Raw genomic sequence first — 55,737 nt, 5'->3', positions numbered from 1 at the left:
CACGCACTCCGTGGGCAACCCGCTCGCGAACCCGGCGGTCAACCCGGCGGCGCCCGGCGGCCATGTCTCCGGCGACACCCTGACCAGCGGCATCCCGGTCGTCCCCCCGGACCACCGCGGCTCGTCCTTCCCGCCCGGGCCCGGCGGCCCCACCCTCACCCCGCCCCCGGGGCCGGGGGCCGACGAGGCCGAGCCGCCGGACGCGCCGCGCCGCACCGCCCCGGCCGCGGCGCCCGCCAAGAAGAAGGGCCGCTCCAAGGTGGCGCTGCTCGGCGGTGGGCTCGTCGCGCTGGTCGGCATCGCGTACGGCGCCGGCCTCGTCCTGAACCACTCCGAGGTCCCCAAGGGCACCACCGTCCTCGGTGTCGACATCGGCGGCGGCACCAAGGAGGCGGCCGTCTCCAAGCTCGACCAGACGCTCGGCAAGCGCGCCAACCAGCCGCTGCGGCTCACGGTCGACGGCAAGCAGGAGCAGCTGAAGCCCGAGATCGCGGGGCTCTCGCTGGACAGCCAGGCCACCGTGCGGGCCGCCGCGGGCAGCGACTACAACCCGGTGTCCGTCATCGGCTCGCTGTTCGGCGGCAAGCGGGTCGCCCAGCCGGTGATCCCGGTCGACGAGGAGAAGCTCGGGGTGGCGCTGACCGACCTGGCGGGCGCCTCGGGCTCGGCGACCGAGGGCACGATCAAGTTCGTGCCGGGCAAGGCGGTGGCCGTGCCGGGCAAGGCGGGCAAGTCGCTCGACGTGAACCGCTCGATGATCGCGGTGAAGGACGCCTACCGGACGCTGGTGGAGACCGGCAAGGCGGACGCCGTGGCGCTGCCGGTGGCGGTTCGTCAGCCCACCATCAGCGAGGCCGAGATCGACCGGGCGATGAACGACTTCGCCAAGCCCGCGATGTCCGCGAACGTCACGATCAAGGCGGGCGGCAAGCCGATCGCCTTCGGCCCCCTGAAGTCGCTGCCCAAGATCCTCTCGATGAAGGCGGCCGACGGGAAGCTGGTCGAGGTCTACGACAAGAAGGCGATCACCGAGCTGATCGGCAACACCTTCAAGGGCGTGATGATCACCAAGGGCGGCGAGAAGCACGAGGTGTCGGCCGACGACGTCGCCGTCGCCATGCAGACCGCCCTGCGGGCCAAGGGCGCCCAGCGCACCGTCACGATCGAGCTGAACCAGGGCTGAACCCGGAGGTGAACCCGGGCCGCCGAACAGGGCTGATCCGGCCGGCCCGGGCCCTCGCCGCCCCCGCGTCCCCGTGACGCGGGGGCGGTGTCATGCCCCGCCCATGACATCCGTCATGTCGCAGTCACGACGGCTGCCACTGCCGGGCGAGGGGCGCCACGGGCGAGTCTTGACCCATGACGCAGACAGCCCCTCCCGCCGAACGGACCGCACCGTCCGTGGTGAGCTTCGAGAACGTGAACAAGAGCTACGGCACCGTCCGTGCCGTGGCCGATCTGTCGCTGCGGCTGCACCCCGGCGAGACGGTGGCGCTGCTCGGTCCCAACGGCGCCGGCAAGTCCTCCACGCTCGATCTGCTGCTCGGGCTGCGCAAGCCCGACGCCGGCACGGTCAGCCTCTTCGGCATGACGCCCGCGCAGGCCATCGAGGCCGGCAAGGTCGGCGCGATGTTGCAGAGCGGCGGCCTGATGGAGGACGTGACCGTACGCGAACTGGTCGGGCTCGGCTGCTCCCTGCACCCGAGGCCGCACCCCGTGAACGAGGTCATGGACCGCGCGGGGATCACCGCGATCGCCGACCGCAAGGTCAACAAGCTCTCCGGCGGCCAGGAGCAGCGCGTGCGCTTCGCGCTCGCCACGGCCGGCGCCAACGACCTGATCGTCCTCGACGAGCCGACCACCGGCATGGACGTCACCGCCCGCCAGGCGTTCTGGGCGACCATGCGCGAGCAGGCGGCCCAGGGCCGTACGGTCCTGTTCGCCACCCACTACCTCGAAGAGGCCGACGCGATCGCCGACCGGGTGCTCGTCCTGCACAAGGGCCGGCTCCTCGCGGACGGCACGGCCGCCGAGATCAAGGCCAAGGCGGGCGCCCGCCGGGTCAGCTTCGACCTCGAAGGCACCATCGACGAGGCCGCCCTGCGCGAGCTGCCCTTCCTCTCCACCCTCGACATCTCGGGCCGCACCGTCCGCATCCAGTCGCACGACGCCGACGCCACGATGCACGCGGTGTACGGACTCGGCCTCTACCCGCGCAACCTCGAAGTCGCCGGTCTCGGGCTCGAGCAGGCCTTCATCGCCATCACCTCGGCCGAGGAGGCCAACGCGTGAACACTCTGATCAAGCTCGAAATCACCCGCACCCTGCGGAACAAGAAGTTCATGTTCTTCTCGGTGATCTACCCCTCGGCGCTCTACCTGCTCTTCGCGGCGTCGCAGAACGGCACCGACAAGGTCAAGGGCACCGACCTCACCTTCCCCGCCCTCTACATGGTCTCGATGGCCTCCTTCGGCGCGATCACCGCCGTCCTCATGGGCAACAGCGAGAAGATCGCCAAGGAGCGCGAGAAGGGCTGGGTGCGCCAACTGCGCCTGACCACCCTGCCCGGCCGGGGCTACGTCCTGGCGAAGATCGCCAGCGCGGCCGTCGTGACGCTGCCCTGCATCGTGGTGGTGTTCGTCGTCGCCGCTGTCACCAAGGGCGTCCGCTTCGAGGCCTGGCAGTGGGGCGCGCTGACCGCCGCCATCTGGGGCGGCTCCCTCTGCTTCGCCGCGCTCGGCGTCGCGATCGGCTACCTCGCCAGCGGTGACGCGGTCCGCCCGATCACGATGATCATCTACTTCGGCATGTCGATCCTGGGCGGCCTGTGGATGCCCAGCACCGTCTTCCCGCAGTGGCTCCAGAACATCGCGGAGTGGCTGCCCACCCACGCGTACGCTGCCCTCGGACAGGCCATCGAGCTGGGCGACGCCCCGCACGGCAAGGACCTCGCCATCCTCGTCTTCTACTTCCTGCTCTTCGCGGGCGGCGCGGCATGGCTGTACCGGAAGGACACCCTGAAGGCGTGAGTTCCCTGAACGAGGGCCACGGCAAGGCGCCGGCGGTGCGGATCGGGATGAGCCCCGAGACGCGCCGCCAGATGTGGCAGAAGCTGATGTGGGTCGGCGTCTGGCTCGCCTTCATGGGCGCCCCGATCGGCGATCTGCTCGACGGCGACCACGCCATGGTGGCCACCGTGCTCGGCTGGCTCGGCCTCGCCGGCTTCGTGAGCGTCTATCTCGGCCTGGTGATGCGGCACACCGCCCGCGCGCCGGGCCGCGTGACGCTCTGCGGCCTTCTGGGCTTCCTTGCGGCCCTGGCCATCGCCCTCTCGCTGTGCCTCGGCTCCCCGTGGCTGGTGCTCTTCGTCTACGTGTCCGTCTCCTGCGGGGCGACGCTGCCGCTGGCCCTCGCGACCTGGGCGATCCTCGTGACGACCGCCACGATGACCCTGATCGGGGCCCATGTCACCCACGTCGGCGACATCGTGCCCGGCCTCGCCATCCCGGCGCTCCTCGGCGGCTTCGCCATGACGGGCGTACGCCATCTGATCCGCACCTCGGTGGAGCTGCGCGAGGCCAGGGCGACCGTGGCCCAACTGGCCGCGAACGAGGAGCGGTTGAGGATGGCGCGCGATCTGCACGACCTGCTCGGCCACTCGCTCTCCCTCATCACGCTGAAGAGCGAACTGGCCGGGCGGATGCTGCCGGGCCACCCCGAGCAGGCGGCGCGGCAGGTCGCCGACATCGAGCAGGTGAGCCGCCAGGCCCTCGTGGACGTACGGGCCGCGGTGTCCGGCTACCGCAGGGCCACCCTGCCCGCCGAACTCGCGGGCGCCCGCACCATGTTGAACGCGGCGGGCATCCGGGCGACGGTGCCGAACGAGGCGCCCGTCGCCCTGCCCGCCGCGGAGGAGGAGGCGCTCGCCTGGGTGCTGCGCGAGGCGGCCACCAATGTCGTACGCCACAGCGGGGCCCGGCACTGCACGGTCGCCCTCACCGAACTCCAGACCCTGGACGGGCTCTTCCTCGAACTGCGCGTCCAGGACGACGGGCCGGGCCGGGCCGGTTCCGCGGCGCCGGTGGCGGGCAACGGCCTGACCGGCCTCGCCGAGCGCCTGGAGAAGGTGTCCGGAGTCCTGGAGACCGAGGCGGGGCGCAAGGGGTTCACCCTCACCGCCCGGATCCGGCTGATTCCGGAGCCGCCCGAGAGCCCTCTAGTATCCGGATCATGATCAGACTTCTCCTGGCCGAAGACCAGTCCATGGTGCGCGAGGCCCTGGCCGCGCTGCTCGGCCTGGAGCCCGACATGGAGGTGGTGGCGCAGGCGGCCCGCGGCGACGAGGTCCTGCCGGCCGCCCGCGCCCACCCCGTGGACGTCGCCCTGCTCGACATCGAGATGCCGGGCCTCACCGGCATAGAGGCGGCCGCCCTGCTGCGCCGCGAACTGCCCGCGGTGAAGATCGTCGTCCTCACCACCTTCGGGCGGCCCGGCTATCTGCGCAGCGCCATGGAGTCGGGCGCCGACGCGTTCCTGGTCAAGGACGCCCCGGCGGCCCAACTGGCCACGGCGGTACGCAAGGTGCTCGCGGGGGAGCGGGTCATCGACCCCACGCTCGCGGCGGCCGCCCTCGCCGAGGGGGCCAACCCCCTGACGGAGCGCGAACGGGACGTGCTGCGCGCGGCACAGGACGGCGCGACCAACGCGGAACTGGCCGTGGCCCTGTGCCTCTCGCAGGGCACGGTCCGCAACTACCTCTCCATGGCCATCCAGAAGCTGGCGGCCCGCAACCGGGCGGAGGCGGTCCGCATCGCCCGCGAGAAGGGCTGGCTGTAGGCGCGGCCCCTCAGCAGCTCACCAGGAGCAGGGTGAGGGCCGAACAGACGCGGACCGCCGCGTTGTTGCCCGGCTCCGGGTCGAGGGGCGTCAGGTCGACCAGAGCGGCCGTGACGGGCAGGTTTCCGCTCATCGTCAGAAGCCCGGCGTGCAGTGTCAGCTTCCTGGTGACGGTGGCGCCGGACGGGATCGGGCCGAGCGCGCAGACGGCGGTCCGGTTCGCCCTGTCGATCGTGCAGCCGGACGCGGAGGGTGCCGTGAACCCGGCCGGATAGCTGAACCACACCCGGGCGGAACTCACGTCCGAGGGGCCGGAGTTGGTGACGGCGGCGGTGAACGTGGCCGCGTTGATGGCGAGCCCCTTGGGCGAGGCGTCGAGCACCACGGAGAGGTCGGCCCGCGGTGCCTCGGCCGCCCCGGCGGGTCCGGCGGGCCCGAGGGCGAGCAGGGCGAGCGGCAGGGCGGGGGCGAGTCGGGCGGCTAAGGATCTGAGGCGTGACAAAGCGACTCCCGGCGACGTCGAAGTGGCATGGCTGCGCCCCGCCGACAGTCCGGAGGAAACCTCCTGTCGAGGACACGCCAACAGATTGTGACCGCTGCCCACGATCCCGTCAGCCGTTTCCCACTTTGCCCCCAACCCCCTAGGGGACGCGGGGAACTACGCGCCCAGCCACACCGAACCCGCACCCGAACACCGACGCCTTCCCGGCACCTCCCGACCCCGGCGGTCGGCACCCCCTGAGGGGCGCGGGGAACTGCGCGCCCAGCCCCAGCGGACCCGCACCCGAACCCGCACCCGAATCACGGCCCCCCGAGGCACCGCCCTAATTGAGCCGCGCCCGCGCCGCCCCCGCCCGCCGGCGGATCGACTCGGCCGCCGTCGGATCGACGGCCTCCACCACCGCCGCGTAGTCCTCCAGCTCCGCCGCCCCCGCGAGGAACTCCCCACGCTGGACCAGGAGTTCGGCCCGCTCCAGGCGCAGTCGGGCCGGGTGGGCGGGCAGGAGCAGGCAGAGGTCCACGGCCCACAGGGCCACGTCGCTGCGCTCCGGGCGCGCCGCGGCCCAGGCGCGGATGTTGTTCAGGATGCGTACGACCGTGTCCAGCGGCGCGGCCGGGCTCAGCATCGACTCCTCCAAGGGCGCACCCGTCGCCCCGACCACCAGGAGCTCCGCGTCCGCACCGCTCAGCAGCCGGCCCCCGTCGAACGGGTCGGCGAGGACCCGCTCCTCGGGAGGGCCGAAACCGACGACGAAGTGGCCGGGCAGCGCCACCCCGTACACCGGAGCCCCGGCCCGCCGCGCCACCTCGATCCACACCACGGAGAGCAGGATGGGCAGCCCCCTCCGGCGCCGCAGCACCTCGGGCAGCAGGGACGACTCCAGGCGCTGGTAGTCGGCGGGGCCGCCACGGAACCCGCAGGACCCGCCGAGGAGTTCGGCCAGCGCCGCGGCCCAGGGGCGGGGGCCCGCGAGTCCGTAGGGGAGCAGTCCGGCGAGCCGGTCCAGTTCGATGTGTGCGGCGTCGATGCCCCGACGGCCGAGCGAGGGGTCGGCGACCGCGCCGAGCAGGAGGCAGAGCGTCACCACGTCGGGTCGCTCCGAGCGGGCCTCCTTGGCGAACTCCCGCCGCCAGTCGGTGACTTCAGGATCCATGTCGCCCTCGTACCTCGCGCTTCGTGCCTCGTGTCCCGTGCCTCGTACCCGGTCAGTGCGACCGGAAGTGGTGGTAGCTGTGGTGGGTCGCGAACCCCTGGCCGTCGTACAGGGCGCGGGCGGCGTCGTTGTCGGACTCGACCTGGAGCCAGGCCGCCGACGCGCCCTCCTCCAGGGCCCGGCGGGCCAGCGCGGTCATCACGGTCGTGGCGAGGCCGCGCCGCCGCAGCGCCGGGTCCACCTCGACCGCCATGAAGCCGGCCCAGCGCCCGTCCACCACGCACCGCCCGATCGCCGCGGGCGCGGCCCCCTCCCCGGGGACGGACGCGAACCACACCGAGGGGCCCGAGCGCAGCACCTTCAGGACGTGCTCACCCGGCGTGCCGAAGCGCTGGTAGCGGCTGAGCCAGGCCTCGTCCATGTCGCGCTCCAGGCGCACCCGGGACACGTCCGCGTCCACGTCACCGATCGGCGCGAGCGCCGCGATCCGCACCTCGGCGCTCACCTCCCGCTCCCAGCCTGCCCGTTCGAGCTCCGCGCAGAGCGCCTCCTGGGTGCCGGCGGCGCCCGTCGCCGCCTGGATGTAGGCGGGAAGCCCGCGTGCCGCGTACCAGTCGCGTACGTGGACGAGGGCGTCCGCGAGCGGCAGGCCCGGGTCGCCCAGCGGGAGGGCCGAGTTCGCGCGACGGGTGAAGCCGGCCGCGGCCCGCAGCGTCCACTGGCCGAGCGGCTCGCTCTCCACCGGCTGCCAGCCGCGCGCCAGGACCGGAGCGAGCTCCTCGAAGGAGGCGGCAGGGCCGCGACGGCGGGCCGGCGCCGCGGGGACGACCTTGCCCGCCACGAGGCTCGACTCCTCGACGCGTACCGTCTCGCCGCTCTTTCGTGTGATCGACAACACACCGTTGTCCCACGATGTGAGCACGCCGACCGTGTCGGTGAACAGGGAGCCTGGACTTCCGCTGTAGCTCAGACGCCGGACTGATACGCGTTTGCCCGTATCGGCGGCCGTAATTCGGACCTCAAGCCGTCCGCCGGTGGTGAATTCCACAGGTCTCTCCGCCCCTCCTGTTCGGATCGTGCCCCGAACCGGAGATACTAGGTGCGGGCATCGACGACGCCGCGCTCCCGCGCGCCACGTGGACGGAGCCGCAGATCGGCCCGCCGCGCCCTATCGAGGAGGAACGACAGCGTGACCTACGTCATCGCGCAGCCTTGTGTCGACGTCAAGGACAAGGCGTGTATCGAAGAGTGCCCGGTCGACTGCATCTACGAGGGCTCCCGGTCCTTGTACATCCACCCGGATGAATGCGTCGACTGCGGCGCCTGCGAGCCGGTGTGCCCGGTCGAGGCGATCTTCTACGAGGACGACACCCCGGACGAGTGGAAGGACTACTACAAGGCGAACGTGGAGTTCTTCGACGAGCTCGGCTCGCCCGGTGGCGCCTCCAAGCTCGGCCTGATCGAGCGGGACCACCCCTTCATCGCAGCGCTGCCGCCGCAGAACGGCTGACAGCGTCTCCCCGGTCCCCGTACGGCGCGTCTGCCGTACGGGGCCGCGGTGTTTCCCGGCGCGGCCGCCCGCGGCACCGTACGTACGAGAAAGTGAGCACCTTCCGTGAGCGCAGTCTCCTCACGCCTTCCCGTCTTCCCGTGGGACAAGCTGGAGCCGTACAAGGCGACGGCGGCGGCCCATCCGGACGGCATCGTGGACCTCTCCGTCGGCACGCCCGTCGATCCGGTCCCGGCGCTGGTGCGGGAGGCCCTGACCGAAGCCGCGAACTCGCCGGGCTATCCCACGGTGTGGGGCACGCCCGCGCTGCGCGACGCGATCAAGGGCTGGCTGGAGAAGCGCCTGGGGGCACGCTCCGTCGAGCACACCAACATCCTCCCGGTGGTCGGCTCCAAGGAGCTGGTGGCCTGGCTGCCGACCCAGCTCGGCCTGGGCCACGGCGACCAGGTGGCCTATCCGCGGCTCGCCTACCCGACCTACGAGGTCGGCGCGCGGCTGTGCGGCGCGGAGCCCGTCGTCTACGACGACCCCACGGAGCTCGACCCCACGAACCTGCGGCTGCTCTGGCTCAACTCCCCGTCCAACCCGACCGGCCGGGTCCTGCCCAAGGACGAGCTCGTCCGCGTCGTGGCGTGGGCCCGCGAGCACGGTGTGCTCGTCTTCTCCGACGAGTGCTACCTGGAGCTCGGCTGGGAGGCCGAGCCCGTCTCGGTGCTCCACCCGGACGTGTGCGGTGACGGCTTCGAGGGCGTCGTGGCCGTGCACTCGCTGTCCAAGCGCTCCAACCTGGCGGGTTACCGGGCCGCGTTCATCGCCGGTGACGCCCAGGTGCTCGGCGAGCTGCTCCAGATCCGCAAGCACGGCGGCATGATGACCGCGGCCCCCGTCCAGGCCGCCACCGTCGCGGCGCTCGGTGACGACGCGCACGTGCACGAGCAGCGCGAGCGCTACGCGGCGCGCCGGGCCGCGCTGCGCGAGGCCCTGGAGCGGCACGGCTTCCGCATCGAGCACAGCGAGGCGAGCCTGTACCTGTGGGCGACCCGGGACGAGGGCTGCTGGCAGACGGTGGCCCACCTCGCCGAGCTCGGCATCCTGGTGGCTCCGGGCGACTTCTACGGCGAGGCGGGCGAGCGGTTCGTGCGGGTCGCGTTCACGGCGACCGACGAGCGCGTCGAGGCCGCCGTGAAGCGCCTCGCGGCATAGGCGCCGGGACGTCGGCGCGGCGCGCGGCGGACCCGGGCGGGACGCGGCGCGCGTACGCGCGAGGGGCCCGGGGAGTGTGTACTCCCCGGGCCCCTTCGCATCACCCGCGGCCGTGGTCGGATCAGCCCAGCGGCAGGCTCTTCAGGGGGAGCGGGTCGGTGCTCGGCAGGCCCTGCGTGGGCAGGCCGCCCGTGGGCAGGCCGCTCTGGGTGGCGGTCTTGGCGGTCGAGCCGAGGATGTCGCCCGCGCTGCCCGCCGCGTCACCGGCCGCCTTCTGCGCGGCCGGGGTCGCCACCTTGCCCGTCTGTCCGACCGTCTTGCCCGCCGTCGGCACGGCCTTCTTGACGGTGGCGGCGCCGGTGTCGCCGGCCATGCCGGTGGCCTTCTGGGTCACGCCGTCGACGGCGGTGCTGACCGAGCTGGGGTCCATCTGGGTCAGGCCGCTGAGGTTCGGGGCGGCCTGGGGGAGTTCCACGGCGCTTGCGGAGCCGGCCGCACCGACCACGGGCGCTGCACCTGCCGCGATGAGCAGCGCGGCGCGGGCGATCCGACGGGTCAGGGGGAGGGACATGATGCTCCTTCAGACGGGTTGGAAATGTGTCGCTGTCCGGTGTTCGGACGCAGTGACAACCGCCCTGAGGGGAGGAGAGGTTGCGGTGGGCCCCGGTAAAGAGTTCGTAATGCGTCGCATTATCTACTCTGGATAAAAACGGGCAAATGAATCTTTGAGCGTCAGCCTGACGCAACGTCAGATCCCTTTGCCTTCAAGGGAATTGACGATTCGTCGGACCGGCGTCCGGACGGGGGTGCGAAACCTGGAACCGGGGTCGCGGCCCTACCTCGGTCGAGTGCCCGGCCGAACGGATGGCCGGTTGTGCGACCGGGAGATCTAGGACGCCACGGTGATCCGGACCTCCTGGGCACCGGCGCCCGAGGCCCCCGCAGCGCCCTCCGGCCCGGGCGAGGCCGTGCCCGACGCCGAGGCGGACCCGGCCGTCCAGCCCTTCGCCGAGTCCTCCGCGCTCCAGACGCGGCCCGCGTACTCGACCCGCGCGATGTGCAGGGCCGCGGCATGGGCCACCGCCCAGTGCGCCAGGGCCCAGCCGCGCTGCTCCCGCCCGGCGCCCGGGGCGGCCGTGCCCTCGGTGCCCCGTACCGGCACCACCACGTCACGGTCCGCGCCGCTCGTCCGCTCGGCGGGCACCACGCCCTGGCCGAAGGCCCGCGTCAGGCCGTCGCGCACCCGCGCGGGGTCGCCCGGCTGCGCGTTCTTGGCCACCGTGCAGGTCAGCGACGCGGACTCGCGGCCGGTCAGCGCGTTCATCAGCACCGTGGCGTCCGGCTCGTGCTTCGCGTACGCCTCGGGGAAGCCGCTGCGCTGCACCCGCTGCGCGGCCACCGTCAGCGGAAGCGTCGAGTAGTCGGGCACTTCGGCCAGATGCTGGTAGAACTTCCCCGCCGAGTACACCGGATCCATGATCTGCTCCGCGCTGCCCCAGCCCATCGAGGGCCGCTGCTGGAACAGGCCCAGCGAGTCCCGGTCGCCGTGGTCCAGATTGCGCAGGCCCGACTCCTGGAGGGCGGTGGCGAGCGCGATCGTCACGGCCCGCTCCGGCATCTTGTGCGCGAGGCCGACGGCCGTGATCGTCGCCGCGTTCTCGGCCTGCTCGGGGCTCATGCCGAAGGTCGCGCCGTCGCCGCTGTCCGACCCCGCCACGCACCGCGGAGCGCCCGGGCCCCCGCTCACGTACTGCACCACCAGATAACCGGCGAGCGCGAGCAGCACGGCCAGGGCCGCCCCGATACGCAGGAGGCGGCCGCGTCGGGAGGGGCGCGGGAGGGTGGTGGGCTCGGACACGGTGCCCACCGTACTGGAGCGCGAAGGGACCCCCGGTGGTGGAGTTAGGGTCGGACGCATGGCCCCAAGCACCCTGGATCTCACCGCGGACGCGCCCACGCTGACCGCCCGGCTCGTCGACTTCGCCTCCGTGAGCGGCGACGAGAAGCCGCTGGCGGACGCCATCGAGCGCGAACTGCGCAAGCTGGCGCACCTCACCGTCGACCGGTACGGCAACAACATCGTGGCGCGCACCCATCTGGACCGGGCCGAGCGGATCATCCTGGCCGGGCACATCGACACGGTGCCGATCGCCGACAACGTGCCCTCCCGCCTGGACGAGGACGGCGTGCTGTGGGGCTGTGGGACGAGCGACATGAAGTCGGGCGTGGCGGTGCAGTTGCGCATCGCGCAGACCGTGACCGAGCCCAACCGGAACCTGACCTTCGTGTTCTACGACAACGAGGAGGTCGCGGCCCACCTCAACGGCCTCGGCAAGATCGCCGAGGCCCACCCGGACTGGCTGGCGGGCGACTTCGCGGTGCTCCTCGAACCCTCCGACACCGAGGTCGAGGGCGGCTGCCAGGGGACCCTGCGGGTCCTGCTGAGGACCAGCGGCGAGCGTGCCCACTCCGCCCGCAGCTGGATGGGCTCCAACGCCATCCACACGGCCGCCCCCATCCTCGCCAGGCTCGCCTCCTACGAGCCGCGCCGCCCGGTGATCGACGGCCTGGAGTACCACGAGGGCCTCAACGCGGTACGCATCGAAGGGGGCGTCGCGGGCAATGTGATCCCCGACGCCTGCACGGTCGTCGTCAACTACCGCTACGCGCCCGACCTCACCGGCGAGCAGGCCCTCGACCACGTCCGCGAGGTCTTCGCGGACTGCGACATCGCCGAGTTCGTCGTCGACGACCACTCGGGGGCCGCGCTGCCCGGCCTCTCGCACCCGGCCGCGGCGGCGTTCATGGCCGCCGTCGGCGGCACCGCGCGGCCCAAGTTCGGCTGGACCGACGTCTCGCGCTTCGGCGACCTCGGCATCCCGGCCGTCAACTACGGGCCCGGCGACGCGCTCCTGGCCCACAAGCGCGACGAGCACGTCCTGGTCGAGCGGATCACCCAGTGCGAGCGGCGGCTGCGGGCATGGCTCACCGGCTGAGGCCCCAAGACGGCCCGCGCGCGCGGGCCGTCCCCGCGCTCAAGGCACCGGTAGCGGTGTGGCCCGCCGGAATTCCGCCATTCGTCATCTACACCGACCTACCCTGGCTGAGCACGCGCAACATCGTCAGCGGAGGGAGCACGGTATGGCCAACCCCGAGGGAAACCCGTTTCCGGCGGAGCAGCGGCTGGAACAGCGGCTCGGACCGGTGCTGCGCCGCCGCGACCAGGTCCAGGCCGGCACCACCGACCAGCGTCTGCTGGACACGGAGGGCGACTCGCAGTGGGTGCACACCGACCCCTGGCGGGTCATGCGCATCCAGTCCGAGTTCGTCGAGGGCTTCGGCGCACTGGCCGAACTGCCCAGCGCCATCAGCGTGTTCGGCTCGGCCCGCACCCCGGCCGGCTCGCCCGAGTACGAGGCGGGCGTCCGGATCGGCCGGGCACTGGTCGACGCGGGCTTCGCGGTGATCACCGGAGGCGGCCCCGGCGCGATGGAGGCCGCGAACAGGGGCGCGCGCGAGGGCAACGGCGTCTCCGTGGGCCTCGGCATCGAGCTCCCCTTCGAGCAGGGGCTCAACCCGCACGTCGACATCGGGATCAACTTCCGTTACTTCTTCGTGCGCAAGACCATGTTCGTCAAGTACGCCCAGGGCTTCGTGGTACTCCCGGGCGGACTCGGCACCCTGGACGAGCTGTTCGAGGCGCTCACCCTGGTGCAGACCGGCAAGGTCACCCGCTTCCCGATCGTGCTGTTCGGCACCGCGTACTGGGGCGGCCTCGTGGACTGGCTGCGCGACACGGTGATCGCCCAGGGCAAGGCCTCCGAGAAGGACCTCCTGCTCTTCCACGTCACCGACGACGTGGACGAGGCGATCGCGCTGGTCACCAAGGAGGCCGGGCGGTAGGCGCCTAGGCGAGCCCCCGGCGGGCCACCGCCGGGGCGCGGTGGCCCGCGATGGAGGCCACCATGTCCAGGACCTGGCGGGTCTCCGCCACCTCGTGGACGCGGTAGACACGGGCGCCCAGCCACGCCGACACCGCCGTCGTCGCCAGCGTCCCGATCACCCGTTCCTTCACCGGCCGGTCCAGCGTCTCGCCGACGAAGTCCTTGTTGGACAGCGAGACCAGGACCGGCCATCCCGTGTCGGTCATCTCCTCCAGGCGCCGCGTCGCCTCCAGGCTGTGCCGGGTGTTCTTCCCGAAGTCGTGGCCGGGGTCGATCATGATCCCGTCCGGCCGCACCCCCAGCGCCACGGCCCGCTCCGCGAGGCCCACGGTGACCCGCAGGATGTCCGCCATGACGTCGTCGTACGCGATCCGGTGCGGCCGGGTGCGCGGCTCCACACCGCCCGCGTGGGTGCAGACCAGACCGGCCCCGTAGCGCGCCGCGACCTCGGCCAGCCTCGGATCGACGCCGCCCCAGGCGTCGTTGAGGACGTCCGCCCCGGCCTCGCAGACCGCCGCGCCCACGTCGTGCCGCCAGGTGTCCACGCTGATGACGACGTCGGGGAACCGCTTGCGCACCTCGGCCACGAAGCCGACCGTGCGCCGGGCCTCCTCCTCGGCGGTGACCTCCTCGCCGGGGCCCGCCTTCACCCCGCCGATGTCGATGATGGCCGCGCCCTCGGCCACCGCCTGCTCGACGCGGGCGAGCGCCGGCTCGTCGTGGAAGGTGGCGCCCTGGTCGTAGAAGGAGTCGGGGGTCCGGTTGACGATGGCCATGATCACCGGTTCGTACGCGGTGAATTCGCGTCGGCCAAGCCGCAGCGTGCCGCGGTCCGTTCCGCTGTGCATCCCCTGTTGTCCTTTGCTGTGGTCCGGCCGTTGTCCGCCTGCGACCCTAACTGTCAGTGCCGCATGGCACGATCGGACCCGACAGATTCCGGCGTCGGAAGAGGCTCGCACGTGTTCTGGTTCTTGCTGATCGCGATGGTCGTCGTGGTCACCGCCGTGACCCTGGCCGTGGTGGGCGGCGGCGGTGACGACGCCGCGGTGCTGCCGGACGCCGAGCCGGAACACCTGGTGGACCCGCTGCCCGAGAACCGCCCCGTGGCCAGGGCCGACGTGGAGGCCCTGCGCATCCCGGTGGTGCTGCGCGGCTACCGGATGGCGGACGTCGACGACGTGCTGAGCAGGCTGGGCGCCGAGCTCGCCGAGCGGGACGCACGGATCGCCGAGCTCCAGAGCGCCGCGAGCCCGTCCGGAGGCGGCCACCCGGCGCCGCCGTCCGCGCCGACCTCGTCCGCCCCGGCTTCCTCCGCCCCGGCTTCCTCCGCCGACCGCGACCAGGCACCGGCCCGGATCCCGGCCGAGTCGCCGTCCGACGAGGAGCCCCGGCGATGAGCGGGGCGATCCCCGGCCCCGACGGCCGGCCGCGCTGCCCCTGGGGCCTGTCCACCGAGGACTACGTGGCGTACCACGACACCGAGTGGGGCCGCCCGGTGCACGGCGACGACGCGCTGTACGAGCGGCTCTGCCTGGAGGCGTTCCAGTCAGGTCTCTCCTGGATCACGATTCTGCGCCGCCGGGAGGGCTTCCGGCGGGCGTTCGCCGACTTCAAGATCGCGGCGGTCGCCGAGTTCACCGACGCCGACAAGGAGCGCCTGCTCGGCGACACGGGCATCATCCGCAACCGCCTCAAGATCGAGGCGACGGTCGCCAACGCCCAGGCCCTTGCCACCTGGACCCCCGGCGAGCTCGACGCCCTCATCTGGTCGTACGCGCCGGACGCGGCCACCCGTCCGGCCCCCCGCACCCTCTCCGACGTCCCGGCCGTCACGGACGAGTCGACGGCCCTGTCCAAGGCCCTGAAGAAGCGCGGTCTGCGCTTCATCGGCCCGACGACGGCGTACGCCCTGATGCAGGCCTGCGGCCTGGTCGACGACCACCTCGTGGACTGTGTGGCACGGGGCGGCGCCTGAGCACCGCCCCACCCCTCGGCCGCCCGCTCAGCGGCCGACGTACTTCGGCTTCTCCTTGGCGAGGAACGCGGCCACCGCGATGGCGTGGTCCTCGGAGGCACCGGCCTTCGCCTGGAGCTCGTCCTCCTTCTCCAGCGCCTCGGCCAGGGTGTGCCCCGCGCCATAGGCCAGGGACGCCTTCAGCGCGCCGTACGCCACGGTCGGGCCGTCGGCCAGCGTCCGGGCCACCGCGAGGGCCGCGGCGGGCAGTTCGTCGGCCGGTACGACCTTGTTGACCAGGCCGATCTCGTACGCCTCGGCCGCGGAGACCGAGCGCGGGAACAGCAGCAGATCGGCCGCGCGGGACTGGCCGATCAGGCGCGGCAGGGTCCAGGAGACGCCCGAGTCGGCCGTCAGGGCCACCCCCGCGAACGAGGTGTTGAACGCCGCCGTGTCCGCGACGACCCGGTAGTCGGCGGCCAGCGCGAACCCGAGACCGGCGCCCGCCGCCACCCCGTTGACGCCGGCCACCACGGGCTTGGGCATCTCGGTGAGCGCGGTCAGGATCGGGTTGTAGTGCTCGCGCACCGTGCTCATGGTCTGCCCGGTGCCGGCCTCGCGGTCCGCCGTCAGCGTGGCGACGTGCTCCTTCAGGTCCTGTCCGACGCAGAACGCCCGCCCGGTCGCGGTCAGCAGCACGGCCCGCACCGCGGGGTCCGCCGCGGCGGACCGTACGGCCTCGCGGAGCGCGACCTTCGCCTCCGTGTTCATGGCGTTCATGGCCTCGGGCCGGTTGATCGTGATCGTCGCGAGCCCGTCGCTCACCTCGTACAGCACGGTGTCGGCCATGGTGGGGTCCCCTCCGTCGCGGATGCTTCTCGGTCCTCGTATCCGCTCAGCATGGCGGAGATCACGAGCGGTGGGCATGTGACCTGCGTCAAACAATCGGGACGCCGGAGCCGACCGGCGGCGGCGAAGTATCGCAGGCGGATCGCCGAATTGAGTGGTTTTGATAGAGCGCGTTGCCCAAGCGATGCGGACCGATGTTGGTCATCGGGTCCTGCCATGCGGGATAATGACCTGGAAGCAATGTGTTCGATGCCGTGACGCGTGCCCAATCCCGGGGGCCGTCGGCTGACGATGAGCTGGTTTCAGGAAGGGGAACGAGCATGGCGGCCATGAAGCCGCGGACGGGCGACGGCCCGCTCGAGGTGACCAAGGAGGGGCGGGGCATTGTCATGCGCGTTCCGCTCGAAGGCGGCGGTCGGCTTGTCGTCGAGCTGACTCCGGACGAGGCCGATGCCCTCGGCGATGCCCTCAAGAAGGTCGTCGGCTGAGTTAGCGGGTACGACCCAGACTCTTCACCGCCCCGGTCCGGCATGCACGACAGCGCATGCCGGAGCGGGGCGGTGTCGTGTTTCCGGGCGGCGCGGATCGGGCCGGGGCAGCGCGCGCGGCGGCTCAGCCGCGGCGTACCGCGCAGAGCAGTCCGTCGCCGACCGGCAGCAGCGAGGCGACCAGCTCCGGGCTCTCGCGCACCGCGCGCAGCAGTTCGCGCAGCCGCAGCACCTCGGCCGGCTGGGCCGCCGAATCCACGGTGCGGCCGTCCGCGAAGACGCCCTCGAAGCAGACGATTCCGCCGGGGCGCAACAGGCGCAACGATTCAGCGAGCACATCGAGCGACTCCAGGCGGTCGCCGTCGCAGAACACCAGGTCGTATCCGCCGTCCGCGAGCCGGGGCAGCACGTCCAGGGCGCGCCCCGGGATGAACCGGGCCCGGTTGGCGGCGAATCCGGCGGCGCGGAAGGCCTGCTTGGCGAACTGCTGGCGGTCCGGCTCCGGGTCGACGGTGGTCAGCACGCCGTCGGGGCGCAGCCCTTGCAGCAGGTAGATGCCGGAGACGCCGGTGCCGGTGCCGATCTCCGCGACCGCCTTGGCGTCCGCCGTGGCGGCGAGCAGCCGCAGCGCGGCACCCGTCCCCGGGGACACCGAACGCAGGCCTGCCTCCCGGGCCCGGTCACGGGCCCAGCGCAGCGCGTCGTCCTCGGCGACAAAGGCGTCGGCGAACGCCCAGCTCGTCTGCCGGTTGGCGGTAATGGCCCTCTCCTGTCCCCTTGGTTGGCGCAACGGTGACTGTATCCGCTGGAGTCGGGAACCCGCAGATGGGACCGCGCGTTGTGGAAGAGAGGGGGAGGAGAGGGGAACGCGGGGGGCGTATGGACGAGTTCGGGTGGTCAGGCGGCAAGCCGGTCCCAAATGCACGTAAAGATTCTTATCCGGAGCTAACGGGCGAGGTGGCTATGGTAGGGGCTCCACTGGACACCACCAGAGCCGACAGGGGAGGTGCGGCTGCGCCTGTGGATCGGGGAGGAGTGCTGCGGCGCTTTCTCAGGTCGGCGGGTGAGCCGAAATCCGTGACCAACATTGCTGACCGTTCCCGCGCTACCAGCTCCGCAACTACCGCGACCTTCGCCGACGCGGATTCCCAGGCGTGGACTCCCCCTACGTGGGAGGAGATCGTCAGCACGCACAGCGGTCGGGTCTATCGCCTCGCCTACCGTCTGACGGGTAATCAGCACGATGCGGAGGACCTCACCCAGGAGGTCTTCGTCCGCGTCTTCCGCTCCCTGTCGACGTACACGCCGGGCACCTTCGAGGGCTGGCTGCACCGCATCACCACCAACCTCTTCCTGGACATGGTCCGCCGCCGTCAGCGCATCCGCTTCGACGCGCTCGGCGACGACGCGGCGGAGCGGCTGCCCAGCCGCGAGCCCAACCCCCAACAGGCCTTCAACGACGCCCACTTCGACGCCGACGTCCAGCAGGCGCTGGACACGTTGGCGCCCGAGTTCCGGGCGGCGGTCGTCCTCTGTGACATCGAGGGCCTCTCCTACGAGGAGATCGCGGCCACCCTCGGAGTGAAGCTCGGCACCGTCCGCAGCCGGATCCACCGCGGCCGTTCCCAGTTGCGCAAGGCCCTCCAGCACCGTTCGCCCGAAGCCCGCGCCGAGCAGCAGCGTGCGCTGGCCGGGGTGGCGCCGGGAGCTGTCGGGGTGGCCGGAGAGGGGATGGCGTGAGTGGCACGAGTCCCACCCCGGCGGAGCAGCATCTCGGGGACCGGCTCGCGGCGCTGGTCGACGGCGAGCTGAACCACGACGCCCGCGAACGGGTCCTGTCCCACCTGGCGACCTGCGCCAAGTGCAAGGCGGAGGCCGACGCCCAGCGCAGCCTGAAGGACGTCTTCGCCCGGGCGGCGCCCCCGCCGCCCTCGGAAGGCTTCCTCGCCCGGCTCCAGGGCCTGCCCGGCGGGCCCACCCGCCCCGAGGGTGACGACGGCTCGGATCCCTTCGACGGGGGCCGGGCCGAGGGGTACTTCGGAGGGTTCGGGGTGCTCGGCCATGCCGCGGGCGGTCCCGGCCCGGGTGGTTTCGGCTATGTCCCGGCCGGCTCCCACGCGCCCGTCGTGCCCGAAGGGCCGGGCAGTGGTTTTCGCATACACGAGGTCGCCAGGCCGGAGCAGGACCGCCCGGGCTCGGCATGGCGCGGCCGAAGATTCGCGTTCGCCGCGGCGAGTGCCGTGTCCCTGGCGGCCATCGCGCTCGGCGGCACCCTCCCGCTGGGCTCGGCATCCGGGGCCCGGGCCGCGGGCGGGGGCACCAATGTCGTGCCGCTGCGGTCCAACAGCCCGTCTCCGAGCGGCAGTTCGGCCGAGGACCGCCGGCGCGGCGGCGTCGCGGCCGGGTTCCTCCCGACGATGGCCGCGCAGCCCACGGCGCCCGTGGTGCCGGGCATACGCACCCTGAACGGCATGCCCGCGCAGAACGGCCCCGTCCGGCCGCTGGGCGGCGCGTTCCCCGCGGCCCGCCTGGACGGCTCGTCGCTGCCCCCGCTGATACGGCCGGCCGTGGCCACGCTGCCGCTGACCACGACGGACCTGATGACCGGTCCGCTCGCCGCCGCGCCCTCCGTGTCTCCGGCGGCGCCGCACCATCCGGCGGCTCCGATCGCCCCCGGCCTCCCCTTGGCCGCCCGGCGCTGACCGCGCCCTGCCGTTGCCCCGGGCGACCTGGTTGAATCCCGGGGAGGGGTGCTCGTCGGAGCACGCAGGAAAGCCAGTTGCGGGGAGAGCATGAACGAGCAGACGCCCACCGGGCCGAAGCCGAAGTGGTGGAGCCGTCCGCAGACAGCCCGCCCCCGCCCCGCCGAACCGGCGCCCGAAGCCTACGACTTGGCCCCGCCGACGGCTCCGGAGTCCGAGGCGGGCGAGCCCACGGGGACCCCCGCGGAGCAGGCCGCCTCCGTTCAGCCCGGGCCCGCCCCCACCCCCGGCCCGCCGCAGGACCTCCCCGCCGAGCCGGTCGGGGAGCCCGGCGGTGAGCCCGTGGCGGAGCCCGCGGGGGAGCCCGTCCCCCTGCGGCCCCGGCACGCGCCCGACCCCTATGGCACGCCTCCCTACGGCGGGCCCGGGCCGTGGGCGCCCGCGCCGCCCGTGCAGCGGCCGGTACCGACGCCGCCCGCCGGAACCGCGCTTCCGCAGCAGCCCCCGTACGCCGCGCCGCAGGCCGCCACGCCTCAGGCCCCATACGCCGAGCCTCGGAACCCCGCGCCTCAGGCCCCGTACACCGCCCCCGTGACGCCACCCGCGCCTGTCACGCAGTGGCTCCAGTACGACCCCTGGGCCGCGCCGGGCTCCCCGGGCGCGCCCAGGGAGCCGTTCAGCCGGGAGGGGCGGCCCGGGGGCGGGAAGGGGCGGCGGGGGACGTTGCTCGTGGGGGGTGTGCTGCTCGCTCTGGTCGCCGGAGGCATCGGTGGCGGCGTGGGCGCCTATGTGGAGCGCAACGGCGGGATCACCTCCGTCAAGCTGCCGCAGTCCGGCAAAGAGGCGCAGGGCCGGGCGCCCGACAGCGTCGCCGGGATCGCCGCGAGCGCGCTGCCGAGCGTGGTCACCATCCATGTCACCGGCTCCGGCGAGTCCGGCACCGGAACCGGCTTTGTCCTCGACAACGCGGGGCACCTCCTGACCAACAACCACGTCGTGAAGTCCGCCGGGGGATCCGGCAAGATCTCGGTGACCTTCAGCGGCGGGGAGAGCGTGCCCGCCGAGGTGGTCGGCCGCGATGCCGGGTACGACCTCGCGGTCGTCAAGGTCACGGGCGTATCGGGGATGAAGCCGCTGCCGCTGGGCAATTCCGACAACGTGCTCGTCGGTGATCCGGTGGTGGCCATCGGCGCCCCCTTCGACCTCTCCAACACCGTGACGTCGGGCATCATCAGCGCCAAGGAGCGTCCGATCACGGCGGGCGGCGAGAGCGGTGACGGCACCGATGTCAGCTACGTCGACGCCCTCCAGACCGACGCCCCCATAAACCCGGGCAACTCCGGCGGCCCCCTTGTCGACTCCAAGGCGCGCGTCATCGGCATCAACAGCGCGATCAGGTCGGCGGGCAACGGCGGTTCGGAGGGGGGCGGCGGCCAGGCCGGCTCGATCGGGCTCGGTTTCGCCATACCGATCAACCAGGCCAAGCGGGTCGCCGAGGAGCTGATCAACACCGGGAAGGCCACCCACCCCGTGATCGGTGTCACCCTCGACATGAAGTTCACCGGCGACGGCGCCCGCGTCGCCGAGCAGGCCACCGACGGCAAGGCGTCCGTCGTCGCCGACGGCCCCGGGGCCAAGGCGGGCATCAAGCCGCAGGACGTGATCACCAAGGTGGACGGCCAGCGGGTGCACGGCGGCGAGGAGTTGATAGTCAAGATCCGCGCGCACCGCCCCGGCGACCGGCTCAGGCTGACCCTCCTGCGGGACGGCAAGGAGCAGGAGCTCACGCTGACGCTGGGCTCCTCGTCCTGACACGGCGGCGCCGGGCCTGCGCGGGCCCGGCGTCCCACGAGCCCCTGCCGATGCCCAAAGGTCACCCCGCGGGTACCGCGGCGACAGATTCGCCGGGTACCGTGGAACGGTCCATGACCGGACGCGGGGCCGAGTGCCGGGCGCCGTGATCGCGAGCAGTGAGAACACGAGGAGCAGCGGGTGTTCAACGACATCGGGCCCATGGAACTGGGCACACTCGTGGTCCTCGCCGTGCTCATCTTCGGCCCGGACAAGCTGCCCAAGCTGATCCAGGACGTGTCGAACATCATCCGCAAGGTGCGCAGCTTCTCCGAGAGCGCCAAGCAGGACATCCGGGCCGAGCTCGGCCCCGAGTTCAAGGACTTCGAGTTCGAGGATCTCAACCCCAAGACGTTCGTCCGCAAGCAGTTGATGGACAACGACGACCTGGGCCTGAAGGAGATCCGCAACAGCTTCGACCTGCGCAAGGACATGGAGGAGGTCGCGGACGCCGTGCACGGCCGCGAAACCGCCCCCGCGACCACCGCGGCCAACGGTTCCGGCAGCGCTTCGGGCACGCCCGACCTGCTGAAGAAGCGCGAGAAGCTGGACCCCGGCGAGCGTCCGCCCTTCGACGCCGACGCCACCTGACCGCGCCCCTTTCGCGCCCCCGGTCGCGACCCGGTACACGCCAATCCCACATGGGCTTTTCCGGCGAGCCGCGCCGAGGTGGCTATCCTCCATCTGTCCGGCAGCCAGGACGCCCGAGGGGGGCGGGCCGCTCCGGACGCTACTGATCTAGGAGGCGGCCGGGCAGATGGAGACGACAAGCCGGGTAACGGGGCAGTCCCCCCAAGGGGTGCCCGAGGGTGCCAAGGCCACACCGGAGGGAGTGCCGGCGGCCCGGCGAACGGTCGACGGCTTTCTGCGCGCACCCTTCCCCTGGTACGGCCTCGACGAGGCGTTCACCGGGCCGCGCTGGCTGATGCAGGTGGCGCTCGCCGCCGACGGCACGGTCCAGCACGGTTCGATCGGGCACGGCGACGAGCCGTCGATACGGCCCGAGGCGGCCGGCGCCACGGCCGACCGGGAGCGGTTCGCGGTGGTCGTGAGCATCCCCGCGAACCCGGTCCGCCGCAGCGGCGACGGCACGGGCGTCCTGGAGGCCACCTCGGTCTCCTCGGCGGCCTGGCTCGCGGGTTCGGGGCTTCTGTCCTTCACCTGGCCCGCGCAGATGGACCACGTGCTGCGCGGTGACTGGCTGGACCAGCAGACCGAGACGGCCTGGGAGCTCGCCGACGACCTCGACGGCTCCGACTGGTCCACGCTCTCGCTGCCCGTCGACGGTGAGCCCACCGACTTCCACTACCGCGAGTCCGAGTTCGGCTGGGTCCTGGCGGGTTCGGCACAGAACGGCGTGCACCTGGGGGCTTACGGGCGCGGCCTGAGCGCTTACGGGCTCGGCTTCTCGGTGGTCAAGGACATCGCCTCGTACGAGTGAGCGCGGTGCGGCCACCGCGTCTCGTGGGGCGCTCGCACAGCACGCGTACAGGGCCCGCGCGGCACATGTACAGGGCCCGCACGGCATGCGTAAGGGGCGCCCGCAGTAGCGAGGCGCCCCTTACCGTGTGCCGCGTACGGCAGTCGCGCGGACCGGAACGGGCCGCGCGGGCTAGAACTTGTTGCGCGGGGTGATCCCCAGCGACATGCCCGACAGACCGCGGGCGCGGCCGCCCAGCTTGCCCGCGATGGAGCGCAGGGCGGCTCCGGCGGGCGAGTCCGGGTGGGACAGGACGACGGGGCGGCCGTCGTCGCCGCCCTCGCGCAGGCGGACGTCGATCGGGATGGAGCCGAGCACCGGCACCGTGGCGCCGGTCGTCTTGGTGAGGCCGTCGGCGACCTTCTGACCGCCGCCGGTGCCGAACACGTCGACCATCTCGTCGCAGTGCGGACAGGGCAGGCCCGCCATGTTCTCGACGACGCCGACGATCTTCTGGTGGGTCTGCACCGCGATGGAGCCGGCCCGCTCGGCGACCTCGGCCGCGGCCTGCTGCGGGGTGGTCACGACGAGGATCTCCGCGTTCGGGACCAACTGGGCCACCGAGATCGCGATGTCACCGGTGCCCGGCGGCAGGTCGAGCAGCAGCACGTCCAGGTCGCCCCAGTACACATCGGCGAGGAACTGCTGGAGGGCGCGGTGCAGCATCGGGCCGCGCCACACCACGGGCGCGTTGCCCGGCGTGAACATGCCGATGGAGATGACCTTCACGCCGTGCGCGGACGGCGGCATGATCATGTTCTCGACCTGGGTGGGCCGGCCGTCGGCGCCCAGCATGCGGGGCACGGAGTGGCCGTAGATGTCGGCGTCCACGACGCCCACCTTCAGGCCGTCCGCCGCCATCGCGGCCGCCAGGTTGACCGTCACCGAGGACTTGCCGACGCCGCCCTTGCCGGAGGCGACCGCGTACACCCGGGTCAGCGAGCCGGGCTGGGCGAACGGCACCTCGCGTTCGGCGGTGCCGCCGCGCAGCGCGGACGCGAGGTCCTTGCGCTGCTCGTCGCTCATCACGTCGAGCGTCACGTCGACGCGGCTGACGCCCTCGACGCGCTCGACGGCCTCGGTCACGTTCTTCGTGATGGTCTCGCGCATCGGGCAGCCGGACACGGTCAGGTACACCGTGACAGCGACCGCCCCGTCCGTACCGATCTCTACCGATTTGACCATGCCGAGCTCAGTGATCGGTCGGTGGATCTCGGGGTCGTTCACCGTCGCCAGTGCCTCAAGCACCGCGTCTTCCGTAGCCATACGGTCGATGGTACGGCGCTTACCGCACGGTACGGAAAGCCCTGTCAGCGGTCGCCTTCGTCACGTCCGTGAGCGCGCTCCGGCGGGAATACGTTCCTGCGCTCCTCCATCTCCTTGACCAGGTCCTGGAGTTCGGAGCGGATCCAGTCGCGGGTGGCCACCTCGCCGAGGCCCATCCGCAGCGCCGCGATCTCCCGTGTGAGGTATTCCGTGTCGGCGATGGACCGCTCGTTCTGCTTGCGGTCCTGCTCGTGGGTGACCCGGTCGCGGTCGTCCTGCCTGTTTTGCGCGAGCAGGATCAGCGGGGCCGCGTACGAGGCCTGGAGGGAGAGGGCGAGCGTGAGGAAGATGAACGGGTAGTTGTCGAAGCGCAGACTGCTCGGCGCGAAGATGTTCCAGGCGACCCACAGGATGATGATCAGGGTCATCCAGACGATGAACCGCCCGGTGCCGAGGAAGCGCGCGATTCGCTCGCTGAACCGCCCGAACGCCTCGGGGTCCCACTCCGGCAGCAGCCGCACCCGCCCCGAGCGCGGCTGGTCGAGCCGGCTGCGGCCGCGCGGCACCGCGCTCGCCCCGCTCGCGCGGCTGCGCTCCTCGGCCCGGTCAGTGCCGCCCATCGGGCACCCCCTCGGGCCCGTGGAACTCCGTCTCGCGCCAGTCCTCGGGCAGCAGGTGGTCCAGTACGTCGTCGACGGTCACCGCGCCGAGCAGCGATCCGCTCTCGTCCACCACGGGCGCGGCCACCATGTTGTACGCGGCGAGGAAGCTGGTCACCGACGGCAGCGAGGCGTTGGGCGGCAGCGGCTTCAGGTCGCTGTCGACCACCGAGCTGACCAGCGTGAACGGCGGTTCGCGCAGCAGCCGCTGGAAGTGCACCATGCCGAGGTACTTGCCGGTCGGCGTCTCGTCCGGCGGCCGGCACACATAGACCTGCGCGGCGAGCGCCGGCGAGAGGTCCTGCTGGCGGACCCGGGCCAGGGCGTCGGCGACCGTGGCGTCGGGGCGCAACACGATCGGCTCGGTCGTCATCAGGCCGCCCGCCGTGCGCTCCTCGTAGGAGAGCAGCCGGCGCACATCGGCCGCGTCGTCGGGCTGCATCAGGGTCAGGAGGCGCTCCTTGTCCTCCTCCGGCAGCTCGGAGAGCAGGTCGGCCGCGTCGTCCGGGTCCATCGCCTCCAGGACGTCGGCGGCCCGCTCGTCCTTCAGCTTGCCGAGGATCTCCACCTGGTCGTCGTCGGGCAGCTCCTCCAGGACGTCGGCGAGCCGGTCGTCGTCGAGGGCGGCCGCCACCTCGGCGCGGCGCTTGGGGGAGAGGTGGTGCATGACGTTGGCGAGGTCGGCCGGGCGCAGCTGCTCGAAGGTGGCGACCAGGTTCTCGGCGCCCTGCCCGTGCTCCTCCAGGGAGAAGCCGGTGACGGCCGACCACTCCACGGTCAGCGTCTCGCCCTTGCGCCGCAGCGCACCCGCCTTGCCCCGGCGTACGAAGACCTTGTCGATCTCCCAGTCGCGGCGGGCCGGAAGCTGCTGGATCGCCACGTCGAGGACGGTCACCTGCTCGTCGCTCTCCACCAGGGTGACCCGGCGGTCGAGGAGTTCACCGAGGACCAGGCGCTCGGTCGGGCGCTGCTCGAAGCGGCGGAGGTTGACCACGCCGGTGGTGATGACCTGGCCCGACTCCACCCCGGTGACCCGGGTCATGGGCAGGAAGATGAGCCGGCGGCTCGCCACTTCGACGACGATGCCGAGCAGCCGGGGAGGCCTGCGGCCGACCCGGAGCATGGCCACCAGGTCGCGTACCCGGCCGACCTGGTCCCCGTTGGGGTCGAAGACGGCGACACCGGAGAGATGCGAGACGAAGACCCGGGGGGCGCCTGCCGCCATACGAGCGCCTCCTTACTGTTCAGGGTTGCTCCGCACCACCGCGATCGCTGCGGGACAAGGGCTTCAGGCTAGCCGGTGGCGGCGCGGTACGCCCTTGCGGGTCGTCCGTCCGGCGCTCTGCCGGGTGGCGCGGGCGGTGCGGGTAGGGTGCGGTCTGCCGACCCCCTACATCCATGTGAGAGGCAGTGCGCAGGTGACCTCATCCCCCTGGTTCGTACGGGTACGGGTCCGCGCCCGCCGGGCGGCGCTTCCCGTCGCGCTCTGCGCGGGGCTCGCCGCGACGCTCACGGCGTGCGGCTCGGACCCGGACGAGGGCACCAACGGCGTCGGCAAGCTGTCCGCGCCCGAGATCGAGAGCAAGGCACGGGCGGCGGCGGACGGTGCGGACGCGGTGCGCCTGTCGGGGACGCTGGTCAGCAAGGGCGGCTCGTACCGGATCGACATGCGGCTCAAGAGCAGCGGCGGCACCGGCACGGTCACCTCGCAGAAGAGCACCTTCGGGCTGCTGCGGGTGGGGGACGACCTGTTCCTCAAGGCCGGTGCGGGGTTCTGGTCGCACAGCGGGTCCGGCGACGCGGCCGCTGCGGCCGGAAAGCTCGACGACAAGTACGTGAAGGTGCCCTCGGGCGACCCCGCCTATCAGCAACTGCGCGGTTTCACCGAGAAGTCGGTGCTCCTGAAGGGGATGCTCGGCCTTCAGGGCGCGCTCGCCAAGGGCGACCGCTCGGAGGTCGGCGCGGTCCGTACGGTACGGATCGCGGCGGGCAAGGACGGCGAGGGCGGCGCGCTCGACGTCTCCCTCCAGGGCACGCCCTACCCGCTGCGCTTCGAGCGGGCCGGCGGGGCCGGAGTCCTCGAACTGGCCGACTGGAACAAGGACTTCCCGCTCGCCGCCCCCGCCAAGGGCGACACCGTCGACTACGGCCGTCAGCTCCCGACGACCTAGACCGCCCCCGGGCCTCAGCGCCGCTTGCGCTTGAGGAGCAGCCGCGGCAGCGCGGCCGGCACCGGGTGCCGGGTGGTCGCGGGCGTGGGCACGGGCGCGGCCGCCAGGGACGTCTCGGGGGAGGGGGCCAGGGGGCCGCGTGGCGTCAGGCGCAGCAGGCGGCACTCGGCCGCCCAGCGCGCCGGCATCGCCTCGCCGTCGTGGGCGTTCAGGCGCTTGCCCTTCAGCTCGGCCACCGCCGTCTCCCAGGCCTCGGAGCCCGCCGGGACCTCGGACACCGACGCCGTCCAGGTCACCAGGCGGCCGCCCTTGTCCTTGGAGCGGACGGTCACCGTCGCGGTGCCGCCGTCCGGCAGGCCCTCCAGCGGCTGCTCGCCCGGGCCGCCGCCGACGACGTACGCCGCCCCGTCGAGCCACCCGTGCCACAGCGCCCGCTCGGCCACCCCGGTGCCGCGCACCCAGATGAGACCGGACTTCTTCGTGGCCTCCTCGACGAGGGCCTGATCGAGCAACGTCTGCGTCATGGCCACCACATTAGAGGCCCCGGCGAAAGGTCAGTTCCGTTATCCGGCCATGCCCCTTACGCTGCGGCGGTGACCACTGCCACCACCCCCGCCCGGGACGTCGCCGCCGTCCCGCGCGTCGACCTCGTCCTGCTCGGCGTCGCCCTCGCCAGCGTCTCGCTGTCCGCGCCCCTGATCGCCGCCACCGCGGCGCCCGCGCTCGCCATCGCCTTCTGGCGCAACGCCCTCGCGGTGGGGGCGCTGACCCCGGTGGCCTGGTTCAAGTACCGCGCCCGGCTGCGCGCGCTGACCCGGCGCGAGGTGGGCCTGACCGTCGGCGCGGGGGCTCTCCTGGCGCTGCACTTCGGGCTGTGGCTGCCGAGCCTGAGCATGACGAGCGTCGCCTCGTCGACCGCGCTGTGCACCACCACCCCGATCTGGACGACCCTCGCGCTGCGGCTGCGCGGCCACCGGCCCCCGGCGCTGGTGTGGAGCGGCACCCTGGCCGCCTGCGTCGGCGTGGTGATGCTCACCGGCGTCGACCTCAGCCTGTCGCCGCGCGCGCTGGCGGGCGACGCGCTCGCGCTCGGCGGGGGCATCGCGGCCGCCGGCTACGTCCTGCTCGGTGCCGAGGTCCGCAAGAGCGTGGCCACGGTGCCCTACACCTGCCTCTGCTACGGCACGGCCGCCGCCGGGCTCCTGGCGGCCGCCCTGGTCAGCGGCGCGAACCTCACCTCGTACGACGCCGGGACCTGGGTCAAGCTCGCCGTGCTCACGCTCGCGGCCCAACTGCTCGGCCACTCCCTGCTGAACCGTGTCGTGGCGAGCCTCGGCCCGTCCGTCACCTCTACGGCGATCCTGCTCGAAACCCCCGGCGCCGCCCTGATCGCCGCGCTCTGGCTCGGCCAGCAGCCGCCGGTCCTCGCCTACCCGGCGCTCGCGGTGATCCTGGCCGGACTCGCCCTGGTCGTACGGGCGAACCGGGCCAACTGAGCGCTCAGAGCCAGCCGTTGCGCTTGAGGGTGCGGTGGATGACGAAGCAGGCGACGGCCACCAGACCCATCGAGATCGGGTAGCCGTACTTCCAGTGCAGCTCCGGCATGTGGTCGAAGTTCATGCCGTACACCCCGCACACCATCGTCGGCACGGCGATGATCGCCGCCCAGGACGTGATCTTGCGCATGTCCTCGTTCTGAGCGACGGAGGCCTGGGCGAGGTTGGCCTGGAGGATGGAGTTGAGCAGTTCGTCGAAGCCGACGACCTGCTCCTGGACCCGGGCGAGGTGGTCGGCCACGTCCCGGAAGTACTTCTGGATGTCCGGGTCGACCAGACGCATCGGGCGCTCGCTCAGGAGCTGCATGGGACGCAGCAGCGGCGATACGGCGCGCTTGAACTCCAGTACCTCGCGCTTGAGTTGGTAGATCCGCCCGGCGTCCACACCGCGCGGGCTGCCCTTGGCCGGGGCCGAGAACACCTCGATCTCGACCTCGTCGATGTCGTCCTGCACCGCGTCCACGACGGCCAGATAGCCGTCGACCACCTGGTCGGCGATGGCGTGCAGCACGGCCGATGGGCCCTTGGCCAGGAGCTCGGGGTCGTCCTGGAGGCGCTTGCGCAGGGCCCGCAGCGAGCCCTGGCCGCCGTGCCGGACGGTGATCACGAAGTCCGGCCCGGTGAAGCACATCACCTCGCCGGTCTCCACGACCTCGCTGGTCGCGGTGAGCTCGGCGTGCTCCACGTAGTGGATCGTCTTGAAGACGGTGAACAGGGTGTCGTCGTAGCGCTCCAGCTTCGGCCGCTGGTGGGCGTGGACCGCGTCCTCCACCGCCAGCGGGTGCAGCCCGAACTCGGCCGCGATACCGGCGAATTCGGCCTCGGTCGGCTCGTGCAGACCGATCCACGCGAAGCCCCCGCCCTCGCGCACCCGGCGCATCGCCTCACGCGGTGTCAGACAGGACGTCTCCTCGACGGACTGGACGCGCCGCCCGTCCCGGTAGACCGCGCAGTCCACGACGGCGCTGCTCGCCGAGGGGTCGCGGGTGGTGTCGTAGCCGTTGTACGGGGTGCTGGTCTTGCGCAGCGCGGGGCGGACCACGGCGCGCAGGTCACGGATCATCGACATGGCAGGACTCCTTCACGGAGGGGCCGTCGGGGCGTGACGCTCTGGAACTGCCCGGAATGAGGACGTCCTGCGACGAGGGGGACCCACGAGGTCGACGCGACCCCGCACGGCATTCATCGCACACGTTCGCAAAGCGGGCGGCACCACAGGGGCACGCGGTGACGGCGTTCGCTACTGAAACGGACTGGGCGAGGCGAAATGCTCTTCCGTCGGGCGAAACGCCATGAGACTCAGGTGTTTCCGGGCGCGGAGGCCGGGTAAAGAGGCTCTCGGATCAACGAGAACGTGACATCACCGGGAACAACGCGACCGTGCGGAAGAGCGGTTGGTACTGCCAGGCCGACTTCGATCCATCGCAGCCCCACCTCCTCCAGCCGGTCCCCCGTGGGGAACTTCCTGCTGTCCCGAACAGCGGCCAAGACTATCAGCCCACTGTCACGTCAAGCCCCTTCTTTGCCGCTTGCATACGCCTTCTATGCTCGGCTCATGGTTGATGTTCTTGCTCTGGTCGAGGCCCGTTTGCGCACCGCGCTGGGCGAGCCGGACGCGCGCGCGGCGGTCACCTTCCTCGGTACGGACCGCATCGAGGTGCTGCGGTTCAACGAGCGCGACATCGTCCGGTACGCCACGCTCGGCATGTCCGCCCAGCCGATGGCCGACCCCACCGCCGCGCTCGCCGACCCGGTGAAGGGCCCCCGGGCCGAGCTGGTCCTCTCGGTACGCGCCGGGCTCGCCGACACCGACAAGGTGCTGCGCCCGCTCGCCGTGCTGGCCGCGTCCCCGCAGGTCGAGGGCGTGGTGGTGGCCCCGGGCGCCTCGCTCGACCTCGGCGAACCGCTGTGGCCGGGCGCCGCGTTCAGCTCGGTGCTCGTGGCCGAGCCGGGCGGCCTGGTCGAGGACCTGGAGCTCGACGCCCCGATGGACCCGGTGCGGTTCCTGCCGCTGCTTCCCATGACCACGAACGAGGCCGCCTGGAAGCGGGTCCGCGGCGCGAAGGAGCTGGAGGAGCGCTGGCTCACCCACGGCACCGATCTGCGCGACCCGCTGCGCAGGTCCGTGCCGCTGGACTGAGGGGGGCCGCCTTGGGCTCCGCCCCAGACCCCGGGCCCCCTTGCAACGGGTCAGTTGGTTCTGGGCCCTCCTGGGGCTCCGCCCCAGACCCCGTTCGCGCCTGAACGGCGCTCGTCCTCAATCGCCGGACGGGCTGAGGTTGCCCGATGCGGGCCCGCACCGAGCAGTTAAGGGGCGCGGGGAACTGCGCGAGAAGCGACCACGGCCCGCAGCCGAAAGACGGGCTGGCACGGGCCAGGTATCCGATGCCGGCCCGCACCGAGCAGTTAAGGGGCGCGGGGAACTGCGCGAGAAGCGACCACGGCCCGCACGTGAAAGACGGGCTGGCGCGCGTCAGGTATCCGGTGCCGGCCCGCACCGGTACCGCCAGGGGCGCGGGGAACTGCGCGAGCAACCCCGTACGGCCCGCGGCCGCGAGCCGACCTTCCTCAGCCCCGGCCGGGCTGGGTGTACGGCACGGTCCCGCACCAGCGCCGCCAGGGAGCGCGGGGAACCGCGCGAGCAACCCCGCACGGCCCGCGGCCGAACAGCCACCCCAACGACCCACCCAGAACGCTCAGTTCGCGAAAACAGAAACCCCGTCCTCCGTCGCGTGCGCCGGACGCAGCTCGGTCGCCTCGTGCGTGAGCGAGGTGCGCCGGGCCCAGACGATCAGCGCGCCGACCACCGCCGCGGCGGCCGCCACCACGAACGGGATGTGGAGGTCGCTCCACTCCTCGATCTTCGGCGCGAAGTAGGGCGCCGCGGCCGCCGCGAACCAGCGGACGAAGTTGTAGCCCGCGCTCGCCACCGGCCGGGGCGCGTCCGAGACGCCGAGCGCCAGCTCCGTGTAGACGGTGTTGTTGAGGCCGATGAACGCGCCGGAGGCGATGGTCGCGGCGACCGCCGTGGTGTGGCTGCCGTAACCGAGTACGAGCAGGTCGGCGGCGAGCAGCACGAGCGATCCGCCGAGCACCTTCAGGGAGCCGAACCGCTCCTGGAGGCGGGGCGCGACCAGCACCGAGAACACGGCGAGAAGCACACCCCAGGCGAAGAAGACGCCGCCCGACTTGTAGGGCGACATGTTCAGGACGAACGGGGTGAAGGCGAGCACCGTGAAGAACGCGTAGTTGTAGAAGAAGGCGGAGGCGGCGGCCGAGGCCAGCCCGCCGTGGCCGAGCGCCTTGAGCGGATCGAGCAGCGAGGTCTTGCGCGCGGGGCGGGGCTGCTCCTTGAGGAACACCGTGATCGCGAGGAAGCCGATCGCCATGAGGGCCGCGGTGCCGAAGAACGGGTAGCGCCACTTCATGTCGCCGAGGATCGCGCCGAGCAGCGGCCCGCACGCCATGCCGAGCCCGAGCGCGGACTCGTACAGCAGGATCGCCGCCGCGCTGCCGCCCGCCGCCGCGCCCACGATGACGGCGAGCGCGGTGGAGACGAACAGCGCGTTGCCGAGCCCCCAGCCGGCCCGGAAGCCGACGAGCTCCGCGACCGAGTCCGAGGTGCCGGCCAGCGCGGCGAAGACGACCACCAGGGCCAGGCCCACCAACAGCGTCTTCTTGCCGCCGATCCGGCTCGACACGAACCCGGTGACCAGCATCGCGACGGCGGTGATCAGGAAGTACGAGGTGAAGAGCAGGGAGACCTGGCTGGGTGTGGCGTCCAGGCCCTTGGCGATGGAGGGCAGGATCGGGTCGACCAGGCCGATGCCCATGAAGGCGACGACCGAGGCGCCCGCGGTCGCCCAGACCGCCTTGGGCTGACGCAGCAGACTCCCGGTTCCCGCGCCGTCGTCGAGAGGGTCCTTTCCTTGCCGCATGGATGCTCCCGCTTCGCGTTCGGAGGATGGGCACAAGATCGTTGTGTAGTACATACAATAAATTAGCCAGGCTAAAGAATGCAAGATGAAACTACTTTTGGGGACGCCCGGTCCGACAGGCGGACGGCACTCCGGACGGGTGATCGTCCTTGACGGGGCGACGGCCGGAGAGGACCGTGGGGCCCTATGAGGGGCGAACCCAGTTGCCCGAAGTGCGGAGGCCGGGTCAGGGCGCCCGGTCTCTTTGCCGACACCTGGCAGTGCGACGCGCACGGACCGGTGTATCCGCTGCAACCCGTGGTGCCGCCCAGCGTCGAGGCCCTGGAGGTCGTCGTGCGCCGGGCGCAGGTCCCCGTGTGGATGCCCTGGCCGCTGCCGGTCGGCTGGCTGTTCACGGGCGTCGCCTACGCGGGCGACGACCGCAGCGGCGGCCGCGCGACCGCCGTCGCCTGCTCGGGCCCCGGTCCGCTGGGCGGCCTCGGGGAGCTGATCCTGGTCGCCGAGGAGTTGGGCGTCGGCCTCGGCGCGCGCTACGCGGGCATCGAGGGGCCCGACCCCGGCCCGTTCATGAGCGTCGACAAACCCCCGCACACCAAGGTCCTCGCGGCCGGCCGGCCCACCCCGCTGTGGCATGTCACCCGCACCCCGGACGACCGCGCGGTCTTCGCGGGCGAGGCGCGGGGCCTGTGGCTGTGGGCGATCGTCTGGCCCGAACAGTCCGGGCTGCTCATGTACGACGAACTCGTCCTGACCGATCTGCGCGACGCGGGCGCCGAGGTCGAACTGCTGCCGTGCGGGGCCCTCACCCCGCGCATCCTGTCCTGACCGCGCCCCGGCGACGGACTCCACAAGCACCCCTCGCGACGGGCCCTGCGAGCCGCCCGGCGCCCCCTCGCGGGCCCCGCTCGCGGGCGGGCGGCGGTGTGCGGACGGGCGGTTATCCTTGACTGTCCCCTGATCCGCCCCTTATGCCCTGGAGTACGCGTCGTGCGCATCGATCTGCACACCCACTCCACGGCTTCGGACGGCACGGACAGCCCCGCCGAACTGGTCCGCAACGCGGCCGCCGCCGGGCTGGACGTCATCGCGCTGACCGACCACGACACCACCCGCGGTTACGCGCAGGCCATCGCCGCGCTGCCGGGACTCGACCGCGACCTCACCCTGGTGACCGGCGCCGAACTCTCCTGCCGCCTCGACGGCGTGGGCCTGCACATGCTGGCCTACCTCTTCGACCCCGAGGAGCCCGAGCTCTCCCGCGAGCGCGAGCTCGTGCGCGACGACCGGGTGCCGCGTGCCCAGGGGATGGTCACCAAGCTGCGGGAACTGGGCGTGCCCATCACCTGGGAACAGGTCGAACGCATCGCGGGCGACGGCTCGGTGGGCCGCCCCCACGTCGCCGAGGCGCTCGTCGAACTCGGCGTCGTGGCCTCCGTTTCCGACGCCTTCGTGCCGGACTGGCTCGCCGACGGCGGCCGCGCCTACGTCGGCAAGCACGAGCTCGACCCGTTCGAGGCGATCCGGCTCGTCAAGGCCGCGGGCGGCGTCACCGTCTTCGCCCACCCGCTCGCCGTCAAGCGCGGCCGGGTCGTGCCCGAGTCGGCGATAGCCGAACTGGCCGCCGCCGGGCTCGACGGCATCGAGGTCGACCACACCGACCACGACGCCCCCACCCGGGAACGGCTGCGCGCCCTCGCCGGCGACCTCGGACTGCTGACCACCGGCTCCAGCGACTACCACGGCAGCCGCAAGACCGTACGGCTCGGGGAGTGCACCACCGACCCCGAGATCTACGGCGAGATCACCCGCCGCGCCACGGGGGCCTTCCCCGTGCCGGGGGCGGGCGGAACCACCTGCCCGTAACCCGGTAGGGAGAGCCCGCCTCTCCGGACCCCCGGGGCCCCGCCCCCGTATCCCCGCTCCTCACACGCCCGCCCGGTTCTCCTTCCGCGCGGCCGGGGGGACGGGCCCGGCCGACCCGCGCGACAGCGCCCCGGCCGCCCCCTTCATGTACGCCCCTCACTTGCAAGGCTCACCGTGTTCGACGCTGCCGTCTTCGGCTCCCTGTTCCTCACTCTGTTCGTCATCATGGATCCGCCCGGGATCACGCCGATCTTCCTCGCGCTGACGGCCGGCCGGGCCGCCAAGGTCCAGCGCAGGATGGCCTGGCAGGCCGCCGCCGTCGCGCTCGGAGTGATCACGCTCTTCGGCCTCGTCGGCCACCAGATCCTGACGTATCTGCACATCGACGTCCCCGCGCTGATGATCGCGGGCGGTCTGCTGCTGCTCCTGATCGCGCTCGACCTGCTCACCGGGAAGACCGACGAGCCCCAGCAGACCAAGGACGTCAACGTCGCGCTCGTGCCGCTCGGCATGCCGCTGCTCGCCGGGCCGGGCGCCATCGTCCAGGTGATCCTGGCGGTCCAGAACCACGACACCGTCGCCGGGCAGGTCTCGGTCTGGGCGGCGATCCTCGCGATTCACTGCGTGCTGTACGTGACCATGCGGTACTCGCTGCTGATCATCCGCGTCATCAAGGACGGCGGCGTCGTCCTGGTGACCCGGCTCGCCGGCATGATGCTCTCCGCCCTCGCGGTGCAGCAGATCATCAACGGCGTCACCCAGGTCATCCACGCCTACTGAGGCCCCGGAGCCGATTGAGCCCCGGACAAGCCAAAGCGCCCCCGTACGCACATCGGTACGGGGGCGCTCTCTACATACGGCGCCCGCGGCCGGTCATCGGCTCGCGGGGCACTGCCTCAACGTGTTACGAGGCTGCGGATTCGGTCGGGCGGATGTAGATGCGCTGACCCATGGCGGCGGCCTGCTGCACAATCCGGTTGACGGAGGCGGCGTCCACGACGGTGCTGTCAACGGCGGTACCGTCGACGTCGTCCAGGCGCATGATTTCGAAGCGCATTGGCTTCTCCCTTCGTCTGATCCTCCTGCTAGGAGAACTACTGGTGCGGGGGGCTGCTAACAGCCTGCTCCCACGAGGCGTCGGGGCGGTTGCCCGCCCGTTACATGTGGATTGCGTGACTCATGTGCAACGCGTTCCGTAGGGTTCAACGGGTTGCCTCCAGCAAACATTCCCTACGCTAAGGAAATTTTTCGATTTGCTAAGGACCGGGGGAAACGGCGACCGCGTGTGCCCGGTTGTGCCCCCTGCGTCACGAAGCCGACAATGGAAAGCGTATGGACGACTCCCAGGAACCTCAACCGGCGCGGGCGCCCCACGACCCCGTCGCGCAGCTCGACCGCAAGCTGGACGCCACCAACGAGCTGCTCCAGCGCATGCTCGCCGAGGTCGCGAAGACGCCCTCCACGCACGCGATCTTCGTCGACGCGGGCTATGTCTACGCGGCCGCCGGCCTCCTCGTCACCGGCACCGAGGACCGCCGCTCCTTCGACCTCGACGCGGAGGGCCTGATCGACGCGTTCATCGACAAGGCGCGCACGATCTTCGCGGACAGCCGGCTGCTCCGCGTCTACTGGTACGACGGCGCGCGCCGCCGCATCCACACCCCCGAGCAGCAGTCGATCGCGGAGCTTCCCGACGTCAAGGTGCGGCTGGGCAACCTCAACGCCAACAACCAGCAGAAGGGCGTCGACTCCTTGATCCGCTCCGACCTGGAGTCCCTGGCCCGCCACCGCGCGATCAGTGACGCGGCCCTGATCGGCGGCGACGAGGACCTCGTCTCGGCCGTCGAGGCCGCGCAGGGGTACGGGGCGCGCGTCCATCTCTGGGGCATCGAGGCGGCGGAGGGCCGCAACCAGGCGGAGCCGCTGCTGTGGGAGGTCGACAGTCAGCGCACCTTCGACCTCGACTTCTGCAAGCCGTACGTCACGCGGCGGCCGGTCACGCTCTACGAGGACGGGCCGGCGCCGAGTCGGGAGGACGTGCGGTTCGTGGGGGCGCGGATCGCCGCGACCTGGCTCTCCGAGCGGGGGAGGGCCGCGCTGGCCGACCTGCTGCCCGGCCACCCCTACCTGCCCGGTCCCGTCGACCAGGACCTCCTCATCGAGGCGGAACGCCTCCTCCAGCGCTCCCTCCGCGGGCACGCGGACCTGCGGCGGGCCCTGCGGGACGGGTTCTGGCAGCACCTCCAGTCCCAGTACTGAGGGGGCACCGCCGGTCTGGTGGGGTGCGGGTGCTTACCGGTCACTCGCGCGGTTCCCCGCGCCCCTTGGCCCCTGTGGTTGGTCGGGTGCGGGTCGTCGCTGGTTGCTCGCGCAGTTCCCCGCGCCCCTTGGGGTGGTGGGGTTTGTGTCTGTCCGCGGGTTGTCGGCGGCTCGTCGCGCAGTTCCTCGCGCCCCTGGGGGGGTGCCCGTTCGGTTGGTCGGGTGCGGGTCGTCGCTGGTTGCTCGCGCAGTTCCCCGCGCCCCTTCGTAGCGGGGTTGGCGCGGGGGCGTTTCTTGACCGCAGGGGGTGCACCGTTTGGTGCGGGGCTGTCGAAGCCGCCTAGGGGCGCGGGGAACTGCGCGAGTGACCCCGCACGGTCCGCGGTGGATCGAGGCGGGAGGAGTCGTGCACGCCCGGTGCTGGGCTGTCGAGGTGACCTGGGGGCGCGGGGAACTGCGCGAGCGGCCCCGCACGGTCCGCGGGGAGCCTCGTGGGACCGGGTCAGGGGTGGGGCGTGGTGGACCAGAACGTGGTCAGGGCCGCGGCCAGCTCCGTCGGGTGCGACACGTTGGGGGAGTGGTCGGCGCCCGGAATCACCGTATGCCGCGCCCCCACACTCCGCGCCAGGTGCGCCAACTCCCCCACCGTCCACACCATTTCCCCCTCCCCGTACGCCACGTGCAGCGGCAACGGCAACCGCGCGAGCCCCTCCGTGCGATCCGGCTCGATCCTCAACTGCCGCCCCGTGGCGATGAGTTGGGCGGGCTGCGTACTGAACCAGCGCCGCTGGAGGAACTCCACGATCTCGGGCGGGTCGGAGACGTACGCCGGGTCCCTGCCGTCCAGCCACACCGTCGCCGCCCACACCCACGACGGCGGAAGGACCGGCAGCGCCGCCCGGAGCATCCGGATCTTGGTGCGCTGATCGGGTCCGACCCGGCCCGGCCCGGACGAGAGCAGGGTCAGCGAGCGGAACGCCGACGGGTCGAGCCGCGCCGCGGAGCGGGCGACGAAGCCGCCGAAGGAGTGCCCCACGAGGTGCACCGGACCGTCGCCGAGGGCCTCGACCTGGGCGAGTACGTCACCGCCGAGCTGACGCGGGGTGTACGCGGATGTCCGGCGCGGCCCGGGGCTCTCGAACTGCCCGCGCCCGTCGACCGCTACGGCCCGGTACCCGGCGTCCGCGAGCGGGTCCAGGAGCGCGAGGAAGTCTTCCTTGCTCCCGGTGTACCCCGGCACGAGCAGCGCCGTCCCGAGCGCCCTCCCCTCGGGCCGCGAGTCGAGCACGGCGAACTCCTGGCGCGGGGTGCGGAGTCGGTACGCACGGGTACGGGCCGGGAGGTCGAGGGAGCGGGGCTTACTCATGAGTAGAGCGTATCGGCCCCGCCGGGCCGCCCCCGCCCTGGAACGCGAACGGCCCGGCACCCTCGCGGGGGGCCGGGCCGTTTCGGGTGGAGCTGGCTACGCCTCGGGCGCTGCCGCCGCCTTCTTCGCGCGGGTGCGACGCGGCTTCGCCGGGGCCTCGGCCTCGACGGCCTCGGGGGCGACCGCGGCCTTCTTGGCCCGCGTACGACGGGGCTTCGCCGGTGCCTCGGCCTCCGTGGCGGCCTCGACGACCGTCTCGGGGGCGGCCTCGGCGACCTTCTTGGCCCGGGTCCGACGCGGCGCGGCCGGAGCCTCGGTCGCCTCGGGGGCGGCCTCGGCGACCTTCTTCGCGCGGGTGCGACGCGGCTTGGCGGGTGCCTCGGCCTCGGTCTCGGCGACGGCCGGTGCTTCGACCGTCTCGACAACGGCCTCCACGGCCTTCTTGGCCCGCGTGCGGCGCGGCTTCGCCGGCGCCTCGGCCTCCGTGGCGGCCTCGACGACCGTCTCGGGGGCGGCCTCGGCGACCTTCTTCGCGCGGGTGCGACGCGGCTTGGCAGGTGCCTCGGCCTCGGCGACCGCCGGTGCCTCGACCGTCTCGACGACGGCTTCCGCGGCCTTCCTGGTCCGCGTGCGGCGCGGCTTCTCCGGGGCGGCCGTGACCGCGGCGGCCGGAGCCGACGCGACCTCGGTCATCGCCGCGGTGGTCTTGGCCTTCGCGGCCCTTGCCAGCTCGAGCGCCGCCGACTCGGGCGTCATGAAGCCGACCTCGGAGGACGTGTCGACCACCTTGCGCACCCGGCGCCGGCGCGGCTCGGCCTTGACGGGCTCGGGCGCTACGACCGTGGCGGCCTGGGCGGAACGACGGCGCGGCTCCGCCTTCACCGGCTCGGGCGCGACGACCGTGGCGGCCGGAGCCGAACGACGGCGCGGCTCCGCCTTGGTGACGGGCTCGGCGACCGGCGCGGTCTCGATCACCGGTGCCGCGGCGGCCTGCGGCGCGGCCGACGGCGCACCCACGCGGGTACGGCGGCGGCGACGCGGCGTGCGCGCCTCGGTCGCCGGCTCGACGGCCTCCGTGACGGGGGCCGCGACCGGAGCGGCGGCCGGGGCCGGGATCTCGGCGCCGTCCTGCTGCGAACCACCACGGGTACGGCGACGCTGACGCGGCGTGCGCGTACGGGGCGCACGCTCCTCGGTGACGACGGGAGCCGCGGCGGCGGACTTGCGGCCGCGCCCACCGGTCTCGCCGAGGTCCTCGACCTCTTCGGCGGCGAGGCCGGCACGGGTGCGCTCGCCCCGGGGCAGTACGCCCTTCGTGCCCGCCGGGATCTTCAGCTCCTCGAAGAGGTGCGGGGACGTGGAGTACGTCTCCGGCGGGTCGGGGAACTTAAGGTCAAGCGCCTTGTTGATCAGCTGCCAGCGCGGGATGTCGTCCCAGTCGACCAGCGTGATCGCGATGCCCTTCTTGCCCGCGCGGCCGGTGCGGCCGATGCGGTGGAGGTAGGTCTTCTCCTCCTCGGGCGACTGGTAGTTGATGACGTGCGTGACGCCGTCGACGTCGATGCCGCGCGCGGCGACGTCGGTGCAGACCAGCACGTCGACCTTGCCGTTGCGGAAGGCGCGCAGCGCCTGCTCGCGGGCGCCCTGGCCCAGGTCGCCGTGGACGGCGCCGGAGGCGAAGCCGCGCTTGGCGAGCTGCTCGGCGATGTCGGCGGCGGTCCGCTTCGTACGGCAGAAGATCATCGCGAGTCCGCGGCCCTCGGCCTGAAGGATGCGCGCGACCATCTCCGGCTTGTCCATGGAGTGGGCGCGGTAGACGAACTGCTCGGTGTTGGCGACGGTCGTGCCCTCGTCGTCCGGCGACGTGGCGCGGATGTGCGTGGGCTGCGTCATGTAGCGGCGGGCGAGGCCGATGACGGCGCCCGGCATCGTCGCGGAGAACAGCATCGTCTGCCGCTTCGGCGGGAGGAGCTGGATGATCCTCTCGACGTCCGGCAGGAAGCCGAGGTCGAGCATCTCGTCGGCCTCGTCGAGGACGAGGACCTTGACGTGCGAGAGGTCGACCTTCTTCTGACCGGCGAGGTCGAGCAGGCGCCCCGGGGTGCCGACGATCACGTCGACGCCCTTCTTGAGCGCCTCGACCTGGGGCTCGTAGGCGCGGCCGCCGTAGATGGCGAGCACGCGCACGTTGCGCACCTTGCCGGCGGTGAGCAGGTCGTTGGTGACCTGCTGGCACAGCTCGCGCGTCGGGACGACAACGAGGGCCTGGGGAGTGTTGGTGAGCCGGTCGGAGGTGGCCCGGCCCGCTTCCACATCGGCGGGCACGACGGCCCGCTCCAGGATCGGCAGACCGAAGCCGAGCGTCTTGCCGGTGCCGGTCTTGGCCTGTCCGATGATGTCGGTGCCGGAGAGCGCTACGGGGAGCGTCATCTCCTGGATGGGGAACGGGGACACGATGCCGACGGCTTCAAGGGCTTCGGCGGTCTCGGAAAGGATCCCGAGCTCTCGGAACGTAGTCAGGGTGCTGCCTCTTCTGTGAGACGCGGTACGGAGGCGAACGCGGCGGGTCGTACCGTGCCCTTGTCGTCCTGGCGGGGGATCAGAGTTCGATCGGGTTGCCGGGGGGCGCGGGACCACTGCCGTCGCTCAAGCGCTCGTGCCGCTGAGGGATCCCTCTTCGGTGGCACGTACTGAAACGCGTCCCGTGGAGGGCTGTCGGGTCGGAGCCGACCGGAGCAACCGACCGGGCATCCTCATTCGTGCAGCCCGTCTGCATACTCGGCGGGCGCATTACCACTGTACCCCGGATTCGCGCATGTGTGTCGGGACAATTCGCGGGACCGGTGGTTCGGGTGTGAGGAAGCAGGCCCTTACGGCCCACCCCGGGCGGGCTATTGTGCGGCTTATGGAGACGTCTGACAACGCCACTGCAGCCGAAGGAACCACCCCGGAGCCCGAGCGCACCGGGATCGCCGCCCAGGACTGGGCGGCGGCCTCCGCGGTGCCCCAGTACCGCGCCGCCGTCGTGGACCTTCTCGGCGCCCTCGCCTACGGAGAGCTCGCGGCCTTCGAGCGGCTCGCCGACGACGCGAAGCTCGCGCCATCGCTCGCGGACAAGGCGGAGCTGGCGAAGATGGCCTCCGCCGAGTTCCACCACTTCGAGCGGCTGCGGGACCGCCTCGCCCAGGTCGACGCGGAGCCGACCGCCGCGATGGAGCCGTTCGCCAAGGCGCTCGACGACTTCCACCAGCAGACCGCTCCCTCGGACTGGCTGGAGGGTCTGGTCAAGGCGTACGTCGGTGACTCGATCGCGAGCGACTTCTACCGCGAGGTCGCCAACCACCTCGACTCCGACACCCGCTCGCTCGTCCTCGCGGTGCTCGACGACACCGGGCACGGCAACTTCGCCGTGGAGAAGGTGCGGGCGGCGATCGAGGCGGACCCGAGGGTGGGCGGCCGGCTCGCGCTGTGGGCCCGGCGCCTGATGGGCGAGGCGCTCTCGCAGGCCCAGCGGGTGGTCGCCGAGCGCGACGCGCTCTCGACGATGCTGGTCGGCGGCGTCGACGGGGTGGCCGCGGGCTTCGACCTCGCGGCGGTCGGCGAGATGTTCACGCGGATCACCAAGGCCCACACCAAGCGCATGGCCGCGCTGGGCCTGGCCGCCTAGCACCCCGGGACCCGACGCCCCGTCAGCGCGCGGACCGCGCGCGGCGGGTGAGGACTCGGCGGGAAGCGGCGTTCTCGTACGGGAGCGCCGCCTACGCCGCCCATCGGCGCAGGCGGCGCGTCGGCCGCAGCAGCAGCGAGAGCGTGACCGAGGCGACGAACGCGGCGCCGAGCACCGTGGTCACCCCGTGGCCCGGGCCGATCGCCGAGTGGGTCAGAAAGGCGCCGAACAACCCGGCGAGCGGGCCGACTCCGAGCACCGTGCGGCGGTCGGGCAGCCGGTGGGCCAGCCGGGCGGCGGCGGTCCACGCGAGGGCGAATCCCAGCAGTACGGAGCCAATGGCTTCCAGCAGCATGTGCGTCCCTCCCAAGGGTGTGGCCAGGGCGGATCCGGTCACAGCCGTCCTACCCGACCCTCGCGGAACGCAACCCTCCCCTCACCGGGAGGAAGCAACGCGGCGAGGCCGGAACAGGGCCGCGTTCCCAGGGGCGTTCGGCACGTGTCGCGACCACGCGGAAGGGGTGCCACCGGCGTGAACCGGTGGCACCCCTTCCGCGATGTGCCGTGTACTACAGCGCGCCGAAGCCCACGCGGCGGACCGCCGGCTCGCCGATTTCCACGTATGCGATCTTGTCGGCCGGCACCAGGACCTTGCGGCCCTTGTCGTCCGTGAGACTGAGCAGCTGCGCCTTGCCGGCGAGGGCGTCGGCTACCGCGCTCTCGACCTCTTCGGCGGACTGCCCGCTCTCCAGAACGATCTCCCGGGGCGCGTGCTGCACGCCGATCTTGACCTCCACGGCTAAGTCCCTCCGACGTCGTGCGGTGCGCGGTAAGCCGCGCTGTCCGCTGCACACATTAGCCCGGCCACCGGGCCCGAAATGGCCGGTGGCTGAACGCCAGGAGCGAACAGAATCCGGGAATGACCGGCCGAAAGCCGCTCAGTGGCCCTCGGAGGCGTGCAGCGGGAAGCCCGCGATGCCGCGCCAGGCCAGCGAGGTGAGGAGCTGGACCGCCTTGTCGCGGGGGATCGTCGACTCGCTGGAGAGCCAGTAGCGGGCCACCACCTGGGAGACCCCGCCCAGGCCCACGGCCAGCAGCATCGACTCGTCCTTGGACAGGCCGGTGTCCTCGGCGATGACGTCCGAGATGGCCTCGGCGCACTGGAGACTGACCCGGTCCACGCGTTCGCGCACGGCCGGTTCGTTGGTCAGGTCCGACTCGAAGACGAGCCGGAAGGCGCCGCCCTCGTCCTCGACGTACGCGAAGTAGGCGTCCATCGTGGCGGCGACGCGGAGCTTGTTGTCCGAGGTCGAGGCGAGGGCGGTGCGGACGGCGTGCAGCAGCGACTCGCAGTGCTGGTCCAGCAGGGCCAGATACAGGTCGAGCTTGCCGGGGAAGTGCTGGTAGAGCACCGGCTTGGAGACGCCCGCCCGCTCCGCGATGTCGTCCATGGCGGCCGCGTGGTAACCCTGCGCGACGAAAACCTGCTGGGCCGCGCCCAGAAGCTGATTGCGGCGGGCCCGGCGCGGCAGGCGCGTGCCCCGCGGGCGCGCTGCCTCGGTCTGCTCGATGGCTGTCACGCCGCCTCCCAAAGTTGTTCCGGTGCGCGAGTACGCGCGCCGCCATCGTACTTTTGGGTAACCCGGCTGTGCGCGGCGCGAACGCAGAATTTCACGGACCGGACGCGCTGGGTAGCCGGAGATACCCGGGGTAAACCGAACAAATCATCGGTAGTCGTCCTCGTCGAGGGAGACCACCCGTGTCTGCTCGACGGCGTCCGCCTCGTTGGCGCTGCCGGGATCGACCCGGCTCAGGGGCTCGTCGCGGTCCTGCCGTACGTCGGTGTGCTGCTCGGCGGCGTCCGCCTCGTTGGTCTCGTCGGGCACCCGCGGGGCGCCCTCCTCCGCTTCCTGGAAGGTTTCCGGATCGCTGGGATCGACGGACATGACTGCACCCTTTTCGTCGGCTTCGAGTGATTCGGGGGCTTCCTTATGAGCCTAGAAGTTCCCCGGGCCGACCGCTATATGGCCTGTGACGGCGAACACATGAACCACGGTGTGATCGTCTCGTAACATTGCCCGCATGTCTTCGACCGAGCTGCCGGAAACCCCCGCCGCTGCCGCCCTGGCGCCACGGGTGAGCCCGGTCGGCGCCGCCGAGGGCGAGGAGCTGCGCCAGGTGAGCATGCCCGGCCTCACGCTCGCCGTCCGGTCCCGGCCCGGCACCCGCCCCGGCCTCGAACCCGCCCTGTACGTCCATGGGCTCGGCGGCTCCTCGCGCAACTGGTCGGCCCTGATGGCGCTGCTCGCCGACACCGTGGACGGCGAGGCGCTCGATCTGCCCGGCTTCGGGGACTCCCCGCCGCCGGACGACGGCGCCTACTCGGTCACCGCCCATGCCCGCGCCGTGATCCGCCTGCTCGACTCGACGGCCCGCGGCCCGGTCCACCTCATCGGCAACTCGCTGGGCGGCGCCGTCTCCACCCGTGTCGCGGCCGTACGCCCCGACCTGGTGCGCACCCTGACGCTTGTCTCGCCCGCGCTGCCCGAGATCCGCGTCCAGCGCGGCGCCTGGCCGACCGCGCTGATCGCGGTGCCCGGCGTCGCCGCCCTGTTCGCGAAGCTGACCCGGGACTGGACCGCCGAGGACCGCACCCGGGGTGCGATGGCGCTCTCCTACGGCGACCCCGCCCGGATCACGCCCGAGGGGTTCGAGGCCGCGGTGCGTGAGATGGAGCGGCGCCTGCAACTGCCGTACTTCTGGGACGCGATGGTGCGCTCGACCCGTGGCATCGTGGACGCGTACACCTTGGGCGGTCAGCACGGGCTGTGGCGGCAGGCGCAGCGGGTCCTCGCGCCGACGCTGCTCGTGTACGGCGCCCGTGACCGGCTCGTCTCGTTCCGGATGGCCCGCCGTGCGGCGGCCGCCTACCGCGACTCGCGGCTTTTGACGCTGCCCGATGCCGGGCACGTGGCGATGATGGAGTACCCCGAGACGGTCGCCCGTGCCGTGCGGGAGCTGATCGACGACACCAGCGGCGGCCGACACCGCGGCGACGACCGAGACAACAGGAGCTGATCCGGGGCGTGGGACGACACAGCCGACCCAAGGGAACCGGCGGCGAGGGGGCCATACCCCAGGCGCGGGCGCTCCGGGCCCCCGAGGCCGAGCAGGCTCCCGCCCCGGCTCCGGCCCCCGCCCCCGGTGGCGGTCGGCGCAGACGACCGGTCCAGGGCGACGGCCCCGAGTCCCACCACGGCGCGGGCACCCCGGCCTTCGGCACGCCTCAGGTGCGCGGCGGCCACCCCCAGCACCGCGAGGACGGCCCCGGCGCCGGATACGCGGCCCGCCACGGTGCCGGGCACGGGAAGCCGCGTCCGGTCCAGCAGTCCCCGTACGGCGCCGCGCCCCGCATACCGGGCCCGCGGCGCTCCTACACCGAGGCCTTCGACGGGCCCGCCGACACCGGGGGGCCGCGTACCGCCGGCGTCCCGATGCCCGCGCGGGAGGAGCCGCCGGCGCCCGCGCCCGAGGCGAAGGCCAAGACCTCCAAGGGGCGGACGTTCACCGGGATCGCGGCCGCCGCGGTGACCACCGTGCTCGCGGTCGTCGTCGCCGGGCAGGTCGCCTCCGACGGCGGCAAGCACGACGTCGCCGGCCAGTCGGCGGGCGACAAGCACCGCGACGACGACGGCTCGGCCTCGCGGGGCAGTGGCCGCTCCACCCCGCAGGCCGCCCCCGCGGTCCTGACGTACGACCAGAAGATGGCCCAGCAGTACCCGCTGGACGCCGGGCTCACCGCGTCGGGCACCTTCGAGGCCGTGCCCGGGTCCGCCCCCGCGCCCGGCAAGGGGACCAAGTACCGCTACCGGGTGGACATCGAGAAGGGGCTCGCGCTCGACGGCGGCCTGTTCGCCGACGCCGTGCAGAAGACCCTCAACGACGACCGCAGTTGGGCGCATGCCGGGAAGATGGCCTTCGAGCGGGTCTCGTCGGGCAAGCCGGACTTCGTGATCACGCTCGCCAGCCCCGGCACCACCGGCGCCTGGTGCGCCAAGTCGGGCCTCGACACCACCGAGGACAACGTCTCCTGCGACTCGGCGGCCACCGACCGCGTGATGATCAACGCCTACCGCTGGGCCCAGGGGTCGGTGACCTTCGGCCCCAAGGCGATGCTCGCCTACCGGCAGATGCTCATCAACCACGAGGTCGGCCACCGCCTCGGCCACGACCACGAGTCCTGCCGCACGCCCGGCGCGCCCGCGCCGGTGATGCAGCAGCAGACCAAGTCGCTGGACCTGAAGGGCATCAAGTGTCTGCCCAACCCCTGGGTGTATCCCGGGAGTTGATGACGTCCCCGTCCCGCATGTCCAGCATGTGGGACGGCCGTCTCGTTCTCGATTGACAGTGAACAGCGGGTCGTCCATATTTCTCGGCATGTCGCACCGTCCCGCCGCCTCCGAACGCGCCGCCATCGAGCTGGCGCTCATCGGCGTGACCTGGCACAGCGTGGCCGACATTCTCTGTAGCTGACGCCGTCCCGAGCGCGTTCGACTCTTCCTTTTCCCTTTTCCGCGCCCGGGGCATTTCCGTGCTTTCGCACGGTTTCTCCTGCGGGCGCAGCCACCTCTCTTTCCTTGCGGTGCTGTGGGCGCCCGCGTTTCCCGCCCTGCCCAGCAGTCACCGAGAGGCTTTCTTCCGATGCGTCACACGTCCATTTCGTCAGGGAATGTCGCAAGAGCGGCCGCGACAGCCGTGGTTCTCGCCCTGGGCGCCGTCGCCTGCGGCCCCGAGGGCGGCGGCGCCCAGAGCGCCGGCTCCGGCGCGTCCGGCACGCCCCACAAGGGCGGCACGCTCAGCGTCCTCAACAACGAGGCGCAGACCGACTTCGACCCGGCGCGGCTCTACACCTCCGGCGGCGGAAACGTCCCCTCGCTCGTCTTCCGCACCCTGACCACCCGCAAGCGCGCGAACGGCGCCGAGGGCACCAAGGTGGTCCCCGACCTCGCGACCGACACCGGCAGGCCCAACGCGGACGCGACCGTGTGGACGTACACGCTCAAGGACGGGCTGAAGTACGAGGACGGCAGCCCCATCACCACCGCCGACATCAAGTACGGCATCGAGCGCTCCTTCGCGGCCGAACTCTCCGGCGGGGCACCGTACGTGAGGGACTGGCTGGTCGGCGGCGCCCAGTACCAGGGCCCCTACAAGGACGGCGGCAAGGGGCTCGCCTCCATCGAGACCCCGGACGCGAAGACCATCGTGTTCCACCTGAACAAGCCCGAGGGCGAGTTCCCCTTCCTCGCCACCCAGACGCAGTTCGCGCCGGTCCCCAAGGCGAAGGACAACGGCACCAAGTACGAGGAGCACCCCGTCTCGTCCGGCCCGTACAAGGTCGTCAAGAACGAGAACGACGGCGAGCACCTGGTCCTGGAGCGCAACCCCAACTGGTCCGGGGCGACCGACCCCGAGCGCAAGGCCTACCCCGACACCATCGACGTGCGCTCCGGGCTCGACCAGGCCGTCATCAACCAGCGGCTGTCCGCCTCGCAGGGGCCGGACGCGGCCGCCGTCACCACCGACACCAACCTGGGCCCGGCCGAACTCGCCAAGGTCGGCAGCGACAAGCAGCTCGCCGCGCGGGTCGGCACCGGGCACTTCGGCTACACCAACTACATCGCGTTCAACCCGAACGTGAAGCCGTTCGACGACCCCAAGGTCCGCCAGGCCATCGCGTACGCCGTCGACCGGACCTCGGCCGTCAACGCGGTCGGCGGCTCCTCGCTCGCCGAGCCCGCCACCACCTTCCTGCCGAACCAGAAGGCCTTCGGGTACACCCCGTACGACCTCTTCCCGGCGGGCGAGTCCGGCAACGCGGCCAAGGCCAGGGAGCTGCTCAAGGAGGCGGGCCACGCCGGCGGGCTCACCGTCACGCTCACCCACTCCAACGCCAAGGGCGGCCCCAAGGGGCCCGAGGTCGCCACCGCCCTCCAGGACGCCCTGAAGAAGGCGGGCATCACCGTCAGGCTCCAGGGCCTCGAAGGCAACGACTACAACGACACCGTCGCCAGCGCGAAGAAGGAGCCCGGCTTCTTCCTGCGCGGCTGGGGCGCCGACTGGCCCTCCGGCGGCCCGTTCCTCGCGCCGATCTTCGACGGCCGGCAGATCGTCCGGGACGGCGCCAACTTCAACACCGGCTTCCTGAACGACGCCTCCGTCAACAGCGAGATCGACGAGATCAACAAGCTGACCGACCTGACCGCCGCGGCGCCGCGCTGGGGCGCGCTCGACAAGAGGATCGGCGAGCAGGCCGTGGTCGTGCCGCTGTTCCACCCCGTCTACAAGCGGCTGGTCGGCAAGGACGTCAAGAACGTCGTCATCAGCGACTGGACCGGCGTGCTCGACATATCCCAGGTAGCGGTCAAGTAGCCATGTCCGAAGCCCTGTTGACCACCGGGGCGGGCGTCGACGCGCCCGCCCCCGGCGGCCGCCTCTTCTGGCGGCGCCTGCGCGCCCAGCGCGCGGTCACCGCCGCCGCGGGCGTCTTCGCCCTGCTCGTCCTGGTCGCGCTCACGGCCCCGCTGCTCACCGCGCTCGAAGGGCAGGACCCCGACGCCTACCACCCCGCGCTCGTCGACTCGGCCAGTGGCGGCGTGCCGCTCGGCCCGTTTGGCGGGATCAGCGGTGAGCACTGGCTCGGCGTCGAACCGGGGACCGGCCGCGACCTGTTCGCCCGGATCGTCTACGGCGCCCGCGTCTCGCTGGGCGTCGCCTTCGTCGCCACCCTCATCCAGGTGGCGCTCGGCGTCGCCCTCGGACTCTTCGCCGCGCTCGGCGGACGCTGGGCCGACCAGCTCGTCAGCCGCGTCACGGACGTCGCGGCCGCGCTTCCGATGCTGGTCATCACGCTCGGTCTGCTCGCCGTGGCGCCCGCCTCGATCCCGCGTCCGGTCCTGATCACCCTGATCATCGCCGGGCTCGGCTGGTTCGGCACCTCGAAGATCGTGCGGGCGGGCGCCCTCGCGCTCAAGACGGTGGACCACGTCTCGGCGGCGCGGCTCAGCGGCTGGGGCACCTGGGCGATCGCCCGCCGCGAGCTGCTGCCCGCGCTCGCCGCACCCGTCATCACGTACGCCGTGCTCCTGGTCCCCAGCAATGTGGTGGCCGAGGCCGCGCTGTCCTTCCTCGGCGTCGGCATCAAGCCGCCCACGCCGTCCTGGGGCCAGATGCTCACGGATGCCAACACCTGGTACCAGGCGGCCCCCACCTACCTCCTGCTGCCCGCCGGCCTGCTCTTCGTCACGGTCCTCTCGCTGACGGTGATCGGTGAAGGAGTGCGCACGGCCCTGGACCCGAGGGCGGCGTCGCGGCTGCGCGTCGGTACCGGCAAGTCCCGTGAGGAGAAGGCACGTTGAGCGGCCTGACAGGTCATCTGCTGCGCCGGATCGCCGGAGCCGCGCTTGTGCTCCTCGCCCTCTCCGTCATCGTGTACGCCGTCTTCTACGTGGCCCCCGGCAACGTCGCCCAGATCGTCTGCGGCGAACGCTGCTCCCCGCAGCAGGTGGCCCTGGTCCACGACAGGCTGGGCCTCGGCGACCCGCTGTACCTCCAGTACGCGCACTTCCTCCAGGGCGTCTTCGCCGGCCGCGACTTCTCCTCCGGCACGGGGGTGGTGCACTGCTCCGCGCCCTGCCTCGGCCAGTCCTACCGCACCGACGAGCAGGTCACCGACCTCATCCTCGGCAAGCTCCCGGTCACCGGATCGCTGGTCGTCGGCGCGTTCGCGCTGTGGCTGCTCATCGGCGTCGGCACGGGTGTGCTGTCCGCGTGGAGGCGCGGCGGGGCGATCGAGCGGGTGCTGACCTGGCTGACCCTGGCGGGCACCTCCACACCGGTCTTCGTCATCGGCCTGCTGCTGATCATCGTCCTGTGCTCCACCCTCCAGTGGCTGCCGTTCCCGCAGTACGTACCGTTCACGGACGACCCGCAGCAGTGGTTCTGGGGGCTGCTCCTGCCCTGGTTCTCGCTGGCCCTGATCGAAGCGGCCAAGTACGCGCGGCTGACCCGCAGTTCGATGCTGGAGACGCTCGCCGAGGACCATGTGCGCACGTTCCGGGCGTACGGGCTGACCGAGCGGGCCATCGTCGGACGGCACGCCCTGCGCGGCGCGGTCGCCCCGGTGATCGCGCTCAGCGCGCTCGACGCGGGCACCATGTTCGGCGGCGCGGTGCTGACCGAGACGCTCTTCGGCATCCCCGGCATCGGCCGCCAGCTCGTCCTCTCGGTGCGCACGGTCGACCTGCCGGTGGTGGTCGGCGTGGTCCTGACCACCGGATTCTTCGTGGTGCTTGCCAATGCGGTCGCGGACGTCCTGTACGCGATGGCGGATCGACGGGTGGTGCTGTCATGACCGAGCCTCTGGTCGAGGTGACCGACCTCGGCATCTCCTTCGGCGCGGTACGGGCCGTCGACGGCCTCTCCTTCACGCTCCGGCCCGGCGCGGCGCTGGGCGTCGTCGGCGAGTCCGGCTCCGGCAAGAGCGCGTCCGCGTACGCGTTGCTGGGCCTGCACCGGGGGACCGGGGCGCGGGTCACCGGCTCCGTCCGGGTCGCGGGAGTGGATGTCGCCTCCGCCTCCGACGCCGAACTCCGCTCCCTCCGTGGCGGGTTGGCGGCGATGGTCTTCCAGGACCCGCTGTCCTCGCTCGACCCGTACTACAGCATCGGCGACCAGATAGCCGAGGTGTACCGGGTGCACGAGGGCGGCTCGCGCCGGGCCGCCCGGGCCCGCGCGGTCTCGGTCCTCGACCGGGTCGGCATCGCGGACGCGGCCCGCAAGTCCCGTTCCCGCCCGCACGAGTTCAGCGGGGGGATGCGGCAGCGGGCCCTCATCGCGATGGCGCTGGCCTGCGAGCCGCGCCTGCTGATCGCGGACGAGCCCACGACGGCCCTCGACGTGACCGTCCAGGCCCAGATCCTGGACCTCCTCCACGACCTGCGCCACTCGACGGGCCTCGCACTGCTCCTCGTCACCCATGACGTGGGGGTCGCGGCGGAGAGCGTGGACGAGGTGCTGGTGATGCGGGAGGGGAGGGCGGTGGAACGGGGGCCCGTGGGCGCGGTCCTGGGCGCCCCCACGAACCCGTACACCCGCACCCTGCTGGCCTCGGTCCCCCGCATCCCAGGGGCTGGGAATGTTGACCCTGCCGGGCCGGATGCTGGCAGGGGCGCGGGGAACTGCGCGAGCGGCCCCGCACGGTCCGCGGACGATCCTGGGGCTTCGCCCCAGACCCCGTTCGCGCCTGAAGGGCGCTCGTCCTCAATCGCCGGACGGGCTGGGGGTGTCGGCACTGCCGGGCCGGATGCTGCCAGGGGTGCCGCCGGGGCTCCGCCCCAGGCCCCAATCGCCGGGCGGGCTGAGGGCGTTGGCCCAGCCGAGCCGGATGCTGCCAGGGGCGCGGGGAACTGCGCGAGCGGCCCCGCACGGTCCGCGGACGATCCTGGGGCTTCGCCCCAGACCCCGTTCGCGCCTGAAGGGCGCTCGTCCTCAATCGCCGGACGGGCTGAGGGTGTCGGCCCTGCCGAGCCGGATGCTGCCAGGGGCGCGGGGAACTGCGCGAGCGGCCCCGCACGGTCCGCGGCCGGAACCGGAACCGGCCGCGGAGTCGCGCACCCCGCCCAGGCGGGAGACGTCGTGCTCCGAGCGCGCGGGCTCCGGAAGGTGTTCGGGCGGGGGCGGGCCGCCTTCGCGGCCGTCGAGGGCGTGGATCTCAGCGTGCGCCGGGGCGAAACCCTGGGCATCGTCGGCGAGAGCGGAAGCGGGAAGACCACCCTGGGCCGCATGCTGGTGGGGCTGCTGGAGCCCAGTGCCGGGCACGTCACCCGTGCCGGGTCCGTGCAGATGGTGTTCCAGGACCCCGTCTCCTCCCTCAACCCCCGCCGCTCGATCGGCGAATCCGTGGCCGACCCGCTGCGGGCCGCCGGACGGCGCGACGAGGCGGGAATCCGGGCTCGCGTCGGCGAGCTGCTCGAACGGGTCGGGCTCGACCCGGACCGGTACGACAGCTACCCGCACGAGTTCAGCGGCGGCCAGCGCCAGCGCGTGGGGATCGCCCGCGCGCTGGCCGCCGAGCCGGCCCTCATCGTGTGCGACGAACCCGTATCGGCTCTGGACGTCACCACGCAGGCCCAAGTCACCGCGCTGCTGGCCCGGTTGCAGCGGGAGCTGGGCCTCGCGCTGGTCTTCGTCGCGCACGACCTCGCCGTGGTACGGCAGGTCAGCGACCGGGTCGCCGTCATGCGGCAGGGCCGGATCGTGGAGGAGGGCGAGGTGCACGTGGTGTACGGGGCGCCGAAGGACCCGTACACCCGGGAGCTCCTCGCGGCCGTGCCCGCACTGGACCCCGCGCTGGCCGCGGCGCGCCGCGCGGCCCGCCGGGAGCTGCGCGGGGACGACACCCCCGAGCGCGGCCAGGGCCGCCAGGACCGTCAGGACCGCGAAGAGGTGGCCGTGGCATAGCCCTGTGTCACCGGGCCACCCCGTAGCGCGACCGAACGCCCCCGGGTCGCGAAAGTTACGTGCATTCACCCCTTCCGGTGGCGCGACGGACAACCGTCCGTCGCGCCACCGGCATATCCGCATACGTTCGTCCCGCTGCGAGTCGCCGTTGCCAACGGTGGCCGCCCACAAGGGAGATCGGGGGTGCGCACATGCGGATCGGACTGCTGACGGATGGCGGTTATCCGTACACGACCGGCGAGTCCAGGCTGTGGTGCGACCGGCTCGTGCGCGGGCTCGCGCGGCACGAGTTCGACATATTCGCGCTGAGCCGCAGCCGTGAGCAGGAGGAGCGCGGCCTCGTCGCGCTGCCCCCGCAGGTGCGCCGGGTGCGCACGGCCCCGCTCTGGGCCGCGCCCGAGAGCCGCCACGGCGCGAAGAAGCGCGCCGAGCGCGGCTACGGGCGCCGTGAACGCCGGGAGTTCGCCGCCCTGTTCGGGCATCTGGCCACGGCGATCTGCGCCGAGGGCGCCGAGAACCGCGGGGCGTCGGAAGGCTTCGCCGAAGGGCTGTACGGGCTCGCCGACCTGGCCCGTGAGCACGGCGGCCTCGGCGGCGAGCTGCGGTCCGAGACGGCCGTCCGCATTCTGGAGACCGCCTGCCGCGCGCCGGGCGCGAACCGCGCCGTCCGGGCCGCCCGCGTCCCCGACCACCTCGCCTTCGCGAGCCTGCTCGAACGCGCCCTGCGCCCCCTCTCCCTCGACTGGTACGGGGACGACGCGCTCGGCGCGGTCGACCTCAGCCACGCCACCTCCGGCGGTCGCGCCGCCCTGCCCGGCCTCCTGGCCAAACGCTTCTGCGGGGTCCCCCTCCTGGTCACCGAGTACGGCGTCCACCTGCGCACCCAGTATCTGGACAATGCCCAACTATCCGCACCGGTAAGGGCGTTGGGCTCCGGCTTTCAGCTCCGCCTCGCCGCCGAGGTCTACGCGCGGGCCGAACTCGTCACCCCCGGCAACACCCACGCCCGCCGCTGGCAGGAGCGCTGCGGAGCCGACCGGGCCAAGCTGCGGACCGTCTACCCCGGGATGGCCGCCGACCGCTTCCACGCGGTGGGCGAAGGGGCCTACGGCGGCGACCCGCACACCCTCGTCTGGGTCGGCCGGATCGAGCCCGCCAAGGACCTCATCGCGCTGCTGCACGCCTTCGCCGAAGTCCGCAGGGCCGAACCCGAGGCACGCCTCCGGCTGATCTCCGCCCCCGTCCGGGGCGTCGAGGCGCACGGCTACCTCGCGCACTGCCGGGCCCTTGCCGCCCAGCTCTTCCCCGACGAGGCGGCCGGCGCCCATGCCGTCGGCGACAACCCCGTCTCGTTCGAGGAGATCGGCGGGCCCGAGGCCCCCGACCTGGCCGACGCCTACGCCGCCGGAAGCGTCGTCGTGCTGTCCAGCGTGGTGGAGGGCTTCCCGATCAGCCTCGTCGAGGCGATGTTCTGCGGACGCGCCACCGTCTCCACCGACACCGGCGCCGTCGTCGAGGTCATCGGCGGTACGGGCCTGGTGGTGCCGCCGCGCAACCCGCGCGCCCTCGCCGACGCCTGCGTCGCCCTGCTGCGCGACCCCGAGCGCCGCTCGCGCCTGGGCGCCGCCGCTCGCGCCCGCGCGCTCGAACTGTTCACCGTCGAGCAGAACGTCACGGCATTTCGCGGCATTTACCTGGAGCTCATGTCGCACAACCCGGTCCACCGCGAGAACGCGGATCGGGCGGCCGCGCCCCAGCCCTTCGCGCACCCCGCCGAGTCCCATGTGCCCGGCCGCTGGGCGGCCCCCACCGCCGCCCGGGTGCCGGCCGGCGCCGCGCCGAGCTGGGTGCCCGGCCCCCTCGCCGTCCTGACGCGGGACCAGCTGGACATCGCAGAGGAAGGGGCGGGCGCATGACCGACCACCCCTCCGCCCCCGCGCACGGAACCCCCTGGAACGACCGGCAGCCGAGCGCCCCCGCCGTTCCGCCCACCCCGAACGGCACGAGCCGTACCGCCGTCCGGCGAGGGCCCGCCGACCCCGTCAAAGCCCTCATGCACCGCCACCGCGAACTCTGCGAACGCGCCGTCGACCCGCTGGAGATCGCGGCCGGTCTCGAAGCGCACGGCGTCACCGACCGCACCGCGGCGCGGTTTCGCCACCGCGACGTCTTCTCGCTCGCCGAGGAGCTCTACGCCCGGGTGCCCCGCGACACGCAACCGCCGTTATCCGCAAGGGAGTTGACCGCGCCGTCCGCGGGCCGGGCGCTGTGGGGCCTGCTGCCCGGGACCGTCTGCGTCCTCGCCGTGGAAGGCGTACGGCTCACCGAGGGCGCGGTCCGCCCCGCGGTGGGCGCGCTCGGCGCGCTCGCCTTCACGGTGACCCTCACCCTGGTCCTGCGGCGAGGGCCCCTGCGCGCCGGCCCCGGCACCCGGCCCGCCGCCGTCCTCGGCTCCGCCTGGCTCATGGCGTACGCGGCCGGCGGCGACGGGCTGCTCGACGAGGCCCTGCGCGGCGGCCCCGACGGCGCCTGGCCGCTCGACCCGGCCGCCGTCACCGGGCTCGCCTTCGCGGTCGCCCCCGCACTGTGGTGCGCCCACCTCTTCTCCGTCCAGGCGCGCAAGAAGCTCGACTCCAGCCGGGGCCTCGCCGAGTTCACGGGCCGCTCCCGGCCCCTGCTCTTGGCGACCGTGGCCCTGTACCTCTGCGGCCTCGTCCTCTGCCTGACGGCCACCCAACTGGCGTACGGCAAAGGCGAGTTCGCGGGTGCGATGGCGCTCGGTGTGCTCCTCTGGGCCGCCCGGCTGCTCTCCGCGCACGGGTTCTCCGCCGCCGCCACCAAGGTGCTCACCATCGCCGCCGGCACGGAACTGCTCGCCCTCGCCACGGTGTTCGCCGGACGGCTGCCGGGGTGCGCCCCGCTGGCCCGCCCGGTCGACACCCTGGTCGGGAGCTGGGGCCCCGGGGCGCTGCCCGCTCTCGTGTGCGGCGTCGCCGCCCTCGCCCTGCTCGCCCGGGCCGTCGCCGTACTGGCCCGCGCCTCGGCCCACTGTGACCAGTAGGCGCCCGACGACCGGCGCGCCCATCCCACCGAAACGCCGACACCGTCCACCCCCTCGTGGAGCGGGCGGGAAGGCCATTGAAGGAGAACGACACATGACCGCCCTGCCACCGGCCTCCCGCCGCCCGCTCGGAAGGACCGCGCGATGAGGGTGCTGCTGCTCGGAGCCAACGGATACCTCGGCCGGTTCGTGGCCGACCGCCTGCTCGCCGACCCGGCCGTGCAGCTCACCGCCCTCGGGCGCGGCGACGACGCCGACGTACGGTTCGACCTCGCCACCGGCAGCCCCGGAGCGCTGACCCGCTTCCTGGACGCCGTGCACCCCGGAGTCGTCGTGAACTGCGCCGGGGCCACCCGGGGCGGCGCCCGCGAGCTGACCCGGCACAACACCGTGGCCGTCGCCACCGTCTGCGAGGCGCTGCGCCGCAGCGGCTGCGGCGCCCGGCTCGTGCAGATCGGCTGCGCCTCGGAGTACGGGCCCTCGCAGCCCGGTTCCTCCACCGCCGAGGACGCGGTGCCCCGCCCCGGTGGACCGTACGGCGTCTCCAAACTCGCCGCGACCGAGCTCGTCCTCGGCTCCGGGCTCGACGCGATCGTGCTGCGCGTCTTCTCGCCCGTCGGCCCCGGCACCCCCGCGGGCTCGCCGCTCGGCCGGCTCGCGGAGGCGATGCGGCGCGCCATGCAGTCCGGCGACGGCGAACTGAAGCTCGGCGGGCTCGGCGTCCAGCGCGACTTCGTCGACGTGCGCGATGTGGCGCGAGCCGTCCACGCCGCCTCGCTCTCGGCCGCCCAGGGCGTGGTCAACATCGGCACCGGACGCTCGGTGAAGCTGCGCGACGCGGCCGCCGTGCTCGCCAGGGTCGCTGGCTACGCGGGCGCCCTGCACGAGCTCGACGGGCCGCCCGTCATGCGCCCCGGCCTCATCGGCTCCCCGCGCTC

At 72.6% G+C, this 55,737-nt stretch carries 56 protein-coding genes (2 of these 56 cut by a window edge); 35 read left to right on the top strand and 21 right to left on the bottom strand.

Going from position 1 to position 55,737, the window contains the following annotated elements:
• From N4G70_RS19680 to N4G70_RS19660, 5 genes are all read left to right on the top strand, one after another.
• Positions 1-1,183, top strand: the 3' portion of a protein-coding gene (locus N4G70_RS19680; protein ID WP_261713972.1) for a hypothetical protein. 884 nt of this gene lie to the left of the window's left edge; only the last 1,183 of its 2,067 coding nucleotides appear in the window; the start codon falls outside the window, past its left edge; it ends in the stop codon at positions 1,181-1,183.
• A gap of 176 nt (positions 1,184-1,359) precedes the next feature.
• Positions 1,360-2,292: an ABC transporter ATP-binding protein gene (locus N4G70_RS19675; protein ID WP_261713971.1), complete on the top strand. Its 933-nt coding sequence runs from the start codon at positions 1,360-1,362 to the stop codon at positions 2,290-2,292.
• Complete coding sequence (locus N4G70_RS19670; protein ID WP_261713970.1) at positions 2,289-3,029, top strand: ABC transporter permease; 741 nt, start codon at positions 2,289-2,291, stop codon at positions 3,027-3,029. The genes N4G70_RS19675 and N4G70_RS19670 overlap by 4 nt, the downstream gene beginning before the upstream one ends.
• Before the next feature lie 47 nt (positions 3,030-3,076).
• Positions 3,077-4,234 (top strand): sensor histidine kinase, encoded by a 1,158-nt coding sequence (locus N4G70_RS19665; protein ID WP_261714032.1) that lies wholly within the window; start codon positions 3,077-3,079, stop codon positions 4,232-4,234.
• A complete protein-coding gene (locus tag N4G70_RS19660) occupies positions 4,231-4,836 on the top strand; it encodes a response regulator transcription factor (RefSeq protein WP_399036064.1) in 606 nt (201 codons plus the stop codon). The genes N4G70_RS19665 and N4G70_RS19660 overlap by 4 nt, the downstream gene beginning before the upstream one ends.
• Before the next feature lie 10 nt (positions 4,837-4,846).
• Here N4G70_RS19660 and N4G70_RS19655 read toward each other — a convergent pair whose 3' ends face one another.
• The 3 genes from N4G70_RS19655 to N4G70_RS19645 all read right to left on the bottom strand — a co-directional run bounded on the left by N4G70_RS19655 (position 4,847) and on the right by N4G70_RS19645 (position 7,539).
• A complete protein-coding gene (locus N4G70_RS19655) occupies positions 4,847-5,338 on the bottom strand; it encodes a DUF11 domain-containing protein (RefSeq protein WP_261713969.1) in 492 nt (163 codons plus the stop codon).
• Positions 5,339-5,660: 322 nt separating this feature from the next.
• Positions 5,661-6,491 (bottom strand): transglutaminase-like domain-containing protein, encoded by an 831-nt coding sequence (locus tag N4G70_RS19650; protein WP_261713968.1) that lies wholly within the window; start codon positions 6,489-6,491, stop codon positions 5,661-5,663.
• 52 nt (positions 6,492-6,543) lie between these two features.
• Positions 6,544-7,539, bottom strand: coding sequence for a GNAT family N-acetyltransferase (locus tag N4G70_RS19645; RefSeq protein ID WP_261713967.1), 996 nt, complete (start codon positions 7,537-7,539; stop codon positions 6,544-6,546).
• A gap of 141 nt (positions 7,540-7,680) precedes the next feature.
• Between N4G70_RS19645 and fdxA the strand changes: the two genes are divergently transcribed.
• On the top strand, positions 7,681-8,001 hold the full coding sequence (gene fdxA, locus N4G70_RS19640; protein ID WP_018845645.1) for a ferredoxin: 321 nt from the start codon (positions 7,681-7,683) through the stop codon (positions 7,999-8,001).
• Positions 8,002-8,106: 105 nt separating this feature from the next.
• Positions 8,107-9,204 (top strand): succinyldiaminopimelate transaminase, encoded by a 1,098-nt coding sequence (gene dapC, locus N4G70_RS19635; RefSeq protein ID WP_261713966.1) that lies wholly within the window; start codon positions 8,107-8,109, stop codon positions 9,202-9,204.
• A gap of 121 nt (positions 9,205-9,325) precedes the next feature.
• Here dapC and N4G70_RS19630 read toward each other — a convergent pair whose 3' ends face one another.
• Positions 9,326-9,775, bottom strand: coding sequence for an ATP-binding protein (locus tag N4G70_RS19630; RefSeq protein ID WP_261713965.1), 450 nt, complete (start codon positions 9,773-9,775; stop codon positions 9,326-9,328).
• A 318-nt stretch (positions 9,776-10,093) separates the two neighbouring features.
• Complete coding sequence (locus N4G70_RS19625; protein ID WP_399036057.1) at positions 10,094-11,062, bottom strand: hypothetical protein; 969 nt, start codon at positions 11,060-11,062, stop codon at positions 10,094-10,096.
• Between the two features lie 58 nt (positions 11,063-11,120).
• Between N4G70_RS19625 and dapE the strand changes: the two genes are divergently transcribed.
• Together dapE and N4G70_RS19615 are read left to right on the top strand one after the other, a co-directional pair.
• On the top strand, positions 11,121-12,200 hold the full coding sequence (gene dapE / locus N4G70_RS19620; protein WP_261713963.1) for a succinyl-diaminopimelate desuccinylase: 1,080 nt from the start codon (positions 11,121-11,123) through the stop codon (positions 12,198-12,200).
• 145 nt (positions 12,201-12,345) lie between these two features.
• A complete protein-coding gene (locus N4G70_RS19615) occupies positions 12,346-13,107 on the top strand; it encodes a TIGR00730 family Rossman fold protein (protein WP_261713962.1) in 762 nt (253 codons plus the stop codon).
• Positions 13,108-13,111: 4 nt separating this feature from the next.
• On the opposite strand, the gene folP is transcribed toward N4G70_RS19615, so the two are convergent.
• Positions 13,112-13,996 (bottom strand): dihydropteroate synthase, encoded by an 885-nt coding sequence (gene folP / locus N4G70_RS19610; protein WP_261713961.1) that lies wholly within the window; start codon positions 13,994-13,996, stop codon positions 13,112-13,114.
• A 63-nt stretch (positions 13,997-14,059) separates the two neighbouring features.
• Between folP and N4G70_RS19605 the strand changes: the two genes are divergently transcribed.
• Together N4G70_RS19605 and N4G70_RS19600 are read left to right on the top strand one after the other, a co-directional pair.
• Positions 14,060-14,545, top strand: coding sequence for a hypothetical protein (locus tag N4G70_RS19605; protein ID WP_261713960.1), 486 nt, complete (start codon positions 14,060-14,062; stop codon positions 14,543-14,545).
• Positions 14,542-15,123, top strand: coding sequence for a DNA-3-methyladenine glycosylase I (locus tag N4G70_RS19600; protein ID WP_261713959.1), 582 nt, complete (start codon positions 14,542-14,544; stop codon positions 15,121-15,123). Before N4G70_RS19605 ends, N4G70_RS19600 begins: the two co-directional genes overlap by 4 nt.
• 27 nt (positions 15,124-15,150) lie before the next feature.
• Here N4G70_RS19600 and N4G70_RS19595 read toward each other — a convergent pair whose 3' ends face one another.
• Positions 15,151-15,951, bottom strand: a complete 801-nt coding sequence (locus N4G70_RS19595; protein WP_261713958.1) for an enoyl-CoA hydratase/isomerase family protein — start codon at positions 15,949-15,951, stop codon at positions 15,151-15,153.
• 320 nt (positions 15,952-16,271) lie between these two features.
• On the opposite strand from N4G70_RS19595, the gene N4G70_RS19590 reads away from it, so the two are divergent.
• Positions 16,272-16,439: a DUF3117 domain-containing protein gene (locus tag N4G70_RS19590; RefSeq protein ID WP_003966491.1), complete on the top strand. Its 168-nt coding sequence runs from the start codon at positions 16,272-16,274 to the stop codon at positions 16,437-16,439.
• A 124-nt stretch (positions 16,440-16,563) separates the two neighbouring features.
• Here the strand turns inward: N4G70_RS19590 and N4G70_RS19585 are convergent, their stop codons facing one another.
• Entirely contained in the window at positions 16,564-17,229 is a 666-nt protein-coding gene (locus tag N4G70_RS19585; protein WP_261713957.1) for an O-methyltransferase, read from the bottom strand.
• Between the two features lie 173 nt (positions 17,230-17,402).
• Here N4G70_RS19585 and sigE point away from each other — a divergent pair, with 173 nt between their 5' ends.
• From sigE to N4G70_RS19560, 5 genes are all read left to right on the top strand, one after another.
• Positions 17,403-18,179: an RNA polymerase sigma factor SigE gene (gene sigE, locus N4G70_RS19580; protein WP_261713956.1), complete on the top strand. Its 777-nt coding sequence runs from the start codon at positions 17,403-17,405 to the stop codon at positions 18,177-18,179.
• The gene (locus N4G70_RS19575; RefSeq protein WP_261713955.1) at positions 18,176-19,141 is read left to right on the top strand and encodes an anti-sigma factor; all 966 of its coding nucleotides are present in this window, start codon (positions 18,176-18,178) and stop codon (positions 19,139-19,141) included. The genes sigE and N4G70_RS19575 overlap by 4 nt, the downstream gene beginning before the upstream one ends.
• 90 nt (positions 19,142-19,231) lie before the next feature.
• On the top strand, positions 19,232-20,953 hold the full coding sequence (locus N4G70_RS19570; protein ID WP_261713954.1) for a S1C family serine protease: 1,722 nt from the start codon (positions 19,232-19,234) through the stop codon (positions 20,951-20,953).
• Positions 20,954-21,133: 180 nt separating this feature from the next.
• Entirely contained in the window at positions 21,134-21,583 is a 450-nt protein-coding gene (locus N4G70_RS19565) for a sec-independent translocase (protein ID WP_261713953.1), read from the top strand.
• A gap of 166 nt (positions 21,584-21,749) precedes the next feature.
• The gene (locus tag N4G70_RS19560; RefSeq protein ID WP_261713952.1) at positions 21,750-22,433 is read left to right on the top strand and encodes a hypothetical protein; all 684 of its coding nucleotides are present in this window, start codon (positions 21,750-21,752) and stop codon (positions 22,431-22,433) included.
• A gap of 171 nt (positions 22,434-22,604) precedes the next feature.
• Here the strand turns inward: N4G70_RS19560 and N4G70_RS19555 are convergent, their stop codons facing one another.
• Genes N4G70_RS19555 through N4G70_RS19545 form a run of 3 tightly spaced genes read right to left on the bottom strand, consistent with a single transcriptional unit; the run spans position 22,605 to position 25,622 of the window.
• Entirely contained in the window at positions 22,605-23,738 is a 1,134-nt protein-coding gene (locus N4G70_RS19555) for an Mrp/NBP35 family ATP-binding protein (RefSeq protein WP_261713951.1), read from the bottom strand.
• 44 nt (positions 23,739-23,782) lie between these two features.
• A complete protein-coding gene (locus N4G70_RS19550; protein WP_261713950.1) occupies positions 23,783-24,358 on the bottom strand; it encodes a DUF1003 domain-containing protein in 576 nt (191 codons plus the stop codon).
• Complete coding sequence (locus tag N4G70_RS19545) at positions 24,345-25,622, bottom strand: magnesium transporter MgtE N-terminal domain-containing protein (protein WP_261713949.1); 1,278 nt, start codon at positions 25,620-25,622, stop codon at positions 24,345-24,347. The genes N4G70_RS19550 and N4G70_RS19545 overlap by 14 nt, the downstream gene beginning before the upstream one ends.
• A 193-nt stretch (positions 25,623-25,815) precedes the next feature.
• Between N4G70_RS19545 and N4G70_RS19540 the strand changes: the two genes are divergently transcribed.
• Positions 25,816-26,568, top strand: coding sequence for a hypothetical protein (locus N4G70_RS19540; protein ID WP_261713948.1), 753 nt, complete (start codon positions 25,816-25,818; stop codon positions 26,566-26,568).
• 14 nt (positions 26,569-26,582) lie between these two features.
• Here N4G70_RS19540 and N4G70_RS19535 read toward each other — a convergent pair whose 3' ends face one another.
• Positions 26,583-27,092 carry a hypothetical protein gene (locus N4G70_RS19535; protein ID WP_261713947.1) on the bottom strand — a complete coding sequence of 170 codons (510 nt, stop codon included), beginning with the start codon at positions 27,090-27,092 and terminating at the stop codon, positions 26,583-26,585.
• A gap of 69 nt (positions 27,093-27,161) precedes the next feature.
• Between N4G70_RS19535 and N4G70_RS19530 the strand changes: the two genes are divergently transcribed.
• Positions 27,162-28,064 carry a DMT family transporter gene (locus N4G70_RS19530; RefSeq protein ID WP_261713946.1) on the top strand — a complete coding sequence of 301 codons (903 nt, stop codon included), beginning with the start codon at positions 27,162-27,164 and terminating at the stop codon, positions 28,062-28,064.
• Between the two features lie 4 nt (positions 28,065-28,068).
• On the opposite strand, the gene N4G70_RS19525 is transcribed toward N4G70_RS19530, so the two are convergent.
• On the bottom strand, positions 28,069-29,193 hold the full coding sequence (locus N4G70_RS19525) for a magnesium and cobalt transport protein CorA (RefSeq protein ID WP_261713945.1): 1,125 nt from the start codon (positions 29,191-29,193) through the stop codon (positions 28,069-28,071).
• Between the two features lie 486 nt (positions 29,194-29,679).
• On the opposite strand from N4G70_RS19525, the gene N4G70_RS19520 reads away from it, so the two are divergent.
• A complete protein-coding gene (locus N4G70_RS19520) occupies positions 29,680-30,264 on the top strand; it encodes a suppressor of fused domain protein (protein WP_261713944.1) in 585 nt (194 codons plus the stop codon).
• 556 nt (positions 30,265-30,820) lie between these two features.
• Here the strand turns inward: N4G70_RS19520 and N4G70_RS19515 are convergent.
• Positions 30,821-32,062 (bottom strand): MFS transporter, encoded by a 1,242-nt coding sequence (locus N4G70_RS19515; protein ID WP_261713943.1) that lies wholly within the window; start codon positions 32,060-32,062, stop codon positions 30,821-30,823.
• Between the two features lie 186 nt (positions 32,063-32,248).
• Here N4G70_RS19515 and N4G70_RS19510 point away from each other — a divergent pair, with 186 nt between their 5' ends.
• The 3 genes from N4G70_RS19510 (at position 32,249) to N4G70_RS19500 (ending at position 34,705) form a co-directional block, all read left to right on the top strand.
• Complete coding sequence (locus tag N4G70_RS19510; RefSeq protein ID WP_120721534.1) at positions 32,249-32,887, top strand: DUF6758 family protein; 639 nt, start codon at positions 32,249-32,251, stop codon at positions 32,885-32,887.
• Between the two features lie 162 nt (positions 32,888-33,049).
• Positions 33,050-33,925 (top strand): PHP domain-containing protein, encoded by an 876-nt coding sequence (locus tag N4G70_RS19505; protein ID WP_261713942.1) that lies wholly within the window; start codon positions 33,050-33,052, stop codon positions 33,923-33,925.
• A 174-nt stretch (positions 33,926-34,099) separates the two neighbouring features.
• Positions 34,100-34,705, top strand: a complete 606-nt coding sequence (locus tag N4G70_RS19500) for a MarC family protein (RefSeq protein ID WP_261713941.1) — start codon at positions 34,100-34,102, stop codon at positions 34,703-34,705.
• A 124-nt stretch (positions 34,706-34,829) separates the two neighbouring features.
• On the opposite strand, the gene N4G70_RS19495 is transcribed toward N4G70_RS19500, so the two are convergent.
• Entirely contained in the window at positions 34,830-34,982 is a 153-nt protein-coding gene (locus N4G70_RS19495; RefSeq protein ID WP_167157160.1) for a hypothetical protein, read from the bottom strand.
• 275 nt (positions 34,983-35,257) lie between these two features.
• Between N4G70_RS19495 and N4G70_RS19490 the strand changes: the two genes are divergently transcribed.
• Complete coding sequence (locus N4G70_RS19490) at positions 35,258-36,184, top strand: NYN domain-containing protein (protein WP_246033519.1); 927 nt, start codon at positions 35,258-35,260, stop codon at positions 36,182-36,184.
• Positions 36,185-36,686: 502 nt separating this feature from the next.
• Here the strand turns inward: N4G70_RS19490 and N4G70_RS19485 are convergent.
• Both N4G70_RS19485 and N4G70_RS19480 read right to left on the bottom strand, forming a co-directional pair.
• Positions 36,687-37,550, bottom strand: coding sequence for an alpha/beta fold hydrolase (locus N4G70_RS19485; protein ID WP_261713940.1), 864 nt, complete (start codon positions 37,548-37,550; stop codon positions 36,687-36,689).
• A gap of 96 nt (positions 37,551-37,646) precedes the next feature.
• Positions 37,647-39,980, bottom strand: coding sequence for a DEAD/DEAH box helicase (locus N4G70_RS19480; RefSeq protein WP_261713939.1), 2,334 nt, complete (start codon positions 39,978-39,980; stop codon positions 37,647-37,649).
• A 475-nt stretch (positions 39,981-40,455) separates the two neighbouring features.
• Here N4G70_RS19480 and N4G70_RS19475 point away from each other — a divergent pair, with 475 nt between their 5' ends.
• Positions 40,456-41,217, top strand: a complete 762-nt coding sequence (locus N4G70_RS19475; protein ID WP_261713938.1) for a ferritin-like domain-containing protein — start codon at positions 40,456-40,458, stop codon at positions 41,215-41,217.
• Positions 41,218-41,308: 91 nt separating this feature from the next.
• Here N4G70_RS19475 and N4G70_RS19470 read toward each other — a convergent pair whose 3' ends face one another.
• The 4 genes from N4G70_RS19470 to N4G70_RS19455 all read right to left on the bottom strand — a co-directional run bounded on the left by N4G70_RS19470 (position 41,309) and on the right by N4G70_RS19455 (position 43,163).
• Positions 41,309-41,572, bottom strand: coding sequence for a hypothetical protein (locus N4G70_RS19470; protein WP_261713937.1), 264 nt, complete (start codon positions 41,570-41,572; stop codon positions 41,309-41,311).
• Between the two features lie 214 nt (positions 41,573-41,786).
• Positions 41,787-42,014, bottom strand: a complete 228-nt coding sequence (locus tag N4G70_RS19465) for a DUF3107 domain-containing protein (RefSeq protein ID WP_120721528.1) — start codon at positions 42,012-42,014, stop codon at positions 41,787-41,789.
• 141 nt (positions 42,015-42,155) lie between these two features.
• Entirely contained in the window at positions 42,156-42,797 is a 642-nt protein-coding gene (locus tag N4G70_RS19460) for a TetR/AcrR family transcriptional regulator (protein WP_261713936.1), read from the bottom strand.
• 144 nt (positions 42,798-42,941) lie between these two features.
• Positions 42,942-43,163 (bottom strand): hypothetical protein, encoded by a 222-nt coding sequence (locus tag N4G70_RS19455; protein ID WP_261713935.1) that lies wholly within the window; start codon positions 43,161-43,163, stop codon positions 42,942-42,944.
• Positions 43,164-43,299: 136 nt separating this feature from the next.
• On the opposite strand from N4G70_RS19455, the gene N4G70_RS19450 reads away from it, so the two are divergent.
• The 10 genes from N4G70_RS19450 to N4G70_RS19405 all read left to right on the top strand — a co-directional run.
• Positions 43,300-44,295 carry an alpha/beta fold hydrolase gene (locus N4G70_RS19450; protein WP_261713934.1) on the top strand — a complete coding sequence of 332 codons (996 nt, stop codon included), beginning with the start codon at positions 43,300-43,302 and terminating at the stop codon, positions 44,293-44,295.
• Positions 44,296-44,303: 8 nt separating this feature from the next.
• Positions 44,304-45,566, top strand: a complete 1,263-nt coding sequence (locus tag N4G70_RS19445; protein ID WP_261713933.1) for a DUF3152 domain-containing protein — start codon at positions 44,304-44,306, stop codon at positions 45,564-45,566.
• Between the two features lie 88 nt (positions 45,567-45,654).
• Entirely contained in the window at positions 45,655-45,750 is a 96-nt protein-coding gene (locus N4G70_RS37035) for an Ms4533A family Cys-rich leader peptide (protein WP_315904271.1), read from the top strand.
• A 168-nt stretch (positions 45,751-45,918) separates the two neighbouring features.
• Entirely contained in the window at positions 45,919-47,649 is a 1,731-nt protein-coding gene (locus N4G70_RS19440; RefSeq protein WP_261713932.1) for an ABC transporter substrate-binding protein, read from the top strand.
• Positions 47,650-47,651: 2 nt separating this feature from the next.
• On the top strand, positions 47,652-48,635 hold the full coding sequence (locus N4G70_RS19435) for an ABC transporter permease (RefSeq protein WP_261713931.1): 984 nt from the start codon (positions 47,652-47,654) through the stop codon (positions 48,633-48,635).
• A 5-nt stretch (positions 48,636-48,640) separates the two neighbouring features.
• Positions 48,641-49,630: an ABC transporter permease gene (locus tag N4G70_RS19430; RefSeq protein WP_261714030.1), complete on the top strand. Its 990-nt coding sequence runs from the start codon at positions 48,641-48,643 to the stop codon at positions 49,628-49,630.
• Entirely contained in the window at positions 49,627-51,738 is a 2,112-nt protein-coding gene (locus N4G70_RS19425; protein ID WP_315904270.1) for a dipeptide ABC transporter ATP-binding protein, read from the top strand. The genes N4G70_RS19430 and N4G70_RS19425 overlap by 4 nt, the downstream gene beginning before the upstream one ends.
• 191 nt (positions 51,739-51,929) lie before the next feature.
• Entirely contained in the window at positions 51,930-53,654 is a 1,725-nt protein-coding gene (locus tag N4G70_RS19415) for a DUF3492 domain-containing protein (RefSeq protein ID WP_261713930.1), read from the top strand.
• Positions 53,651-54,799 (top strand): hypothetical protein, encoded by a 1,149-nt coding sequence (locus tag N4G70_RS19410; protein WP_261713929.1) that lies wholly within the window; start codon positions 53,651-53,653, stop codon positions 54,797-54,799. Before N4G70_RS19415 ends, N4G70_RS19410 begins: the two co-directional genes overlap by 4 nt.
• Positions 54,800-54,943: 144 nt before the next feature.
• Positions 54,944-55,737: the 5' portion of an NAD(P)-dependent oxidoreductase gene (locus N4G70_RS19405; RefSeq protein WP_261713928.1), read on the top strand. Its footprint extends 172 nt past the window's final position; the window shows 794 of its 966 coding nt (coding positions 1-794); it begins with the start codon at positions 54,944-54,946; the stop codon falls past the right edge of the window.

Origin of the sequence: Streptomyces sp. ASQP_92 (assembly GCF_025399895.1) — a bacterium.
GTDB lineage: Bacteria > Actinomycetota > Actinomycetes > Streptomycetales > Streptomycetaceae > Streptomyces.
Note: the sequence above shows the minus strand (reverse complement) of the source record. Positions and strands in the feature narration are given on the sequence as shown.

What these genes read in the sequence shown, in the direction of transcription:
- N4G70_RS19515 (WP_261713943.1), bottom strand. Translation starts at nt 32,062, where the DNA reads ATGCGGCAAGGAAAGGACCCTCTCGACGACGGCGCGGGAACCGGGAGT.
- dapE (WP_261713963.1), top strand. Translation starts at nt 11,121, where the DNA reads ATGGCCCCAAGCACCCTGGATCTCACCGCGGACGCGCCCACGCTGACC.
- N4G70_RS37035 (WP_315904271.1), top strand. Translation starts at nt 45,655, where the DNA reads ATGTCGCACCGTCCCGCCGCCTCCGAACGCGCCGCCATCGAGCTGGCG.
- N4G70_RS19650 (WP_261713968.1), bottom strand. Translation starts at nt 6,491, where the DNA reads ATGGATCCTGAAGTCACCGACTGGCGGCGGGAGTTCGCCAAGGAGGCC.
- N4G70_RS19605 (WP_261713960.1), top strand. Translation starts at nt 14,060, where the DNA reads ATGGCACGATCGGACCCGACAGATTCCGGCGTCGGAAGAGGCTCGCAC.
- N4G70_RS19495 (WP_167157160.1), bottom strand. Translation starts at nt 34,982, where the DNA reads ATGCGCTTCGAAATCATGCGCCTGGACGACGTCGACGGTACCGCCGTT.
- sigE (WP_261713956.1), top strand. Translation starts at nt 17,403, where the DNA reads ATGGTAGGGGCTCCACTGGACACCACCAGAGCCGACAGGGGAGGTGCG.
- N4G70_RS19490 (WP_246033519.1), top strand. Translation starts at nt 35,258, where the DNA reads ATGGACGACTCCCAGGAACCTCAACCGGCGCGGGCGCCCCACGACCCC.
- N4G70_RS19525 (WP_261713945.1), bottom strand. Translation starts at nt 29,193, where the DNA reads ATGTCGATGATCCGTGACCTGCGCGCCGTGGTCCGCCCCGCGCTGCGC.
- N4G70_RS19475 (WP_261713938.1), top strand. Translation starts at nt 40,456, where the DNA reads ATGGAGACGTCTGACAACGCCACTGCAGCCGAAGGAACCACCCCGGAG.
- N4G70_RS19450 (WP_261713934.1), top strand. Translation starts at nt 43,300, where the DNA reads ATGTCTTCGACCGAGCTGCCGGAAACCCCCGCCGCTGCCGCCCTGGCG.
- N4G70_RS19485 (WP_261713940.1), bottom strand. Translation starts at nt 37,550, where the DNA reads ATGAGTAAGCCCCGCTCCCTCGACCTCCCGGCCCGTACCCGTGCGTAC.
- N4G70_RS19600 (WP_261713959.1), top strand. Translation starts at nt 14,542, where the DNA reads ATGAGCGGGGCGATCCCCGGCCCCGACGGCCGGCCGCGCTGCCCCTGG.
- N4G70_RS19660 (WP_399036064.1), top strand. Translation starts at nt 4,231, where the DNA reads ATGATCAGACTTCTCCTGGCCGAAGACCAGTCCATGGTGCGCGAGGCC.
- N4G70_RS19595 (WP_261713958.1), bottom strand. Translation starts at nt 15,951, where the DNA reads ATGGCCGACACCGTGCTGTACGAGGTGAGCGACGGGCTCGCGACGATC.
- N4G70_RS19425 (WP_315904270.1), top strand. Translation starts at nt 49,627, where the DNA reads ATGACCGAGCCTCTGGTCGAGGTGACCGACCTCGGCATCTCCTTCGGC.
- N4G70_RS19480 (WP_261713939.1), bottom strand. Translation starts at nt 39,980, where the DNA reads ATGACGCTCCCCGTAGCGCTCTCCGGCACCGACATCATCGGACAGGCC.
- N4G70_RS19560 (WP_261713952.1), top strand. Translation starts at nt 21,750, where the DNA reads ATGGAGACGACAAGCCGGGTAACGGGGCAGTCCCCCCAAGGGGTGCCC.
- N4G70_RS19410 (WP_261713929.1), top strand. Translation starts at nt 53,651, where the DNA reads ATGACCGACCACCCCTCCGCCCCCGCGCACGGAACCCCCTGGAACGAC.
- N4G70_RS19535 (WP_261713947.1), bottom strand. Translation starts at nt 27,092, where the DNA reads ATGACGCAGACGTTGCTCGATCAGGCCCTCGTCGAGGAGGCCACGAAG.
- N4G70_RS19675 (WP_261713971.1), top strand. Translation starts at nt 1,360, where the DNA reads ATGACGCAGACAGCCCCTCCCGCCGAACGGACCGCACCGTCCGTGGTG.
- N4G70_RS19550 (WP_261713950.1), bottom strand. Translation starts at nt 24,358, where the DNA reads ATGGGCGGCACTGACCGGGCCGAGGAGCGCAGCCGCGCGAGCGGGGCG.
- N4G70_RS19545 (WP_261713949.1), bottom strand. Translation starts at nt 25,622, where the DNA reads ATGGCGGCAGGCGCCCCCCGGGTCTTCGTCTCGCATCTCTCCGGTGTC.
- N4G70_RS19555 (WP_261713951.1), bottom strand. Translation starts at nt 23,738, where the DNA reads ATGGCTACGGAAGACGCGGTGCTTGAGGCACTGGCGACGGTGAACGAC.
- folP (WP_261713961.1), bottom strand. Translation starts at nt 13,996, where the DNA reads ATGCACAGCGGAACGGACCGCGGCACGCTGCGGCTTGGCCGACGCGAA.
- N4G70_RS19590 (WP_003966491.1), top strand. Translation starts at nt 16,272, where the DNA reads ATGGCGGCCATGAAGCCGCGGACGGGCGACGGCCCGCTCGAGGTGACC.
- N4G70_RS19510 (WP_120721534.1), top strand. Translation starts at nt 32,249, where the DNA reads ATGAGGGGCGAACCCAGTTGCCCGAAGTGCGGAGGCCGGGTCAGGGCG.
- N4G70_RS19415 (WP_261713930.1), top strand. Translation starts at nt 51,930, where the DNA reads ATGCGGATCGGACTGCTGACGGATGGCGGTTATCCGTACACGACCGGC.
- N4G70_RS19455 (WP_261713935.1), bottom strand. Translation starts at nt 43,163, where the DNA reads ATGTCCGTCGATCCCAGCGATCCGGAAACCTTCCAGGAAGCGGAGGAG.
- N4G70_RS19470 (WP_261713937.1), bottom strand. Translation starts at nt 41,572, where the DNA reads ATGCTGCTGGAAGCCATTGGCTCCGTACTGCTGGGATTCGCCCTCGCG.
- N4G70_RS19435 (WP_261713931.1), top strand. Translation starts at nt 47,652, where the DNA reads ATGTCCGAAGCCCTGTTGACCACCGGGGCGGGCGTCGACGCGCCCGCC.
- N4G70_RS19570 (WP_261713954.1), top strand. Translation starts at nt 19,232, where the DNA reads ATGAACGAGCAGACGCCCACCGGGCCGAAGCCGAAGTGGTGGAGCCGT.
- N4G70_RS19440 (WP_261713932.1), top strand. Translation starts at nt 45,919, where the DNA reads ATGCGTCACACGTCCATTTCGTCAGGGAATGTCGCAAGAGCGGCCGCG.
- N4G70_RS19615 (WP_261713962.1), top strand. Translation starts at nt 12,346, where the DNA reads ATGGCCAACCCCGAGGGAAACCCGTTTCCGGCGGAGCAGCGGCTGGAA.
- N4G70_RS19630 (WP_261713965.1), bottom strand. Translation starts at nt 9,775, where the DNA reads ATGTCCCTCCCCCTGACCCGTCGGATCGCCCGCGCCGCGCTGCTCATC.
- N4G70_RS19520 (WP_261713944.1), top strand. Translation starts at nt 29,680, where the DNA reads ATGGTTGATGTTCTTGCTCTGGTCGAGGCCCGTTTGCGCACCGCGCTG.
- N4G70_RS19665 (WP_261714032.1), top strand. Translation starts at nt 3,077, where the DNA reads ATGAGCCCCGAGACGCGCCGCCAGATGTGGCAGAAGCTGATGTGGGTC.